Origin of the sequence: Rhodohalobacter sulfatireducens, from assembly GCF_022012475.1 — a bacterium.
GTDB lineage: Bacteria > Bacteroidota > Rhodothermia > Balneolales > Balneolaceae > Rhodohalobacter > Rhodohalobacter sulfatireducens.
On record NZ_JAKLWS010000004.1, the window covers coordinates 1 to 57671 of the forward strand.

Genomic DNA, 57671 nt, shown 5'->3' on the forward strand with positions numbered 1-57671 from the left:
ACGGGTCAATTACTTCAGCAACAAGCTCCACGTTTATGATCAATGGCCTGACATTTACCGTAAACGATGATACCGACATTGAAGGTGACGATGGTTTGAATACTCTCGATGATGTGGTGGATGCCCTGAATGATGGCGATGAAGTTGACGCCGAAGGTGAATACTACGAGGACGGCGACCAAAACATTGTCATTGAAGTAGAATTCGATGTCGAACGCCGAGAGGATGACGACGAAGATGACGGTGACGGAGATGGAGACGACGAAGGTGAAGATAATGACGGTGACTCGGATGACGACGGTGACGATGACTCCAACGATGAGGATGAAGAAGACGATGATGATGAGGAAGATGAAGAAGACGAGGATTAAATAAGAAAATAAGTCACCTAAACATATAGCGGGTACTGCTTTGAAATAAGCGGTACCTGCTATTATAAATCTTATGGCTGATAATAATCACATACCTGAAACCGAACGAAAACTTGCCAAACAGGTTCAATCTGTATTGGAAGAAAAAGGGACTCTCCTTTCGATTGATGATCCCTTGATGGATGAAATTGTCAATCATAAAAAGAGCCTATACTTCAGATATGAACATGAGTTATCTGAGAGCAAAGTACATAGCTGGAATAAAATTTCGTCATCCATTCAAAATGATATTTCTGGAAACCCTCAGAACACTAAGGCTTCTTCTCCTTTCAAATATCTCAATAGTCAAAAATCTTTATACCTTAAAGTTGCGGCTGCTCTTCTTTTAGCTGCACTGCTTTCAATCATTTACCTGCAACTGGATTTCAGTAAAGAGCAACTACTGGTTGAGGCAGAATCGAACCAGGTTACATATACTTTGGGAGATGAAAGCAGAATTCAATTACGGCCTAAATCCAGGTTATTTATTACAGGTCAGTCAGCAGAAGAGGTTCGATATAAATTGGAAGGTGAGGCTTTTTTCAATGTAACAAAGAATGGTCAACGAAGATTTTTAGTCGATACCCGAACCGGCATCGTTGAGGTTCTTGGAACATCCTTTAATATTCGTGAGTGGAATAACAAAACGGTTGTATACCTGCAGGACGGTTCTCTATCTTTATCCACTTCAAATCAAACAGAAAAGGTGACTCTGAATCCCGGAGAAGCCGCCTCAGTTACAGCCGATTCAGTTGTCGCTCAACCATTTCAAACCGATGGAGAACAATACACCTCATGGCAGCAAAACGAGATAATTCTCAACAATCGCACGGTGCAATCCATCGTCGAAGAACTTGAATACCATTACTCTATTGAAATATTGGTGCCTCAAAATATTCAAGATGAAGTTCTGGGTGGAAGGCTAACACTTGAAAATCGGAATTTAAGTCTCGAAAATTTAGGGATTGTATTAGGCGGAAATTTTTCTTCAATTGAAGGCAATACGTATCAATTTGTTGAATAGAGCCGGGTATGACCAAATTTTCGAAGTTTCTTCTGATTTTTGTACTCCCGTGTATTGGTGTATTTATAGAAACCTCATCACTTTCTGCTCAGGAAATCCAGTTCGATAATAAACCAGCGATAGAGGTATTCAATCAACTCCAGGATGAAACAAATTTCCGTTTCCTCTATCGGGAATCGTTAGTCTCAGACCTTCGTCTATCACTGCAAACTGATCATGAGACTTTTATAGATGACATTAAAACCAGCCTTCAACGCCACCAATTAACCACTAGGGTTGATAGTGTAGGAAAGCATATCATAGTACTTCCGGATCAATCAGAGCCGGATAAAAGCTCTGAATCAGTCCGAATTTCAGGCCGGGTCGTTGATGCACAAACCGGAGAACGTCTCCCCTACAGTACCCTGTACTGGCAAGAGAATGGAACAACCAATGGAGTTGTCGCCTCAACATCCGGTCGTTTCCAGGCCACAGTCAACCCAAAACAAGAACAAATAAACCTAAAAGCCTCATTTGTTGGTTATCAGGAATCCAATGTTACGATTCCGATCTTTTCGGGAGAGCAAATTGATGATATCACGATACGCCTCAAACCAAAAAGTGTAACCGGGGCAGAAATTATTGTGATTGGAAACCGGTATTACTCACCACAAGACACTTCATTGGCAGGTCTGATAAGTACCGACCGTTTTAGTCCGTTGGGCGAAAGTAATGCTATACGGGCTCTGCAGGTTCTTCCGTCAGTGGGTACAACAACTGCAATGAACGATGGCTTGAACATAAGAGGGAGTACGCCTGATGGATTTCAGCTTGAGCTCGACGGCATCACAATTTTCAATCAAAGCCATCTGTTTGGATTGCTGGACAGTTTTAACGAAAGTGCTGTTTTAAACAGCGGCTTTTTTTATGATGTGAGTCCGGCTCATATAAATTCCCCAATTGGCGGAAAGCTCTCTCTCACAACGCGAAGTGGTTCTCTACAGAATACAGAGATTGAAGCGGGAATCAGCAATACAAGTATCAAATCTACCATAGGCGGACCAATTCAAAAAGGAAAAAGCAGTTGGTTGATATCCGCTCGATCTTCTTATATGAACCAGGTCGACTGGTTTCAAAACAATGAACTGGTTCGCTGGGGACTTGATATCAATCGGCCCGGATCTGACATTGGCTCTGCTGAAAATATCGAAACAAACCTTGTTACTCCACGAAATTCAGATGTTTACTATTTAGACATCCACGGCAAGCTGTATTTTGAGCAAAAAAGCGGAAGCAGAACTATGGCGAGCCTTTATTTTGGAGGCGACCGTACAAACCATATTGCCGACCGCCTGGTACGAAGCAGTGCATCTCAGCGAAACTTTCAAACCCAAAATGTAGAAACCGAAAACAGATGGAATAATTTTGCTTCCTCCGTTCAGCACCAACGTTCTCTATCAGCCTCCGTGTACAGTAACACTATGTTAGGTTTGAGCACTTATGAAACACTTTTTAGAAAGGGCGATTTTCTCTATACAAACGTCACCCAAAGCGGCGAATCGCTCCAAACAACGGTATTTACATATCCGCTTTTGAACCGGAGCACCATGAACAGAGTCAAACTGGATCAAACCTTTGATATCCAACAAGATGAATTCTCGTTTAAAACAGGATTCACCGGGTATTATCACAGGGGTGAATACAGGGAAGAATCGTTCGATCGCCAATCATTTTATGCAAGAACGTCAAGTATCCAGGCAGATCTTTTTTTACAATCGGAGCTGAATCCCTTTGATTTTTTCTCTCTTCAGTCGGGAATCCGAACCCATTACTACTCTTCAGGTAAATATTTTCGAATATCTCCAAGAATAAAAGCCAATCTCTTTTCAGATAAAATTTTCTCAGTAAGTGCCGGGTATAGTAGAAATCACCAGTTCATTAACAGGGTGGGGTTCAGTAATGCTGTCACCGCAGATGTATGGGTTCTTGCCAATGAAACACAAGCCCCGTCCTCCGTTGATCAATTCACGGCGGGGATCTATATCAATCCAGTTTCCCGATTCTATTTACAGGCCGAAGGCTATTTAAAACGATATAAAAATCTCAGGTCTCATGAACTGAATGCCCAATCCCTTACAAACACTTTTACGGATTCTCCCTGGTTCTATGACAACGAAGGAGAAGGTAAAGGAGTAGAATTTTTAGCCCGCTATCGCGCCGGTTTTGTTACATTTTCCCAATCGTATACACTCTCTTCAATGAAGCTCCGCAATGATTCAATAAATGAGGGTGAGGAGTTTTACGCTCCGTGGGATCGAACACATGTTGGAACCACTAATCTCACTTTTAATCTCTCCTCGAATATTCAGCTGTTTGCTGCCTTTATCCTAGGCAGTGGTTCAGTAACCGGGACTTATGATTTTGCAAGAAATCAAAGTAGTCGACTGGGTACATACAGACGATTAGACATGTCTGCATTGTTCACCAAATCGATCGATGGAAAAACCATTCATGCAAAGTTTTCTGTGTTCAATCTATTGGATGAGCAAAATCCCTGGTATCGTGAATATCAGCCTGTGATTGTGACCAGAAATACTGTGCCAGCGATTCGATCAGAAATTGTGAGTGTGTATGATCTTGGAATCCAGCCCTCGTTCGAGATCAAAATAGATTTTTAACTTGTCTCCTGAATTTGGGGGCTCCACCGTTCGCGGGATGCCTCACCTGAATGTGATCAACACCAAGCTGTGATAAGCTGAGTTCGCATTTTCGCCCAACTGCAACCATCTCTACATCCTCAAACAATTTCATAAAACTTTTGAGATGATCGAGACCGGCATCCAGTTCATCTGCTGTAGGAGTTCGGTTACTGAGTAATCCCTGATCCGGTTTATATGGATGCCACGGTAGGGCATTCCAAAGAACCACTTCGTAGGGATTGATTCCCAGGTCGATCAACGCTCCCCACATGATGGTAGCAGTCGGTTCACTCATTCCTTTTTCGATAACCGTTGGAGAACTGGTTCGCTGCGGTTCAATTGTTTGAAATACATGATCCGGGCGAACGCCATATTTTGGTTCCTGGTGTCCAAGCAAAATTCGCTCGGAGGTCATCGCAATTCCTGTAAAATGTCCGCCTTGATAGCCGAGTGCTTCTGCAATAAACAGATACTTTGCAGTTTCAACCCGTTCACTCAGGTACGTTTTGAGCTGTTGCCGCCGAATTTCAGGGGCGTCTTTGGTTTCATCATGTTTATCATCCCGATGATACCAGGGATTAAAAAGCCCTTTCGGGCTATTTTGCAACGAGGAGATAAATTCATCAATCATATTCATTGTTGAGTGTCTCAATAAGTTCGAGACAAAAATAGAGGATTGGTTGACCGAAATCAGATGAAAATTTAATCTCATTCTGAACGCGTTGAATTTCGCGGTGGCATTGTGGTTTAAAGCCGTATGCAAAGGTACTGACTTACAGTTCAACTGTAACTTCTTCTTACCACAATGGCTCAAAGAAGACACAGCGGACACAGTGATTAACCAATACTTCATTCACATCCAATGCATAGTTACTCATACGCTGTGTCTTTTGTGAGTTCGCCGTGAATTTGTGGTTTTATACAATCATTTACGATCTAATCCGCATTGTAAACTTGTTTTTTTAACCACAACGACTCAAAGGAGGCACAAAGTCCACAACGATTTCTTACCTAAAGCAATAATTAGAAACCAAAACAAAAAATTCAGAATTTAACGACAGTACACTTTGTGCACTCCGTGAATTCGCTGTGCCGTAATGGTTTTCTTTTTTATTCTACTGACATTCGAAGTCTTAATCACTTTTAACCATAATGAAATGAAGGCCTTTCAAAGAAAAAATGGACTTTGAATCAAAGAATTACTCGCCTGATTCCCTTTTTCATCAAGGCCACGTTGAAATTTAGTAAGAGCCCGAGTCTTACATCAGTCAACTTCAGGTAGGTCAGAACTTGTGCTAAATGAACATCATTTAATGCTTCAACAGCCTTTAATTCTACGATCAGATGGTCATCCACCAAAAAATCCAAACGGTAAGCAGTAGAAATGGATCGTCCTTTATATTCGAGTGGTACTTCAGCTTAAGAAATGTAAGGAATGGAATTTTCGAATAATTCTGCCTCCATTGCCATTTGATACGCAGATTCTAACAATCCCGGTCCAAGGTTCTTATGGACCGTAAATGCACAATCCAATACCCTTGAGGCCAATTTATTTTCTCTCTCCATAACAAATTAGTTAGTTATTATATAAATCATTTACCCATTTATCGTACATACTTTTCACCACTAAGACACAGAGAAAATCCTTATGCTATAAAAAGACACGTTGTGTCCTAAGTGCCTTCTTTGTGCCGTCGTGGTTTACCCAAACAGTTATCGCCTGTAACTAATCCCCATTCCTCACAAAATACGCCAACTGTAAAATGCGGAGCTCATTGTAATCTACAGTTTTATCAAGTTTATCATAGATTGGCCTTAGGAGTTTCGGACCTACTTTTTCCATTGCCTCATACACTTCGTCCTTCTTTCTTTCAGAGAGTGATGAAGCTGCTAAAACTTCTGTCGGATCGATCTGGTGCCCGTCATCCACAAACTTTTTGAGATTACTCAAAATAGTTGACTCTTTCACCCCAAACTGCTCCGCCAGGTGTTCAACAGATTTGCCTTTATTGTACTCCTCGCCCACTCGTTCATATTTTTTCTTGGACTGCGTTTTCTTCACTTTCTTGCGAAGCAATTTCGAACGTTCTTCCACGTCATTTTCTTCACAATATTCTTTGATGATCTCCATGAAATCATTCCCATATTTTTTGAGCTTAATCGAACCGACTCCATAAATACTCATCAAACTCTCTTCATCCTGCGGGAAATAATAGGACATCTCCATCAGCGTGGTATCCGGAAAAATCACGTATGGTGGAATATCCTGATCGTCGGCCATCTCCTTTCGCCGTTTTCGAAGATCCTCAAACAGATGTTCATCATACTTGTTCTCCACCTCATTTTCGGTTCGTGGCATCGCTTGTTCTGGCGAGGTGGTTTGCGTTCTGTCCAGAATTCCGCGAACCTGTGATTCGCCTTTGAGTACCGCTTTGGCTTCATCGGTCAGAACCAGACTTCCATGCTTGGGATCTTTTTTCAGATGCCCTTTGCGAATCAGCATCCGTGAAAGCTGAATCCACTGATTTTTACTCCACTCCATTCCAATTCCATATGTGGAAAGCTCGTTGTGCTTGTTCTCTAACACTTTCTTCGCTTCAGATCCTCGCAAAATGTCAGCAATGTGATAAGCACCGTAGGTTTCATTTGTTCGGACCACACAACTCAAAAACTTCTGAGCCTGTTCAGTGAAATCCTGCTTATCACCCATCTGTTGCAAGCAGTAATCACACATTCCACAGTTATCTTTTTTATATTCCTCCCCAAAATATTCCATCAGTGGAATTCTTCGGCAGCCATCGTATTCCATGAAATCGAGCAGAGAATCAAGATGTTTTTTGGCAATTTCCTTCTCCTGCCCCTCTTTTTGATTGATGAAATACTGGATCTTCTGTTTGTCGGAATAGCTGTACAGTAAAAGACAATCTGCCTGGATTCCATCACGCCCGGCACGGCCAATTTGCTGGTAATAGGATTCAATATTCTGCGGCATATCGTGATGAATCACAAAGCGAACATCCGGCTTATTGATGCCCATTCCAAATGCAATTGTCGCCACTATAATGTCAACATCATCCTTGATAAACGCTTCCTGGTTTCGGGTCCGGGCCGCTTCTGAGAGTCCGGCATGATATGGACGAACAGAATGATCATTTGCCCTCAGATCGGCATTCAGCTCATCTACTTGTCTTCGCGAAAAGCAATAGATAATTCCGGATTGATTGGGCCGAGTGTACAAGAAATCAAGAATTTGATCTAATGGATTCTCTTTATCCACTACCTTCAAAAGAAGGTTTTTCCGATCGAAACTGGCCACAAATCGTCCCGAATCTTTCATCTCCAAAATCTGCTGAATGTCATCGCGAACTCGTGGCGTAGCCGTAGCCGTTAATGCGAGGCAAACAGCATCAGGAAAATCTTTTCGAACGGTGGCAAGCTTACGATAATCAGGCCGAAAATCGTGACCCCATTCAGAAATACAGTGAGCTTCATCGATCGTAAAACAATCGATCTCAAATTCGGTGAGAAGTTCACGCGTGGAATCCATCATCAGGGTTTCCGGAGCAAGGTAAAGCAGTTTAGCTTCGCCCCTTCGAAGTATTGCAATATTTTCCCGGTACTGTTCGGGCGTTAGTGAACTATTTAGATAAATCGCCGGAACTCCGAACTCTTCGAGTTGTTCCACCTGGTCTTTCATCAATGAGATAAGTGGCGAAATAACTACGGTTAAGCCGTCAAAAATCATTGAGGGTATTTGGTAGCAGATCGACTTTCCGCCACCGGTTGGCATAATGACCAGTGAATCTTTTTTCTGTAAAACGTTCTGAATAATATCTGCTTGTAGGGGTCTGAACTCTTCATACCCAAATGTTTCCTGCAGAATTTCTCTTGCCTTTTCTATCATTTAAAAAATTTGTTCTGATTAATTTCGAGGTTTCATGTATATAGTATGAGACAGAATCTCGGAATTCCTTACAGAATTCGCCCCCAAAGTTAAAAAAATCTAAAGTGAACCTCAGTTATGGCTGAAAATAAAACAAAACCAACCGATCAATCCGTAAAAGCATTTATCAATGCTCTTGATGATGAACAAAAGATAGCTGACTCCAATGCACTGATCGATCTCATGAAAGAAGTGACCGGCTGCGAGCCTAAAATGTGGGGATCGAGTATCATCGGTTTTGATCAATTTCATTATAAATACGAGAGCGGTCGGGAGGGTGATTTTCTTAAAGTTGGATTTTCTCCCCGAAAACGAGAATTCTCTATCTACCTGATGTGCAGTTTCGACAAAAATGAGAGGCTCATGGAAAAGCTTGGAAAACATCGAACGGGCAAATCGTGCCTGTATGTGAAGAGACTCAAAGATATTGATATAAACGTGTTGAAAGAACTTGTAAAAGAATCCATAAGATTTGTGGATGAGAAATATGGATAGAATGCCAGTTGGATATATACATCGGATGAATATTCAACTATAACATTTTCTTCCGGGCAAATATCCTCGGCCGATGAATCCTTAAAGAAAACCAATTCCACAAAATTTGTTTCAGTGAGCCTTTTCAACTACTTTAAAATAAGCAAAAACAACGCCTCATCTCTAAACCACTTAACTCCACAGTTATGAAGATCAAGACCTTTCCCATCATATTCATAATATTATTCACCCTGATTTTGAACAATGATTTCATTCAAGCACAATCCGATTCATCGATGAGTTTTTTCATTACGAGCGTAGGTACGGGAAATGGCGCTGATCTGGGCGGCCTTGACGGAGCCGATCAACATTGCCAGATGTTAGCCGAAGAAGCCGGCGCAAATGACAAAACCTGGCGTGCTTACCTGAGCACAACCTCTCCTGTTGTGAATGCACGAGATCGTACCGGTGATGGTCCGTGGTACAACGCAAATGGAGTGATGGTAGCTGAAAATGTTGAACACCTGCATAGTAACGATAACAATCTCAATAAAGAAAATTCTATTGATGAGAATGGTGAGATTGTCAACGGCCGAGGAGACGATCCCAACATGCATGACATTCTTACCGGGTCAACTCTTGATGGAATGGCTTTTGATAGTGATGAAGATACCACCTGCAGCGACTGGACAAGCAGCACGGAAGATGGGAGTGCACAAGTTGGGCACCATGACAGAACCGGCGGTGGTGAAAATCCTGAATCCTGGAACTCCGCTCATGGTTCAAGAGGTTGCAGCCAGGCAAACCTCCAGGGAACCGGTGGAAATGGTTTATTCTATTGTTTTGCGATTGATTAGTAGTCATACATCGGATGAGTGTACATATGTAGAATTTACATTAAAGACAGACATACTCATCCGTTGAATGGGCATAGGTGATTTACCGAACAAAAGCCTCTCCTCTTATTAGAACAGCTTAACATTATCATGCTATTGGTGCGCCAACGGATCCTCGATATCTATAGGTAGTACTATTAAACCGTACCTAAGCAAGAGGTTGTTATGATGAAAAGGCTATCCGTTACCCTAATGATACTTGCGTTTTTTAGCGCACCCCTGTCTGCACAATCTACATATGTAGAGTTCAGTTACCAATCTTTCAGGCCCTTTATCCATTTTCAGTTAAACCTGAGCAACTCGTACAGTTATTACGAGGATCCTTACCACTCGGCCTACCTGAAAGGCTATATGGATGGTGTGAATGATGCCTATTACAATGAATACCGGTTTTATGATTTAGTTCGAGACATTGATATTTACGAAGCCGGATATCGCGACGGATACAGAGATCGCGATCTGATGATTCGACTTCGAGGCATTGACTGGTATTACCTGAACAGGTTTGTATATGATGATTATCACTCCCCCTACTATTCCGTGCAAATTTGGCTCGGCGGATTGAGCCTGGCCTTTTTACAGGTCCCCGAACGGCGACTTCCACGCTACTGGAAACGACATGCTCATCCGGTATTTGTGAAGTATAGAAATTGGCACAAGTACCGGCACCGTTACAATGACAGGGAATACAGGCATTATGTGCATATCGAAAGAGATTATAAAAAACGGTTGACCCGATGGAGAAAAGAGGCCCACAGAGAACGAAACAGGTATAAAAATCAGCGAGGCCGCGATGGATACCGAACTGGGAGAATAGAACGGTATTCAAAAGTTGACAAAAGGCAGGCACGACAACGAATCCGAGAGCAGCCAAAAACACAACGTCAACGCTCCAAAACCGTGCAAACTTCACGGCGAAATCGAACCATCGGTAATACTAAATTGAATAAACCTTCAGAGAGGCATATTAATATTCAATCCAGATCTGATTCCCGAGTAGATAGAAATCGTGATATAAGAAGCAACAGAAATCCAAAAGTTAAAGAATCACAAAAGAAACAGATCAATATTCGATCTCGGTCCAGGCCCAATTCTCTTTTGGATAGAAACCGTGATGTGAGAGAGAACCAAAACAAACAGATTAATAGAACTTCGAATCGCCGGCCCGAGACAGTCCGATCAAATAACCGGGATGGAAGAAGTTCCAAACGAACTATCCGAAATGAGAGCAATCGAAAGAAGAGCCGTGGAACCGTTCAAAAAGACAGAGGTGGTACAAAAAGTAAAGGGCGCAGCACTCGAAAAGGCAGAGGCAATAATAAACGAGATAACTAAATTGGTAGATCGGCTGCCAAGTCCAGCTTGGTTGCCGAATCTTTTGTTATTGCCATCTATTCAGCAGATGCGATGAAAAGAAAATCCGCGAATTTTCTCAAATTTGTATATTTCAATCTCGAATATTAACAGCCCATCTAAAAAAAACTTCGCGGATTTATCAATTCTGTCTCGGAATCAAATACAGCGATTTCATTCGGCCGTCAATGTAGCGGATGCTGTCCCCGTCAAAAAAGGCATCTTCTTCCAACATGATACGAACCGTACGGTCCCACTCCGGTACATGAACTTCTGCGTTCAACTCAATCGAATGAGCCGTGTTTGGATAGAGCGGATAATCACCTTTTCCGGGAACACCCTCTTGCTGATCCCACAGCCCAATAGTCGGACCCGCCGCATGGCCATGATACCCGATTGGATGCGTATAGATCGTCGCGTTGATTCCTTCTGATTCGGCCTTTTCGAGGGATGATGCTAAAATCTCATTCCCGGTTCGGCTGGTTTCAAATTCTGCCGTAAAAATATCCTGGAGCCGGTTTCCGGTCGCCAGTGCTTCTTTCAGACCTTCCGGAGCTTCCGTTTCGCCGGGGCGAAGAACATAGGCATTTCTCTGCGTATCTGTTGAGAGTCCCAGATATTCAATCCCAAAATCGATATGAATCAGGTCACCCGGCATGATCACATCCGAATCATCTGCAAAGTAATCTGAAAAATCTCCCGTATGCTTATCATTTTCACTTCGCTGAACAGAAACTGAGGGATGAAACCATGTGGCCAATTTCAAATCACGAATCTTTTCACGATACCACCATTGAACATCCTGAGTGGTTGTAACACCCGGTGTAATTACTCTTTCTGATAATCCCTCTGCTACAATGTAATGGGCAATCCGATTGATCTGAGGATAGATTGTCATCTCCTGCTCTGTTCGAGTTTCCAGCCATCCAATTGCCAGGTTTTCGGCTGAGACGATTCGATCCTGCAAATCAGCATTCAGGCTGTTATTCAGATACGTATAATCTGTATGGCTGATTCCGTCTGCAAGTGCAAAATCCTCAGAAATATTCACTGCAATTTTTTCCGGATTTCGTTCTGCTACAACCTCTCCGAACCTTTTCCATTGATCCGGTTCGGCTTCGGGATCCCACTGCGTTTCAAAAAATCCGATATTGTATCGGGCAACGGCGAGTCGCTCAACAGTTTCACCATCATCAAAAAACACCAAAATGGTTGTCCTGCGAGACGATTGCCAAGTGGCTGGAAGCATGGTCAGAAGCACCGGATCTTCATTATACTCGCGCGCAACAAGGACCCACATGTCTATTCCTTCACGCCTCATCAGCTCGGGAATAAGGTTGTCCAGCCTATATTCCGTCCATTGATCCATCACCTCAGCACGCTCTCTCATCGGGAGAATATCTGGTTGAATATCGTTCCTTGTTTGGCTTAAAGCGGGATTTTGTATTATAAATGAAATTACAAAAAACAAGAGGACAATTTTTTTCATTTCTTTACAGAATTTTTTTAACAATAGTATTCTTTGCTAAGCAGTTTTAAAAAAACACATTATCTTATAAGTGTTGAAATTTAAATACGGCAGTCATGAATATAAAAATAACCCAAACAGATCAAAGCAGAATCTCTGAAATCGATTTTAACAATCTCCAGTTCGGTCGCGTGTTTTCCGACCATATGTTTGAGATGGTCTATCGTGATGGAAAGTGGGTAGATGCTGAAATTAAACCGTACGGCCCTATCACATTCGATCCGTCCATGATGGCCCTTCATTATGGGCAAGCCATTTTTGAAGGAATGAAGGCGTACTATGCTGATGATGAGACAATCAACCTGTTTCGTCCAATGGATCACCACAAACGCCTGAACAATTCTGCAAAACGATTGTGTATGCCCGAGATCGATGAATCCGTATTTATCGATGCTCTCGAAAAACTCCTTCAACTCGATTATAAATGGGTTCCCAAAACTCACGGACATGCTCTATACATTCGTCCGTTAATGTTTGCATCCGAAGAATATATTGCCGCAACCGTTTCAAAAGAATATCATTTCTACATTATTACAAGTCCTGTAGCTGCTTACTACAAAGAGGGCTTTAATCCAGTTTCTTTAACCACTACTAACGAATACGTTCGGGCAGCCAAAGGTGGAACCGGCGAAGCTAAAGCAGCCGGCAATTACGGTGGAAGTCTCCTGCCAGCTATAAAAGCTCAAGAAGAGGGCTACACCCAGGTATTATGGCTCGATGCCAAAGAGCACAAGTATGTAGAAGAGGTAGGCACCATGAATATCTTCTTTTTGATGGGTGATACTGTTGTAACCCCAGAACTTGGCGGTACGGTTTTACCGGGAATTACCCGGCGATCTGTACTTGCCCTGGCTAAAGAATGGAATTTAAATGTTGAGGAACGAAAGATTACTATAGAGGAGGTATTCGAATCCCACGAAAATGGAGAATTGAATGAGGTTTTTGGGGCAGGAACGGCAGCCGTTATTTCTCCGGTAGGTTTGATCCATCACAACGGAAAAACCATAACTTTAGATCAGGAAAAAATCGGTCCTTTCGCCAAAAAAATGTTTGATGCAATCACCGGCATTCAATACGGAAATCAAACCGATCCTCACAGTTGGACTCATCCTGTTAAGGTTAGCTCTGCAGTTCTTTCGTAAAAATTTTATAAATAATTGCAAGATTGATCTTAGTTAATTAGTATAAATTGTTAGGAAATTAAGAAGCGTTGATTTTCCAGTCAAAATTTCTGCGTTGAGCTTTTCTATTAGTTTTTTTGTGGAAATTATTTCTCTCCTAATTACATGCAATTAGATATACAAAGAAGTAGTTTTAAACCGTTTCTTATTAAACAAGTTTAAAAAGGAGGAGTTATGAGAACAGCAATCATTCTTTTAATCTTTGCATTTGCGGCTTTTACGGTCGCTTGCTCCTCTGTGAGCTCTACAGTTGCTGGTGATAACAAAAACAGGCCGGAAGGAAGCGTTTATGATGACAATGATTATTTCACCAGTCTTGCCGATTATCTGCATAAAGTACCCGGAGTAAATATTTCAGGTTCGGGAATGGTGACAATTCGTGGTATGAACTCATTCGATACCACATATTCTCCGATTACTCCATTATTCGTAATAGACGGAATTGCAGTGGGTTACTCATACAATGAAGCTAATAGAATGGTGCATCCGCTTTACATAGATTACGTAAAAGTTTTGAAAGGTCCTGATGCGACCATTTATGGGTCAAGAGGTGGTAATGGAGTTATTGAGATCGTAACGAGAAAAATGTGATGTTCAGTTTTTTAAAAAACTACTCCACATGACTATTATAAAGATATTGTATCAGTTTAAAATTGTTTACAGTAAACCATGTCGGAAAATTCAATTGTATATACCAAAAATATTTAGAAATTTTTTAACACATTAGATCCGACTTAACAATAACTGAGCTTAAGTTAATGCAATTAATTCAGTACCGTACTTAAATTCTTTGTATATCAAATATAAAATCTTTTTATATAGTTGATGGAAATGCAGTTGGTTACCTCTGATGTTGTGTCTAAATACCATACTGAGTCCGCAAGAAAAGAATTTAATTTTCGTTTTTAATAAAAGTGGTACAATATCAATAAAGAATAAATCGGAGATGCTATGAAATTTAAATTTTTTTTACCAATTATCGCGTTGTCACTAATGTTTGCAGCTTGCACTTCAACGGGTAGTACTACATCAAATAACACAGATACGGATGGAAGAATATCGAATGAAAATGATTACTACAGAAGTTTAGCGGACTACTTAACCAAAGTACCGGGTGTAAATGTGAGAGGTTCTGGCGAAAATGCTTATGTGACAATTCGGGGCATAAGTTCTTTTCAATCCGGCAATACACCTCTGTATGTAGTGGATGGTCAAGCTGTCGGTAATAGTTATTCACGCGCAAATAACATTGTGAATCCCCAGGATATAGATTATGTTCGTGTACTTAAAGGACCTGATGCTGCAATTTACGGGGTTCGGGGTGCAAATGGCGTTATTGAAATAATAACGAAAAAGACCTAATAAAAGATTGTTACTACACGTTTAGATAACAAATACATAACCAATCACAATTCTATGAAACATATTTTAGCTTCTTCGATCATTGCATTTGCACTGATTTTCTCTGGATGTTCGTCTGTAGGTTCTTCAGTCTCTCATAACTCAGGCAGACCTGACGGCAGTATATCTGATGATATGAATTACTTCAGAAGCCTCGCCGACTTTCTGGAAAACGTTCCCGGTGTTAGCGTACAAGGCCAGGGTAATAATGCATATATAACAATTCGTGGTATTAGCTCTTTTAACACAACAAACGAGCCACTTTATGTGATTGATGGACACGCAGTTGGAAATTCTTATATCGAAGCCAATAGAATTGTTACACCAAATGACATCGATTATGTTCGTGTTTTGAAAGGGCCTGATGCAGCCATCTATGGAGTCCGGGGTGCCAACGGTGTTATTGAGATTGTAACAAGGAAAGTTTGATCTGTGATTGTTTGTTATTTAGGTGTAGCAAAGAAATTGCTTTAACTGTTTCCACCAATAGTGTAGTATTGGCTTGTTACCAACGGGCGAGGAGATTTTTTATTTAAATGTAGATCTATGCGACCCAAACGTATACCGCTATGTCCCATCTGCGTTATAAGTGTTTCTGAACCGTCTGGATTTTCAACCGCTACATGATTATCCAAAAAAGTGTGAGTATGCCCTCCAATAATAAGATCTATACCGGATACTTCTTGCGCCAGTGAAACATCATCTATTTGATTTCCATCATATTCATACCCTAGATGGCTCAGGCAAATGATATAATCACATGCATGAAAATTACGGAAGTTTTCTACAGATCTTTTCGCACTCAGAACCGGATCACGATAGTGAACCCTTCCGTGTAGTTTTGGATCTACAATCCCTTCGAGCTGAATGCCCAATCCGAAAATGCCAACTTTATATCCATCTATCTCTTTAATAAGTTCATGCTCTACAAATGGGTGCATCGGGGTATTCCACGTTGAGTAGTTCGCACACAGAAAAGAAAATTCTGCACTCTTTGCTGCATCAGCAAAACCCTCCAAACCTAAATCGAACTCATGGTTTCCGATAGCCATCGCATCGTATCCCATCTCGCTCATCATCTCAAAATCTACTTTACCTCCATACTGATCAAACCATGGTGTCCCCTGGAATACGTCTCCGGCATCCAATAAAAGAACATTTTTTTCTTCAAACCGTATTTTTTTTACAAGTGAGGATCGTTTTGCAATTCCGCCAAGTCCGGCAAACTCTCTTGCGTTCTTTGGATAAGGATCAATTCGTGAATGCGTGTCGTTTGTATAAAGAATGGTAATCGAAGGATTCTCAATAAGGTCAGTGAATTTGTCAGCAATCCCTGGAACTACGGCAGATCCCGCAAGTGCATAAACCGACTGTTTTAGAAATGTTTTTCGTGAAATCATCGACGGATCCGGCCATCGGTTGAAGCCGTCAGCTCCACCTGATTTTTAAAGTAGTTTATATACACTTCCCGGATGGATAGTTCGAGGTCTGATCGATCAGATACATTCCAAAGCGCCGGAAATTTGTCGCCACCATTTGCCGCCCAACTGCTTGTTGCCACTAAATATGTCTCATCCGGATCTAAAACCTGGGCATTCACCAACACACTGTTTGGATTTCCATCTTCATCAATTCGAAAACGCACACCGCTTATGGGGGCTCCTCCCATATCGGCCACTTGCTCAATCAGCGTCATCAGTTTTTCACCACTCATTGAAAGCACGACAAGATGATTATTATAGGGCATAAATTCGTAAACATCTCTTACGGTTAATTTGCCGGGTACGAAATATAGTTTAAACGATTCTTCCCCCGTGATCCCCACATGTACGAATTGCCTTAGAGTGCTCGCAGCCTGGAATCTCAGGGCATCGGCTACAATATTATTCAGTGATGATTCCGGTTTTCCAAACTTAAGAGTGTCCTGAACAGTGGCTACCTTCTGCCCCATTACCGAATTCATAGAGTCTCTGTATGCATCCAGTTGTCGGGCCATTTGTGGATCAGGCTCAGGATAGGCAGATGTTGGTTGTTCAATTTCAGTCGTTGTAGAAAAGTAAGCGCAGCCGGTAAGAAGGAAACAAAATCCGATTACCCGGATAATTCTATAACTCATGGGACATTAATTCTGCCTGAACATGTTCATCATTAATTCTGTAAGACCGATCAGTTTCAATGCGGGTGAAAGGGTGGTTTTTGTCCTGTCGAATGTATCTTCATCAATGGAAACTGATTCTGCTTTAAATACCACCTGCTCATTTACAAAAGATTCAACCAAAAGAGGAAAACTCTGATTGTTCATCACAACTTCAATGGGCACTTCCCGGTCGAGCTGTTTAGAGCCAATAGCATACCAGGCATCTGAAAGTAAACCCCAGTCGACATTAATTTCATTGGTCAGCCAAACAGATACGTATTCATTCTCAGTCTCACCCTTTACAATGAACTGTTGGGTATTATACCCGTGAATTCGCTGTTCTTCCCCGGTTTCAACCAACCGCTCTTCCCACGGGAACGGCTCCATCGCTGCATTCTGCTGCTGCCCCCGCATCTGGTTGATCAAGTTAACCAGGCTTTCCAGGTCACTTTTTGCAACCTGTAGTCCCTCATCCTCATTTGTAATCACTACAAAATCCTGTTCATCATGTCTCACAAGCACACCTTGTGCCCGCAATCCCGCCATCACATTCATGGATACATTTGAATCAACAAAGATTCTATTCTCTGTGAATGTCATATCCATCAACACCGGTTGGCCCGACTGCTGGTTCGGGTTTGTTACCTCAAAAGAGATCTCTCCCTCAAATTGAGCAACTGCGGTACCCGTGAACAGCACAAAAAGGAAAATCAAACAAAATACTAGACGTGAATTCATCATTATCTGATAAGAAAAGGTTCGTTTAGGAGAATCTGTCAATTAAGCTTCCAGCTCAAGCTGTTCTTCTATCTCCACATTTACTTTGTGGATCCAACCACCGGCTACAACATCGTCGCCCTCGTAACAAACTACAGCTTGACCGGGTGTTATCGCTTCCCTCCCAGCCGGAAATGTAACTTCAATTTCCTCGTCAGAGAGTTGCTTTAAAGTTCCGATTGCTCCGTTATCATTATACCTGATTTTTCCGGTCATTTCCATCTTTCCGCCGGGAATTTTATCATATTTTACCAAGTTGATCTCTTTCGCACGGCATGTAGTACTGATCAGATCTTTCTTTTCTCCAATCGTTATGACGTTTTTTTCCGCATCAATGTCAGTGACATACACAGGTTTACCCATTGCTAGATTCAAGCCGCGTCTCTGTCCAATGGTATAAAATGGAAATCCTTTATGTTTGCCTACAATATTTCCTTGCTGATCTACAAAAACACCACCACTCACTTTCTCTTCGAGATCGTCAACTTTATCTTTCAGAAACCGATGGTAATTGTTATCAGGGATGAAGCAAATTTCGTAGGAATCAGGTTTATTGGCTACATTCAACAGGCCATACTCTTCAGCAATGTCGCGAATTTCAGTTTTACGATACTTACCGAGTGGAAAAATTGTTCGTTCTAGGTGTTCTTGCCGAACTCCCCAAAGTGCATACGATTGATCTTTGTTATGATCTTTCCCTTTTGAGATAACATAGCGGCCATTTTCTTCGCGAACATTTGCATAATGTCCTGTTGCGATATAATCACAACCGAGATTATCGGCTCGTCTGAGAAGTGCCGCCCATTTGATATGAGTATTACACAGAACACATGGATTGGGTGTTCGTCCGCTGGTATAATCTTCAATAAACCGGTCGATCACCCAGTTACCGAACTCGTCTCTAATATCTACAATAAAATGTTTGAAGCCGTGACGTACTGCAATTTGGCGGGCATCATTCATGGACTCTACGGTGCAGCAGCCCGTTTCTTTCCCGTTATTGCCACCACTTCGGTGGTAATCCCAGGTTTTCATAGTGATGCCAATCACCTCGTATCCTTGTTTGTGAAGCATTACAGCCGCAACGGAAGAGTCAACTCCACCACTCATTGCAACCAGAACACGTCCTTTTTTACTCATAATTAACTGTTTCTTGAATTAGCTCCAAAAGATAAGGCTTTTAAATATCGATTTCACGTTAGCAAGAACGGGTAAGAGCTCTCTTTCATATATGTACATTTCTTTTCAATGAAATTCTTCAAAGAAGAATTCATTGTCCTGAAAATAATAGACACTAAATATCCAGAGAATAATTTGAGCTTACCAAAAGCAGGTCTATATATCAACCCGCACGGATTCTTCCGAGCTTGTTTCACTTTCTGTATTCTCTCCAATTACGGATACTGAGTACCAGTACAACTGCCCCTCTGATACATTTTCGTCCCTGAATATCGTTTCGTCCAAATCATTCATTCCAATTGATGTAGATTCTGTTTCTCCGGGCGTACGCTTATAGATCCTGTATCCTGTAGCACCATCCTGTAAAGTTTTATTCCATCGCAACTCCACACCTGTTGATACCGACCGTACACTTACTCTTGAAGGTGGCCTCAAAGCAGGAGCAGATGGAGCGAATGACGCTGTGTTCGACATCAGGCTCTCCACATCGAAAATATCTACTGAGGACAGCGAATAGTAATATGTTTTGCCTGATTCAATGTCAATATCATCACACGAGGTTGTTGTAATCAATGAATCATTGACCTGTTCAAAACCGGCCTGTTCTGCCTGGATGGAAGCAGCGGCACTATCCGGGGTGATCTCCATAGGTGAATCACTTCTATAAAGATTATATCCTTGTACAGCCTGGTCTCTTTCGGTTTGGTCACTCCAAAAAAGCCGCACTCTTGATTGTTCAGCATATCCCTCAATTCCAACCGGTGCCGGTGGGCGAACAATTCTGTCCGGACGTATGGTGACTGTGTTTGACAAATCGCTTTCCAGTTCGTTATTACTGACCGCTTTAACTGCATAAACATAATTAGTACGTCCATTCAATTGTTCAGCATTATCAAAAAATGTGGTCGTATCTTGAATAGAGGGTGAGACAACCGCAAGCGAATCGTACCGGCTGGTTCCCCTGTAAACGTAGTAGGCATAGAGGTTCGGCTCTTCTACGGAATCCCAATTTAAGCGAATCCCTTGCTCTTCCTGTTCTGCCGTTAAACCTGACGGTGGTGATGGGGGGAGCGTACTTTCATGGGAAGCGCTGGCAACCCCGGACGGTAACTCATTTCGTTCTCTCATCGTTACCACCCGAAACTCATAATAATAGGAACGGTTGGGCACCAGTTGTGTATCAAGATATTCTGTGGCAGCGATGGATAATGTATCCAGAACTATAAAATTTTGACGTGCATCCCTCGAACGCTGAATCTCAATTCCCGTAAGGTAGGGCTTTTGGGGAATCTGTTCCCAGAAAAGATGAATGCCGGAAGTTGTATCTTTTGCGGTTATCTCTCCGAAAAGGGGCAGATTTTCAAAATCGACTGAAATTACGGTTAGTGTATCCGAATGAGGGCCTGGATTTCCAACGACATCAACCGGCTCAATAAAAAATGTATATGCGTTTTCCGGTTCAGCTGCCTTTTCATATTGATAGACAATTAAGCTGTCGGCATTTCTTCTGCCCATGATCCGTTCTTCCAGCATGGTAAATTCACCCTCGTCCGTTTGTTGGTAGACCCTTGCAAAGTAGGCGTCTTCTGAACCCTCAATCGGAGATTCCCAGGAAGCGGATACTAAACTATCCCGTTCCATCCTGTCTATACTCTGCGGAGCTAAAATATCAGGTGAACTTCCAACAGTATCTGATCCTTCAAATGCTTCCTCAGACTTAGTTCCGTCCTCCATCAGATATCTTACTTGATACCAAACTTGTTGCCCCTGTTCAAAATTTTGCGTCTCTTCATCAACGTAAACTGTGCCAAGAACCCGCCAGAGTTGAGGATCAAGACCTATAAAACCATATAATTCAAGAGCTGAATTCGATCGAATAAAATTTAAGAGCTCTTCCTCAGATGATGTATCAGTCTCCTCCATCAAACGATCAATAAAGACCTGGCCGGCACGTTCATTTAGCTCTTCAACCGTTTCGGGAGCCTGTAATTGAGCAATCTCCTCATATTCCTCATCCTCATTCAGTTTTCTGTAAATCACTGCTGCTACCCGTCCCGATTGGGGATACCCTTCACTCAAACCTGCATCACTTGCAAACACGATCATCCCATCCGGCGACCAATTAACAAGGTTCTCCGGATTCTGATTGATCTGGGCTTCTGCATCCACTTGCAGTAATAGCATCAACAATACCCATGCAGAGGTAAATTGTAAAAATTTCATTCCTATATTCTCTATCAACATAATAAACAGTGATTTAAGAAATTAGTTTAAGTCAACTGAGACTTGCATTCCGCGATTTGATCTATAATCCACATCAATAGATCCGCTTGCACAAAGACTTGCTCCCTTGGGGACAGGGCATTTAAAAGAACCACAGCTTGGCTGGCAAATCTTTGTTTGACAACCTACATTACAGTCACCAACATATGCTGAAACACTTGCATCTACACCGCCACTTGCCGACCAAACTTCATCATAATAACTTCCCGAAATTTCACCTGTGGCTTCAATGTCTGCACCGGCAACATCCCCACCCAATAGTGTAACACTGCCTCCACCCTGCCAGTTACTACCCAGATAAAACCCATAATTCTGACTGCCAAAATCAGCATTTAACTTACAGCGTGTGCTATTGTAAAAATAAGCACATGCCTTACCAACTGCGAAATCTGCACACACCTCATTACTCTTGGGTATACCAAATTCAGATGCAACATCGAGGTGAATTCCATTGATCTCACCTCCTGTCAGAAAATCAGAGGACACAAAGCTGGTGTATTCATTATATTCGGGATGCGAACTCACATTCAGGTTCCATGCTGCAATAATATTCGCATTGGCATTAAAGAGTTCCAGCAGTTCTGCGTTATACCTGGCTCCTACAAACCAATATTCATCTCCCTGTTCACCACTCAGCACCAATCTCGTGGATCCATCTACGGTTATATTTACATCGTCCAGTTTTTCAAAGCCTACATTTGCTTCCAGGTCAAAAAATGGCTTTCCAAAATCTATGGTTAGTTGAGCGTCTGCAATTTGTTGGGTCATAAGAGTGACGTCTGCACTTCCTTCAACAACCGGAACTCCATTTCCGGCTTTAACGATAACTTCCAAAGGATCTAATGCAAGGGCATGTTCAGCTCCCGGTGCGAAGGAGAGAGTAGCACGAAGTCCTACTTGAATCCTGCTCTCACTTGTTGTGTATTCAAATCCTCCTCCAATATTTGAAAGAGTCACTGTACCTATTTGGATAGGCGGTAAGCCGGTTTGTACATCAACCCCAAACATCAAGCTGCCGGTATTCACTTTCTCATAGAAAAAATCAATCGACAGATCCAACGGGCTGTCACTGATTCCTATATTTCCCGCACCACTAAAACCTGTTTTTTGAACTGTATCCACAAAACCAATACCGGCGCCAACGCTGGCTACTCCAACTACATCAAAATCAAGATCAATTTCTTCAAACGAAACATTACCGTCCGGTTCGTAAGTTAATCCACCGGACTGTGCATTTATGAATGGGATGGCCCGCAAGCCAAATTTACCATCTACATAAATATTAGGATCACCCCCAAAGTTGTTAAAATCAACCTCATTCACAGTCAAATCTGCAAGCCCAAAGAAATCACTTTCGAAATTACTGGTAATGTTTGCCCTGAATTGGCCATCCGTTCGGATCAGGAACTCTTTAAATTTCAACGGTTCATCTACATACTTTGGTAATGCAATTTCACCTGCACCACTCACAAAATATGTATTCTCATCTTGGACTTTCCCGAATGTAATGTCAACTCCGGGTTTTGATTGCAGGGATGTAATCCCAAAGATATCCAGGCCACCTGTTGGGATAGTGAACTGTCCGCCAAATATTTGGTCGGGAGAAATTGTAAGATCTGAAAAGTTAATTTCAGATACATCCGATCCTGGTATAGCAAGTGCAAATGCACCACCCAAAGAAAATCCATTTTCACTAAGAACACCGGATGCTACTTCAAGTGCCCAATTAGCAATTCCAATACTTGGTTTGGGGTCTAAATCTAAATCCGCTTTTTTTACAGCTCCATTGATCCCAATCACCAACTCACTCAGTCTTATACCTACATTATCCAAGAGCGGAATATTATTAAGAGCAACTTCACCCCCAAGGTGAAAACCGTCACTCCTGACTCTGCTTTCATCGAGTTCCATATTCACATCAAACCCATAAAGTTCAAACGACTCTTGTACAGAACTGATTCGTAGTTCGAAATCCGATTCTCCAACATCAGGGATTGGAAATGACCCGTCACTTGTCAGAGTCACCAATTCTTCTTCGCCTACACCATCCGGTATGTCATCTAAATTTGGAAGTACAAGCTGCTGTTTTGGAGCACCGGGCCATTCCCAACCGGTTTCTGACGTAAACGTGGATTCGTAGTCGATCTGAACTTTACCGGCCAGATATCCAACTTGCGTTGGGAGTTCTCGTTCTCGGACAACAATTCCACTTGAATTACTAACCGTAACTTGCAAAAAGCCAAATATTTCCGCGTTAAACTCACTCATATCAGTCTGTACCGATCCGCCAACGGGCAGCAATTCGCCATTTTGCTCAAATACATTGATGTTTGTGAAAGGAATGCGGAAATCAGGCTCAACGCTTAATAATGGATTATTGGGTACCGACACAATTGAACCGGTTATAGTTGTATCGGATGGACTTACAGACAACTCCTCAACTTCAATATCAAACCCGAGAAGCGAGGCGATGTTAAACTCGGAATCCTGAAGGCTGAAATCGACCGTTTGCTCTGCATCTTCAGAGAATGTTGCCACCTGAGAATCTCCTACAAATCCAGATTTTCCTGCCTTCAGTGTCCACTCTCCGGTAGGGATTCCTGGAAGTGTATATGAACCATTGCTGTCTGTGGTTGTTTGAATGTCTTCTCTTCCTTCAAGACGAATCGTAGCTCCCTCAACCGGGTTTCCGGCTGCTGTAACAGTTCCTGTGGCACGGCCGCCCAGCTCCATCGAGATCGTAACATCGGTCACTTCACCATTATCCGTAATGGTGGTTTCGGTTAAGATTGGGATAAAGTTCGTTGTATTAGGGGCTTGAACCTGTATGGGTACGGTGCCAGCTGGTGTTTCATCAAAATAGATTGAACCCTGGTTGTCCGTCTGGCCGCTCGGTCCGTTTTTTGCGACCTCAACAGTTGCATTTTCGATCGGTGATCCGTCCGATGCAGATTCTACGGTTACATCCAGCTTTCCAACCGCTCGACTGATGGTCAAAGTGCCAATATCCTGTGTTTCTCCGGGTGAACCTCCCTCTCCCATCATATCCATAAAGTAGGAAGCCGCAGAACTATACTCTGCGAATGACATATCAGAATCTTGATCAACAAAATTTTGATCGCTATTGAAAGAGTTCGATGCATTTCCGCTGTATCCTAAAGAGGCAAAAGAAAAATCTTCGCCTTCCTCCCCGGTTTGGAATGATTCCGTGTTCATTACGGAATTTGCCCATTCATTCGTTGTGTTTGAAAAATTTGAAACGTCATCTGCCGACCAATTTTGACTGGTTTGATTTAAATCCAGCTCGAAATCCGGGTCTTCAGTAATTTCAACAGTTATTGATGTGTCCAGGTCTGTATGTCCAATTTTGCGAATTTGTAAAAGATGCGAACCCCGGGTATTTGCTGTTACAAATCGTCCCTGTTGATCGGTTTGGACGGGCGAACCCCCATTCTGCCATTTAACCGTTGCATTGGCAATATTTTCCGATTGATCGTTTTGAATCCGTCCTACAACTGTAATCAGCGTCGGATCAAGCATAATTGGATCTCTTTGCACAATCATACCGCGCTCATCCAATATAATCTCCTCTTCATAAGTTTCAGTCTTTGCACTCTGAATAATCAGATTATAAGGTTCTGGATACGCCTGTATGCCGGTTAATGTAAACCTTCCATCGCTGTCTGTAACTGCTACCCTGGGATATAACGTTATTCCGGGATTTTGCTGATGCGGAGGCGGCTGAAGAGTAACTATCGCATTTTTGATCGGTGCCTGGTTATCGCGACGGACTACACGCCCCTCAACCATCGGCGGAGCTTTTTGGAGCTCATATACTTTCTCAACTGTGGCTGATTCAAATTCTCCAAGATCCGGAGAGGCTGACAAATGAGTTGTAATTGAATTGTAACCGCGCGCATTTACACGAACCATGTATCGATCAGTAGATCCTTTCTTTCTCGGAAACAGGCGTGTAATCTGCCCGGATGCACTGGCCTCGGCAACTTTTACATAGGTCTTGCCATTAAAATTCCTGGTTTCCTCCTGCTGATTGGTCATCGGCCATCCTTCCTGTTGAAGGGCGGGCACCACATCATACCATTCTTCCTGCCTGTAAATTTCTACCGTGGCTTCAGAGATCGGTTCATCGTCCTGCCGTTCTTGAACAACAGGATTCAACCGATAAGTGAGAGCTGTACCCGTGATTGCACCTGCATTATAAGTTCTTGCATTATTTGTACTGACGATCACTGTTTTCTCTTCACTAAATGTGAAATATGGGGAGTCAACCACGATTTCGACTGATGCTACTGCCAATTCCATATCCTGAAGCTGTGATGCAGGTGTATCTGTATTCTGTAGATTTATAGTTTGGTCCTGATCCTGTTGGTTACCCAACAAAGATGTACCGCTATCTGAATCAGATTCATTGGAATCACCCAGGAGACGATCGAGTTCTGATGGAGCAAATGAGAGTGTATAGGCGCCCTCCTCGTTAGCAGTAGTACTGGCAATAACCTTATCGGTGCCATCTACATCTACCATTGCTTTTACATTTGCTCCCGCAATGGGGTGAGTGAGCATATTATCAGAAATTTCTGCTAGCTGATCCTGAATATTTCCGGATGCTTGTCCAAAATCTTGAATTTGAACATTTCCGGTATCCCCACCGCCGTAAACGGGAACTTCTGCATCAATGGAAATTTGTTCCTGGTTAGAATCTTGATTTTGGTTCCCAAGGCCATCGTAAAGATTTCCGCTGTAATTTGCATCCTCCATGCTGTAGTTGGGATCGTCGAGGGCGGTTTGTACCCCCGTATTATTTGTACCGGAGAGATTAAAACTGGAGTTCGAATTGACCGGCCCGTTGCTTTGAAATCCTTCTGATGGTCTGAACTGGAATTCAACTGTACCGGAAATAGTAGTGGTTGGAATCTGTACCGGAATCGGCTCTAATGTCATTTCCGGTTCAACCAATGTCAGCTGGTCATCTTCATCCTCTTCTTCAGATCCATAGGTAAAAACCCGAACTTCGCTCCGCCCTTCGTTATTGATGGGAATATCGCCATTTACATCTTGGGCAGTTACTTGCCATGCATATGTTTTGCCCTCCTCCAAAGGAAGATAAGAAGCTGTATATGGCAACATTGTCGTACCAACGCTAACAGCAGATGCGTGTTCACGGTTACTTACAATTGCTTCGGATGGATTTTGCCCGTCGAACAGTTCAACAAGAAGAAATTCATACTCAACCATCATACCGGGTGGACCCATTACAGGTGACCACGAGAAAACAGGTGTAGTAACGGTTGGTGAAATGGACTCACCGTTGGAGGGTGAAACCAGGGTGGGTGGTTGAGGAAACCGCACCATAAAGTTTGCAATACCTTCAATACCGGGCACAGATGATCCAACGATCTCCGGTTCAATAGTTATCCGGTAGTTCCCCTCGGGAAAAGTTCCCGCCTGAAAAGCCTGCCGAAATCGATTTCCGGGTAAATTCTCAAGTATTTCCGGGGTGGTCAACTCAAACTGAACAAAATTCGGAAACGGACTTAAAATGTGCATCCCCGAATCAAAAGTTGTGGGCAACGAAGTTTCGTTGACCAATACTTCACTATCCAGGGTTACCCGAACATTGAAGCGGACGTCAACAGGCCCGGGTCCTGTTATGTTCAACTGAACCTGGTAGTTGCCTGCAAAAACATTTTGTTCAAAGTCACTTATGTAGGGACTTGGCAAGATCTGTGGAATGCCGATTATAGTAGCCCTGGCCTGTGTTTGGGCCTCTGCCTCTTCCTGGTTCCAAGCTACCAGGAGGATGGATATCAGCATCAGTTTTAAAACGTTTGAAAGTGTTTTTGTAATATCTACTTGCATATATATACTAGATTTTTAAAACCGCTGTTGAAATCGAAATCGTGCTTCCATTTCAGAAAATGCTTTACCATCGCCCTCCATTACTGTATTATTTTGAGTGCGAATGTTTAACTGTAGATTCGTTGAAGACGTGACAGAATAGCTGGCCACAAAATTGCCATTTATCGATAAACTCTTGTTTACTCTATTTTGATCGGTCACTATTTGCTCAAACCTGTTTTGTGATACATTCACCGTCAGGTTTAAATTCAATTTCCTTTGTAAGAGTGCATAACCAGATCCCAGCGAACCCGTTAGTGTTGTAAAGGTGTTGCCCGGGGCATCTCCTAAAACAACATTTACTGAACTGTTAACAGACAGGCCTGAGGGTAATGCCAGGGAGTAACTGGCCGCTCCCGTTTTTGTATTCGATTCATTTGTTTCCAAATCACCATCCTGAACCGGGAACTCCACAAGCATATCCTGGTAAATTGCGGTAATAGAAAAATTATGAGTCGCACTTCCGCTGATAATTGAAAAACTTGGGAAAAACTGAAATACCTGCGAGAGCTGACTGTGTTGACCCTGGTTTCCGGAATCGTTTGAGCTAGTTGAAGATTCAAACCGTGTATAACCGCCACCCAGATTTACACTTTCAGAAACCTGCACATTTGTATTCAGGTTTATATTCTGCCTGGTTTGCTTCGAAATCCTGTTGCCAAGTAAATTATCTTCGCTCAGTGAAAATTCTCCATCCAGGGTCCACTGCTGATCAAAAAACTGGAAAGACGGGGTAAGTGTAATGGTGTGCTGGTCATCCCTCATATCTCTCATCCCCAAACTTTTATAGCCCGGTAAAATTCGTTCGTATTGCGCTCTCATCTGGAAAGCATCAAAGGAAAATTCGGTGTGCGCCATACCTGCGTACGAAAGTCTCGTGCTGCTTCGGGGTGTAAAAAGATCCGTCAAAAAGGAGGGGATATCAGATTCATCGGCAGCCAGGTCGGGACTTCTCTGATCTCTTGTAAAAGCCGAGACCGTAGTTTCCGCCCCCACCTTAAAAGTCTCCTCTAAAACAGAAAACTGGAATTTTGGTGTAACCGCAAGGTTTTCAGCAGGGGGAGAAAGCAATCCCGGCCGATAATTTGTTATGTTTGAAGTGTCCGGAATGGACCCCCTGTTATCTTTTGAATAAAATGCTGAAAGGCTGAAGTTGCTTCGTTCGGAACTACCCACACCGGCCTGAAATGCATACAGCCAGCGTTCAAATGTTGGACGACGTGCACGATCTGCACTAAAATCGAACACAGCCCTGTTTACACGGCCGGCAGCCAGATCAATAAAAACAATTCCGGGAGATAAATTGAGCTCGCCGCCCCGAATTGTGGTACCTCTTAGTGCGTAATTTCCATAACCCGGGTTTACATCACCAGCTGAAAGTGTTACCCATTTCCAGCTTCCATAAAAATTAAACCGGTTGAGAGATTGTCGTAATTTGTTATCATCGGTGCTGTATCGAATATTTGCCCCGGATTCAAAGCCAAGAATTGAAAAATCAATATTAGCCGTTAAAAGAGCTCCCAACGGCTGTCTTCTGTTTACATCTTGTGTGGTAGTATATGCATGAGATTGTAAGCCAACAGAACCACTGTAACTGTAGGTTTCAATATCTGTTTCACCGATTGTGTCCTGAGCATATAGGGAGGGTAAAGAGGCTAAAAATATACTTATTACAAAAATTACTATTTCAACTACCAGCAATTTTTTTGGGTGCATCCTTACAATTTCTTCGTCTATTGCAATTCTTGGACTTTATTCCTGTGTAATAGTCGCCTCAGACTTGTTATTCAGATACTTTGTAGGCATTTTAAATTGTTTTGACAATATTTATCCCGAACCTGAATCTTTAGACCATCAGACTGGGTTAGTTTTGCAAATGTTAATGAATACCCTAAATAGGCTGCCTTTATATGTAAATGCGAATTCCGCTACAGAAAGGGGTCAAAATAATCTTTAATTATTTAGATGAGTGATAAGAGCGACATAACCCAGCTTTTACTTACCGTTAACAAAGGAGATCAGGATGCATACAAAAAGCTTTTTGAACTTGTCTATGATGAGCTTCGCCGAATTGCCAATACACAACTGAATTATGAATATTCCGATCATACATTCAGCAAGACCGAATTGGTTCACGAAGCATATCTCAAACTGATTGATCAATCGAAGGTAGATTTCAACGACCGTACACATTTTTACGCTATCGCTGCACGCTCTATGCGTCAACTTCTGGTTGATTATGCACGCAAGAAAAAGGCCGACAAACGAGGAGGCGGACAGAAACCGCTGCCGTTGGATGAAAATATTTTTCACTTGAGAAAACATGCCGAAGATATTATAGAACTCGACGAACATCTTGAACAGCTTTCCCAGCTTGATGAGCGACTGGGACAAATCGTAGAACTTCGTTTTTTTGCCGGTATGAGTATTGATGAAACTGCAAAAATGCTGGATCTATCAGCAAGCACTGTTAATCGTGACTGGGCGAAAGCAAGAGGATGGCTCTACCAGCGGTTAAAATCAGAACATGGATGAAGTTTACCTGATTTTACACAGGACTTGAAGATTAAATGAGACCGAAAGCAGATCTTTTACGCATAATTATTGTGTGAATAAGCTATATGAATATGAATAAGGAACGCTGGAATCAGATAACCGATATTGTTGATGAAGTCCTGGAAGCAGAGGGTCCATCTGCAAAAAGAAAAATCCTGGAGGCTCGGTGTAGGAATGACGAGGATCTAAAAAAGGAAGTTCGGAAGTTCCTCGATTCTATTGAGGACTCTTCTGAGTATTGGGATTCTCTTTTTCAATCCAACCGGTTATTTATCGGAGAGATTACCGATGATTATGAGAATACCCTCCATGAAGGTTTATTGGAGAAAGCTGCAACTCTTCCTGAAATCGGAGATAACATTCCCGATCAGATTGATTTATATCGCATAAAAAAGCGAGTCGGGATTGGCGGTATGGGAGAAGTGTACCTGGTAAGCAGGATTGACGAAAAATTTAATCAAAATGTAGCGCTTAAATTGATGCGCCATGGAGTGACCTCGCAAGACCAGGCCCGAAGATTTGAACAGGAACGTACTATCTTATCATCTCTCAATCATCCAAATATTGCTCGCCTGCTGGATGGGGGAATCGCCGAAGACGGTCGTTCTTATTATGTGATGGAATATGTGGACGGAATTCCTATAACTGAATATTGTGATAAACACGGTTGTAACCTGGAGGAACGCTTAAATCTATTTAAGCAGGTTTGTAAAGCCGTTCAATATGCTCACTCGAATTTCATTGTCCATCGTGACCTTAAACCCGATAATCTCCTTGTTAACTCTGAGGGAGTCGTTAAAATTTTGGATTTCGGAATTGCCAAGATGATTGACGATAGCCTTGATGAGAAGAGTCTCCTTCAAACCAGTTCCGGTTACAGGATGCTAAGCCTTAAATACTCGGCGCCCGAACAGATCACTCTCGACCCGATTACAACGGCTACCGATGTATATTCCCTGGGCACACTGCTTTTTGAGCTTTTAACAGGCTCACATCCGTTTCATTTGAAAGGCAAAACACTGCATGAAACGGAATACATTATTCGAAATCGGCAACCCAGCTACCCGAGCAGCGTATCCCCCCGGTGGAAAGCAAAACTAAAAGGAGATATTGATGCTATAATTTTGAAGGCGCTTCGAAAAGAATCTGCAGAGAGATATGATTCTGCACAAAGCATGCTGGATGATATTGAACGGTTTGAGAATTCACTCCCGGTAACTGCCCGCCGCGATTCCATGCTGTATCGATCTAAAAAATTTATCAAAAGACACTCGCTGTCGCTGATGTTTTCAGGATTTATACTCTTTCTGGTGGTAGCTTTTACTCTTTTTTATACACAGAGAATTGCAGATGAAAAACGAATTGCTGAACTACAAGCTCAAAAAGCCGAACAAGTAACGCTCTTTCTGATGGATATGTTTGAGGCGAACAGTCCTTCACAATCGGCCGGTGAAATTATTACCGCGAGAGACATGCTGGAACGCGGGGAAGCCGAAGCGGCAAAATTGGAGGGGTATCCCGAACTGAAAGCACAGATGTATGAAGTGATTGGCGAAATTTATCGAAGGCTCGGCCAGTATAATAAATCAGAATCACTTCTGAGACAATCGTTAACCATCAGGCAGGAAATTTACGGGAATTATCACACCGAAACGGTAGGTACATTCGATAAATTGGGACTTCTTCTTATTAATAAAGGAGAATTTTTTGCTGCCGATTCACTCCTGAGTCTTGCACTGAATATCCGGGAAAGTCAACTAAATTCAACAGGGCCCGATATGGCCGAGACGCTCAGTAACCTTGCCTTTGCCCGCCGCAGGATAGGAGACTCTGCAAATGCCGAGCCGTTATACAGACGAAGTCTTGAGATTCGTGAAGAATACCTGGGACGAGATCATCCCTCAACTATAGAAAACATGAGCAGCCTTGGTGTTGTTCTTCATTATAAGGCGAAATATCGGGAGACAGAGGCCTTATTCAGGGAAATTCTTGAACGTAGAGAAAGTCTGCTTGCACCCATCCATCCCGACGTGGCTATCAGCCAAAACAGTTTGGGAGCATTGTTAATGAATCTCGGGGATTACCAGGAAGCTGACAGCCTGCTCAATCGTGCCTTAACTGTTCGGCGTAAATTGTATGGAAATGATCATCCCTTTGTAGCACTTACACTCAACAATCTTGCAATATCACACATAGAGCAAGGTAAATTATCTGAAGCGCAAGAGTACGTGAATGAAGCTTACCGGATCAGGGTACCACAACTTGGTCATGATCACACAAATACGGCTATCACAAAATTTACTATTGCAAAGTTAATGCTCGAGACCAATCAACCTGACTCTGCAATAACCCTTTACAAACAGGCGTACCAGACATTCCACGATAACCTCTCTCCCAAGCACTCCCTAACCGCCCGAACAATGGTTGGCATCGGGAGTGCATATCTTGCAAAAAATGACCTCGAATCGGCCGCCCCCTATTTTGAGGAGGGATACAAAAAAGTGGAGGCTGTTCATACAGAAGAGTCGTTGGAACATGCACTTGCCAGTATTCAATATGCTGCATATCTGATGCAATCGGGGAACAAAGAACAAGCAGATTCTATGCTAAAAACTGCCCGCAGAACCCTTCAATCTTTCGAAAAAAAGGAGAGTTTGAGGCAGGAAAACATTGTGACACTTCTCAATCAGATGAACTAAAGGAATTTATTGCCACTCGACCCTGCTTAAGTACTTACATATAGAGATAAGGCTTCCAGTGCTCCTGTACACCACCCAGTAAATTCTGGAAGAACGTAATATGTACAGGCCGGTAGGGTTCTATGTCCAGGGGCATTCTTGCTTCATCAGGCGTACGATTTCCCTTCTTCACATTGCACTTATTACATGCCGTTACCAAATTTTCCCAGCTATCTTCGCCTCCCCGGCTGCGGGGAAGTACATGATCGAGGGTTAAATCGGATTTTGTACCACAATACTGGCAAGTGTGCTGGTCTCTTTTCATGATGTTTCTGCGAGACAGTACAATTTTTGCATAGGGCAGATTGATATATCTCCGAAGACGAATAACAGACGGATAGGAGTATTCGTCATTTACCGTTCGAATAACCTTCTCAGGGTCATCATGCAGTAATTCGGCCTTCTCAAGAAATAATAATTTTACAGACCTCTGGACTGAACAAATACTGAGTGGCTGGTAGTCCTGATTTAGTACAAGTACGTCGGAATCCATGGGTTAAAAATTAGCTGTTCAAGTAGAGATAATGTCTATAAATGAATCTAAAGCCTAAATAGTATGACTCATTTTGCTTTAAATTTCAACTAAAAAAAATCTGTAATCATTCTGTTTTGCTCAATCAACGTAATTAATGAAAGGATAATTATTTGATAACCTCATATTGAAGTCAATCAACTGATTTCAGGAGTAAAAAATCAATTTTGTCTACAATTTGTATACAAAGGGTACACTTTTAATAAGTGAATAAAAATTGACAAAAAAAGAGTTTTTCCGTTGCTGAAAAAGCCTGTATTTTACAACTGAAACACGACTATTATCGCCCTTAAAAAACTAAACAAGCGCTTCCATATCAAATTTATGGCACCTCAAAAAAATCACTACAACGCTTCTATTTATAAAGAGCCAGGCCCAAAATTAAGTACAGAGACACCTTTTGAATCCATGATGGAGAGATTCCGTTTTGCTGCGGATGTTCTCGAGTTAGATGAAGGTATGTTCCAGTATCTTTCGAGTCCCGTAAAACAGATCATCGTTTCAATCCCAATTATAATGGATGATGGCAGAATTGAAGTTTTTGAAGGTTACCGGGTTATTCATGATAATGTACTCGGCCCCTCGAAAGGCGGCATACGCTACGCTCCCGATGTAAACCTCGATGAAGTAAAAGCACTCGCCTCATGGATGACATGGAAATGTGCCGTTGTGAATGTTCCATTTGGAGGTGCAAAAGGTGGTGTTCGGTGTGATCCCAATAAGCTTTCCAAGACGGAGCTTGAACGTATTACCCGGCGATACACCGCCAACATGCTGGATATTTTTGGGCCTGATAAAGATATCCCCGCCCCCGATATGAATACAAACGAACAGATCATGGCCTGGGTGATGGATACTTACAGCATGAATGCACAAAGAACGGAAACAGCCGTTGTAACCGGCAAGCCTATCATATTGGGAGGTTCACAGGGACGAAAAGAAGCGACCGGCCGCGGAGTGGTTACAGTAACTCTGGCCGGATTGAACAAACTTGGGATGATGCCTAATAACGTTACTGTTGCCGTGCAGGGATTTGGAAATGTGGGTTCGGTATCGGCAAATTTAATGTATGAACAAGGCGCAAAAATTATAGCCATTAGCGATGTAACCGGTGGATATTACAACGAAAATGGAATCGACATACCTGAGGCTATCCGGTACTCTAAAGAAAATAACAATCTTCTAAAGGATTTCCCGGGAGCTGAACTGATTTCGAACAACGAACTCCTTGAACTTGAATGCGATGTTTTGATTCCTGCCGCTAAAGAGGATCAGATTAATCGTAGCAATGCCGGAAACATTCAGGCAAAAATTATCTCTGAAGGGGCAAATGGCCCTGTAACCGCAAATGCAGATGCTGTACTTGAAGAGAAAGGAATCATGGTAATACCGGACATTTTGGCAAATGCAGGTGGTGTAACCGTTTCTTATTTTGAATGGGTCCAAGACCGGCAAGGTTATTTTTGGACCGAAGAACGAGTTAACAGGCGACTAAATCGAATGATGCGCAACGCTTTTGATAATGTTTATGGCGTAAGTGAAGAATTTAGAATAACTTTACGCCAAGCAGCTTATGTCTACGCTATAGACAAAGTGGCAACTACATTAGAAATGCGTGGCATCTACGCTTAATAAAATTGAATAACGGCAATATGTCGAAACAGATTTTTCGGCTCTCATTGAACTCGACTTATAAAGAGTCGGAAAAGGTTCCGGATTTTGTTACGGAGATTCAAGAAAAGAGCCAATTGGAAGAAGATACTACCGGTGACCTTATGCTCCTGCTTAGTGAAGCTGTGACGAATGCTATTGTTCACGGCAATAAACTGGATGAGAAAAAAAAGGTTGAGGTTGAGGTAAAAATAAATTCTAAACAGATCATTTCTACTGTAAAGGACCAGGGCAAAGGATTTAATCCGGAAGCTGCCAACGATCCATTAAAAGAAGAAAACCTCTTAAAGGACAGTGGAAGGGGTATTTTTCTGATTGAAGAGATCTCTGATTCGGTAGATTACCTTGACAACGGTACTACGATTCAATTTTCACTAAACCGTTAGTTTCAACTGCTTCTTACTGAACAACTAACGCATCAATATTTCCACTTAACTGAAGCAGTTCCGTTTCAGCTATTTTAGCTTCATACTTGGCATTGATCAGCCTGTTTTCTGCTTGCAGAAATGTGGTTTGAGCTTCCCTGAATTCAAGTGAACTGATACTACCCAAGCGAAATCTTTCCAGTGCAATATCGAGTGTTTCTTCTGCATTCTGATAGTTTTCCTCTTCCAAATCTACAAGTTCAATTGCGTTTACATAGGCCCGAAATGCACTCTCAAAATTAGATTCTATCCGTAATCTCTCCTGCTGCCGGCTGATTTCAGCATTCTTTTGATCAATTTTAGCGTTTTGTATTCTTCTGTTGATATTGAATCCGTTGAAGATCGGTACGCGGGCTGTTAATCCATATGAAAAACCGGTTGTTTCATTAAAACTAAAGAATCCTCCCCCGCTTTCATTCCTGTTAAAGCTATATCCCGATGAAAAAGAGATCTCCGGATATCTTTCACCCTGAACTTCGCGCAGTTCTAATTCAGTGATATCTTCCTGTGCCTTAGCAATGGCTAACTCAGTATTTTGTTCAATTAAATTCTCATAGAGTTGCTTTTTTACCAGGGAGCGATTTACAGAAATCTCACTTACTACGTCAAACTCCTCGCTTGGCTGCCGTCCCAAAAGTTCATTTAGATTAATTTTGGCTTCTGTAAGTGAATTTGTTTCCCGGATATAAGCAGCACGATCTTCACTCAAGTCTGAACGAGCCTGCAATAAATCATACTCGGACCCGGATCCTAAATCTACTTTTGTTTCTTCAATCTCAATTCGTTCTTCGGTTACTTCAATGTTATTCTGAAGGATGTTCAACTGCTCGCTAATTCGAATAATATTGAAATATGTAAATGAAATATTGGCCACCAAAAACTCCTGGTTCAGGTCAAGCTGCAATTCACTCAGGTCTCGAATTTCTCCAAGGCGGTTGTATGAGGAAAACATCCGCAGGCCATCAAAAAGTGTCCAATCTAAATTGATTGCTGCGTTTGTATTATTGCTCTCTGCACCTTCGGTTATACGTGATTCTCCACCGGCCTGAAATTCACTGTCTTCTATGCGTTCCGTCCTGGAGGCCGTTGCATCAACTATGGGTAAAAATCCTGCATTTCCCAACGACAGATTATTTTCTGCCTGCTCAACTGAATTCCTTGATATCATAATTCCGTAATTATTCTCAAGCCCAATAGCTACGGCTTCATCAAGTGTTAATACCTGTTGAGCGATGGCTTGTGAAGGAATCAAAAAAGGTAGTATTAGAAGAACTGTGTAAAATCCAGCAATTATTCTTTGAATCATACGGATGCCGGCTCCATTTTTTCAGCTTTTCGAGCTTTTTTAAGAATTTCGCTTTCTGCGTCTTTTTCGGTTGCAAAATAGCTGTATATGGCGGGAATTACATAAAGCGTTAAGAAACTTCCGATAAACAGCCCGCCAATAACTGCAATCCCCATTGAGGTTCGGCTTTCCGCTCCGGCACCCAATGCAAGAGCTATCGGTAGAATCCCAAGAATCGTCGAAATGGTAGTCATTAATATCGGACGGAATCGTACAGCAGCTGCATCTTTAATCGCTTCCATTACATTCATTCCCTGTTCCTGGCGTTGATTGGCAAATTCGACTATTAATATCCCATTTTTTGCCACCAACCCGATCAACATAATAGCCCCAATCTGGCTGAAAATGTTCAGAGTTTGATTGAAATACCAAAGAGATAACAGAGTACCGAATATTGCCAGGGGCACTGTAAAAAGGATGATAAACGGATCACGGAAACTCTCAAACTGAGCGGCCAGTACCAGGTAAATCAAGATCAATGCCAAACCAAAAATAAAGTTCAGGCTTGCAGCACTTTCAGCAAAATCTCTGGATGGACCACTCAAATCCGTAATAAAATTCGGAGGCAGAACTTCTGCGCTAATTTCATTCATGGCGTCAATACCGTCACCAATAGTATATCCGGGTGAAAGTGATGCTGATACAGTTGCCGCACTAAATCGATTAAACCGGAAGAGTTGAGGCGGTGCACTGGTTTCTCTGAGTGAAACGAGATTATCAAGTTGAATTTGTTGGCCCGAAGCACTTCGCACGGATATTGTTCGAAGGTCAATCGGTTCATTCCGGTATTGTCGCTCCATCTGGCCAATCACTTCGTACTGTTTTCCGTCAATAATAAAATATCCAAAACGGCTGCCTGATAGTGACAATTGAAGGGTCCTGGCAATATCCCGAACAGATACCCCTAATACCCTGGCTCGGTCGCGATCAATGCTCAATTGAACTTCGGGCTGATTAAATTTCAGGTCTACCTCGGCAAAATTAAATGCGGGGTGATTATTCGCAGCCTGGACAAAATCTGGAATCACCTCTTCCAGTTCCGATAAGTTCTGAGCCTGCAGCACATATTGTACCGGCAATCCACCACGGCGGTTACCGATGGATTGTGGTTGTGAAACAAATGTTTGTGCTCCTGACAGATCCGTCATTAGGGATGAAAGTTGGTTAGCGATCTCCTGCTGAGAACGATCACGTTCACTTTTATCCACTAACGTTAAGAATCCGAAAGCAGAATTCGTGGAAGTCGAGGCTCCAAAACCCGGTGAGGTTACTGTGTTGATCGCTTGAAGTTCAGGAACATTCTCCTCAACCGTTTCAATCATCCGATCAACATAGTTGTCCATGTACTCAAATGAGGCGCCCTCAGGCCCTGTTGCGAACAGCCTCAGTTGCCCACGGTCTTCGAGCGGAGCAAGTTCCTTGGGAGTCGTGGCATATAACAGTGCAATAAATCCGAAAGCAACGGCCAAGATGACAAAAGCGAGCCATCGCATTTTCATAAAAGATTCAAGCGAACTTTTGTATGCGTTGTTCATCGTCAAGAAAAACGGCTCTGTCATTTTGTAGAACCGATTCTTTTTTGCACCCTGTGATAGAATTTTGGTTGCTAACATCGGTGTAAGTGTCAATGCCACAAACGAAGAGATGATTACAGCTCCGGCAATCACCACGCCAAATTCTCTGAAAAGCCGACCGGTGGTTCCTCCCAAAAACAAAATTGGCAGAAAAACGGAAACCAACGCTAACGATGTAGCAATAACCGCAAAGAAAATCTCTTTTGAGCCGAGAATTCCTGCCTCAACAGTGGGCAAGCCCTGCTCCATTTTAGCATAAATGTTTTCGAGAACAACAATGGCATCATCAACCACCAAGCCGATGGCCAATACTATTGCCAGCATGGTTAACACATTGATAGAGAAACCTGCTACGTACATCACAAAGAATGCACCGATCAACGCGATGGGTATTACGATGATTGGAATCAGGGTGGTTCGCCAATCCCTCAAAAATAGAAATATAACAGCAATCACGAGCGCTAAAGCGAGGAAAATTGTCTGTTCTACTTCATTGACTGATTGCTGAATATACTCACTGGTATCAAACCCGACAGCCAAACTGATATCTTCCGGTAAATCGCGTTCAATACGCTCAACCCTGTTAAAAAACTCTTCTGCAATATCCAGCTGGTTTGATCCCGGCTGGGGCATTGCAACGACACCTACCATGGGCACTCCGTTTCTCTTCAGTACCGTACGCTCATTTAATGCACCCAACTCGGCATTACCAATATCCCTGAAGCGTACTTTTCGGCCCTCTTCTTCACGAATGATTAAGTTGTTGAACTCTTCTGCTGTTTCCAGTCGCCCCATTGTTCGGACAGAAAGTTCAGTTGTCTGGCCTTCAATTCGGCCGGAGGGAAGCTCAACATTTTCGCGCTGCAACGCCGCCTGAACATCTAATGGAGTTACACCATATGCTGATAATTTCAGCGGATCCATCCAGAGCCGCATCGAATATTCTTTATCTCCCCAGATCTGAATTGAACTCACTCCGGGAATGGTCTGCAATTGCTCCTTAAAAATATTATCTGCAATGGCAGAGAGATCCAAAAGGCTCCTTCTGTCGCTGTTTACATTTAAAAATACGATCGGAGTTCTGTCAGCATCTGCTTTGGTAACCGTTGGCGGATCAGCATCCGGTGGTAATTGCCCCTGCGCCCGGGATACTCGATCCCGGACATCGTTGGCTGCAGTTTCCAGGTCTATCTCCAGGTCAAACTCAACTGTAATTGTACTACGTCCCTCACGGCTTACAGATGTAAGCGTTCGAATTCCGGCAATCCCGTTGATAGATTCTTCAAGAGGCTCCGTAATTTGTGATTCAATCACCTCAGCGTTTGCCCCCACGTAACTGCTTGATACGGTTACAATCGGAGGATCTACAGATGGATATTCCCTAACACCGAGGTAGAAAAACGAAATCACCCCAAATAGAATAATTACAATGGACATCACCGAAGCCAAAACCGGCCGGCGAATACTAAGTGAGGATAAACTCATATTTCTGTGGATTTAGTAATTTCTGTAATGTTGACCTCCATTCCGGGTCGCACTTGCAGCAGGCCTGTGGTTAATACTATATCACCCTGCTCAATTCCTTCAATCACCTGAACTTTTTGACTGTTCCTGATGCCTGAACGTATAATCCTTTCCTCCACTACACCATCACTAGCTACAAAAACTTTTTGTGAATTTAAGCCGGGTATGATGGAAATGGTCGGCACCATCAGTGCATCATTAATTTCATCCAGAATCAGAGTAATATTTGCGAATGCGCCGGGATACAAAAGCTGATCATCATTCTCACTTATCGCGCGAATTTGAAGCGTTCTTGTTTCTGTATTAATCCTCGGTTCAATAGCATAAACTTCACCGGAAAACGTAGAATCAACCCCCTGTACTGAGTAGAGGATTTCGTCTCCAACGTTCACGCGCGAGATATATCGCTCAGGAACCGAAAAGTCGATCTTAATGGGATCAACCTCCTGCAATGATGCGATGCGGGTGTTCGGGCCAATGTATGAACCGACACTTACATACTTAAGGCCGATTACCCCCGAAAAGGGTGCCCGAATTTCTGTTTTATCAATCTGTGCATTGATCAGCTGAATTTCAGAGCGAAGAACGTTTACTTCATTTAGAGTAGCATCGTAATCTTCCTGACTAATGCCTCCCCTTTCAAGTAATCTTCGCTGCCGTTCCTCGCGTTGTTCTGCAAGAGCCATCCTAAATTCCGCTCGCTGTTTCTGAGCCTGAAGTTCACTGTCATTAATTTTTAAAAGAAGATCACCTTCCTGAACTTCACGTCCCTCCTCAAAATAGATATCGGTTATAATTCCTGAAGCTTCAGCACTTAGTTCAACAACCTCATTTGCCTGAATGGTGCCGCTGGAAAAAATTTCGTCGTCTATCGTTTCATAGTCCATCTCTACGGCTTCAACTTCCAACAAGTTGTTGCCTCCGGAATTTGCAGAAACTTGCTCCTCACCGGATGAACTAAGCCACGGTTTGACTTTGGGATAGGATAATCCGCCAATCACCACAAGAACAATGATTATTGTAATAATTCTCTTCAAAAAAAATACCTTTTAAATTTGGTTTGTATATGTAATGTCCGAAAACAGAGAAAGTTAAAGTATAGTTCTGAATAAATAATCTTTTCTATGTAAAATAATGTTTCGCATCCGTTTTCTATAGCTGGAAGATCTTAATGTTTTATATTGTAACAATGGAAATGTAATGGTATTTTTCGGTTATTCTTGACTCCAAAAAAGATCATTCAATATGAAAAAAATCGCACTCATTACACTTCTGTTCGCAGTTTCTATCTCCCCGGAGGTTATAAGTCAGACCTCTGAATTCACCATATCCGTAGATGAACCCAAAAATGGTTCGATAACTCTTGATCCGGTATTGCCTGAAGACGGCAAATATGCCGAGGGCACTCTTGTAACTGTAACCGCAACAGCTGAATCCGGTTATGTGATTGATGCTGTTTACCACTCAACGCCAGGACAGTGGGGACCAATGTTTTATGATACACCTCGTGTTTCCTCGCTTCAAGTAACTATAGATGGAAATAAGAGTGTTGGCGCATATTTTGTTGAAGAATCATTGCTGGATGGTTTTACACTTACACCGGACATTATATATGCTAAACCGGGTGTAAAACCATTGAAGTATGATGTCTATTCGCCCGAAGATGCCGTAGATCTACCGATTCTCGTAATTATTCATGGTGGCGGCTGGCGCTCAAACGATGAAGATATCATGCGCGGAATGGCCCGACAATTTGCACGAGGAGGAAATTACGTTGTAGCCAGTATAGATTACCGGTGGTTGGGTACAGGTGATGGCGATGAAACTCCCAATACTATGGCTGACCTGATTGAAGATGTATTTGGTGCCATCGCCCACATTCGGGAGCATGCTCAGGAATATGGCGGCGACCCTTCAAGGCTTCTGCTTACCGGTGATAGTGCCGGCGGACATCTCTCAGCCTCTGCTGCTACCATGACAGACCGAATTGGAGACGGTGGGTTTGGAGAGACAGAAGGGATCTATGAATACTCCCCGACTTATATTCCTGAAGGCAAAACCGCTGATGATTTACGCACTGAGTTAACCTCATCCATTAAAGGCGTAGCTCCCACGTACGGAGTATTTGCATTTGAGGGGGCGAATATGCTGCAGATGCTTGGCATGACTGAAGCGGATGACGCTAAAGTTGCGGCTATCTCTCCTATTCACAACATTCCCGATGCAAGTGAACTATCAATGCCCCACTACTTAATCAGAGGTACGCAGGATCCGCTAATTTCTGATGAGAATGTAACAGCCTATATGAACGCACTCGTTGAGAAAGGTCAGCGTGTTGAATACGTACAGGTTGGGGGCGCAAGCCACGCCTTTTTCGACTGGAAACCGAACAACAGCACGGTGGATACCTTTGAGAAATATGGAGTGTATTACATCGAAGAGATGGAGCATTTCTTCGATTCTGTACTTTTTGAATAACACAAAAAAGGCGATGAATTTTTAGTTCATCGCCTTAATACGGTTTCAAATTTTTAAATCATAAGGCCAATTCATGAATTGACCTTACATATTTGAAAATAGAATTACGCAATTTGTGCGTCAAGCTGATTTTTGATCTGATTTTTTGGCACTGCACCAATAATCTGATCTACTACCTCGCCGTCTTTAAAAATTAGCAGAGCCGGGATACTTCTGATTCCATACTTAACGGAAACTTCCGGGTTATTATCTACATTAACTTTGCCAATTTTTGCTTTTCCTTCATATTCTCCGGCAAGTTCTTCCACGATCGGCCCAACCATTCGACAAGGTCCGCACCACTCGGCCCAAAAATCTACAAGAACGGGTGAATCGGAACTTTCTACTTCATCAGCAAAATTGCTGTCTGTTAATTCAAGTGGTTTACTCATAGTGATATATATGTTTTTTTCAATTAGAGTTAAAGATCGTAAAATTAATTTCAATAACCATATATCAAATAGTTATCAAACTGATTGCGAAATCTTATTACATCAATGTGTCTGCTGTTTATTATTCATTAAGTGAACAGCCTCCTGTCCAACAACATTTCTAAGTCCTTTGATCAGTTCATTAGACGGTTCCACAACATATTTTCTTACGTTCATCTGAATCGGTTTACTGGAGTGCTCCGATTTAATCTGTAGCTTCACCGGTGTTTCCCCTGAATGACTCCCAAAAAGTGCAGCCATCTCCTGAAGTTCACTCTCAGAAATTTCTGAGGTGTTCAGTTTAACATTTAACTGTAACTGATTTTGGAATTTCTCTCGCAGGTTTTCAACCCGCTCAAGGCTATTCGCAATAATCTTGGGTTGACTATCTCTTTGAGAAATGGTTCCCTCAATCAAAAGAACGGTATCCGGTGCAATGAGCCCCTGGTGCCTGTCGTACACTTCACTGAAAACCAATACTTCTATACTTCCCTGCAGATCCTCAACCTGGACAAATGCCATTGGCCGTCCTTTTTTATCGGTGATTCTCTTCACTGCCGTAATAATGGCTATTACCTTCACTTTGTCTCGATCATTTAAATCGGCGAGCTCATCAATAGCCAGGGTATGACTCGCAAACAGTTCTGCATCCTCTTTGTATCGATCCAGCGGATGTCCACTCAGATAAAAACCGATCAACTCCCGTTCTTTGTTGAGGCGTTCGATATTGGTCCACGGCGGACAATCCCGCAGTTTCGGCTCCTGGACAAATCCACCGCCGGATGAACCGTCGCCAAACAAGCTAACCTGGTTGAGCCGTTCCTCTTCCTGCTTCCTTGATGCGTAACTCAGCACATCTTCAATACTTGCCAATAGCTGAGCACGGTTTTCATGGAGAGTATCAAAAGCACCGGCCTGGGCCAGGCTCTCCATCGTTTTCTTATTACATACACGAGTATCGATTCGGGATGAAAATTCAAAAATAGTTCTGAACTCGCCCTTCTCTTTCCTGTTTTCAACAATCTGCTCTATTGCCCCTGATCCTACACCTTTAATAGCAGAAAGGCCGTACTGTACGCGACCGTCTCTTGCCACGAACTTTCCTTCAGCGGTGTTGATGTTTGGTGGGTCAACCGGAATCCCGATTCGCTGGCACTCCTCTATAAAGAAACTCACTTTTGAGATATTGCCCATGTTGTGGCTCAGCACAGCGGCCATATATTCCGCTGTATAATTAGCCTTGAAATACATGGTTTGATAGGCCACTACAGAGTACGCCGCCGAGTGCGATTTGTTAAATCCGTAACCTGCAAACATCGCCATCTTGTCGAAGACTTTTCTGGCAGTATCTTTCTTATACCCCTTTTCGATGGCCCGGCCTACGAATTTCTCCTCTTCCGGTGGCAGTAATTCGGGTTGCTTCTTACCCATGATTCTTCGCAGCACATCCGCTTCACCGAGTGTATAACCGCCCATCCGCTGTGCCACCTTCATGATCTGCTCCTGGTAGATCATAATTCCATAGGTCGGCTCCAGGAGGTCAATTAAATCCTCATGATCGTACTCAACTTTCTCTTCGCCATGCTTCCGTTTGATGTAATCGGGGATGAATTGCATCGGCCCCGGTCGGTATAACGCGTTCATGGCAATCAAATCATTGATACTGGTCGGTTTGAGCTGTTTGAGGTACTTGCGCATTCCGTCCGACTCAAACTGGAAAATTCCAACTGTCGCGCCATTCTTGAACATCTCGAATGTCTCTTCATCATCCAGTGGAATATCATCCAGGTTATACTCTACTCCGTGATTATCTTTTACAAATTTAATTGCCGTTTTCAAGATGGAGAGTGTCTTCAGCCCAAGAAAGTCCATCTTCAGCATTCCGGCGTCTTCAATCACTTTGCCGTCGAACTGTGTGACGTAGAGATCAACATCTTTGGCCGTGCAGATCGGGATATACTTGGTGAGTTTATCCGGGGCGATGATAATTCCCGCCGCATGAATCCCTGTATTTCGAACCGAACCTTCAAGTGTTTCGGCCATCTGAAGTGTCCGTCCTTCAAGCGATTCCGACTCTTTGACCTCCTTTAATTCTTTCACTTCACCAAATGCTTCTTCAAGTGAAATCCCGATCGTTTCGGGAACGAGCTTGGCGAGCCTGTCGGCATCAGACAGTGGAAGGTCTAACACTCTTGCTACATCACGAACTGATGACCGAGCCGCCATCGTACCAAATGTGATGATGTGAGCAACCTGGCCTTTTCCATATTTGTCGACTACATAATCGATCACTTTCTGCCGGCCGTCATCATCAAAATCGATATCGATATCAGGCATCGACACACGCTCGGGATTGAGGAATCGCTCAAAAAGAAGATCGTACTCAAGCGGATCTATATTGGTGATCCCCGTACAAAAAGCTACAACCGATCCGGCAGCAGATCCGCGACCCGGCCCCACGTAAACTCCCATATCTTTAGCGGCAGCAATAAAATCCTGAACTATCAAAAAGTAACCGGCAAAGCCCATCTTGCCAATAATCTCCAGCTCAAGGTTGATGCGATCCATCACCTCGTCATTCAACTCATTGTAGCGTTCTTTCGCCCCTTCAATGGTCAGGTGACGCAGGTAATCATCTTCCGTTTCAAAAGAATCCGGCAGGGAGAAATGCGGTAGAATCACTTCGCGGTCCAAATCGATCATTTCGATCTTATCCACTACTTCCATGGTATTTGAGATCGCCTCTGGAGCATCTGCGAACAGCTTCTTCATCTCATCCTGAGTCTTGAAATAAAACTCATCATTTGGAAATCCATAACGCTTCTCGCGTCCTTTCCCGATCGGCGTGGAGATCGATTCGTTATTATCAATGCAAAGCAATGCGTCATGGGCTTTCGAATCGTCCTCTTCCATATAAAAGGTATTATTGGAAGCGATCACTTTGATGTTGTACTTCTCAGCAAATTCCAACAAAATGCCATTTACACGCTCCTCCTCTTCCAGGCCGTGACGCATCAATTCGATATACAGATCGTCACCAAAGAGGTCGTGCCACCATTTCAGCGCTTCTTCGGCAACCTTTTCCCCACGATTCAAAATCAGGTCCGGCACTTCGCCTCCAATTCCACCAGTTGTTGCGATCAGTCCTTTTCTGTATTTCTGAACCAGCTCACGGTCAATTCGCGGAAATTTGTAATAATACCCTTCAATGAATCCGAGCGAACACATCTCCGCAAGGTTTTCATATCCCTCCCGGTTTTTCGCCAGGAATACCTGCCTGAAACGTTTATCCTTTCGGTCGCGGGTAAACTTTTTTTCGTGGCGGTCTTCAACAAAATAGGCCTCCAGGCCAATAATCGGTTTGATTTCGGCAGCTTTGGCAGCTTTCACAAAATGGAATACGCCGTACATATTTCCGAGGTCGGTCAGCGCCACGGCCGGCATTCCATCCTCTTTGGCTTTCTTCACTAAATCCTTCACTCCGGAAGCCGCATGCAACACCGAATACTTGGAGTGGTTGTGAAGATGTACAAATGCTGAATCCACCTTCGGACCTGTTTGATCTTGCGGCAAATCAATGATCGATGAAGATTCCTCTTCCTCGCCTGTTACACCTCTTCTTCGCAAATCTTCTACTTTCGGCATGTAGTGATCCTGCTCGATCAACTTTGCCGGATTCGGTGGAATCGCTCCCGGTTCTGCAGGAAATGTCGGTTTTATGACCTCGATTCGAACCAGTTCAAGAAATGCTCTTGCAGTCGCGTCAACATCAGCTGCTGCGTTATGTGCTTCTTCAAACCCTATATCAAAAAGTTCGTCGTGCAGTTCGGAAAGTGTCGGCCATTTGTATCGGCCTCGCCCCCCGGGAATGGCACAATATTCAGTAGCATCATCTTTGGTATCAATATGGATCTTTTCGGTGAGCGGATTTTCCCGTTCCATCCGCAGATATTCCGATCCCATGATGTTGAGATCGAACTCCAGGTTATGCCCAATAATAAACGTGCTTTTTTCGACGTCTTTATTAAAAGCGTCCATCACATCGGTAAGCGGGATTCCCTCTTCATGCGCTCTTTCGGTAGAGATACCGTGAATTTTTTCGGAATTGAAGGGTATTGTAAACCCATCTGGCTTAACGATATAGTTTCCTTTTGAAATCAGTTTCCCGGTTTCATCATGAACCTGCCAGGCAAGCTGAACACACCGCGGCCAGTTGTCGAAATCGGTCAGCGGAGCTGAATAATTATCGGGTAGGCCGGTTGTCTCGGTGTCAAAAATCAGGTACATAAAACGGTTCTCTTTAGGTCTGAAATGGAGTAGCTCTTACTGTTGCAAAATATACTAACCGAATAGCGAAATGCAGAATTAGAATTTAGGTAATTTTGGCACCTTTAGTAAAGTGATTCGTTGGATAAGTGTACCCTTTTTGAAATTAGATTATCAGTTCTTTGATTCACCCGATGAATGGAGGGATTCTTACTTATTTCTCCTCAATACTTGATGTCTTCTCTTCATCAATCATCAGTAAAAACTTTTTCAAATATTGGCTGTAAATATCTACTGAAGCATGAAAATTATCGTTATGGCCACCCCTCAACTCTACAAAAGTTTTAGGGTCGTTTGCAGCACCAAACAAAGCTTTGCCATGCGAAATATCTACAATGGTATCAGTCGGGCTGTGCATGATCATAACCGGAATATCCGAAAGTTGTTGAACATGCTGCTCTGTAGGAAATTCATAAGAAGCTAAAAATGAAGGGACAAAAGGATACAGATCACTCACCATCGCCTTCACATTTTTAAATGCAGAATCCAACACCAAACCTCCAACATTGAACCGGGTTGCTGCGAATGATGCGACCGCTCCACCCATCGATCGTCCATACATAATCATCTGCTGCTCGGAATATCCTTTATCCATTTTGAGAAAGTTAACAACCGCTTCAATATCCCTGTATAATCCCTCTTCACTGGGGTTCCCCGAACTTTGTCCATAACCCCGGTAATCATATATCAGCACCGAAACACCAGCTTCCTGCAAAAATTTTGCAATGTCAATCCGGTTACTGATATTTCCGGCATTTCCATGAGATAGAACCACAATATATTCCGTCGAATCATTTGGAAAAAACCAGCCATGAAGGCGTTCAGCATCTGATGTTTCGATCCAAACATCTTCTGCTTGCAATGCTGCCTCGCTTGGAGTCACAAGCAGATCGGATGAGGGTAAAAAAATTAACTTGCTTTGAAACAAGTACATAAAGATGAGCAGTAAAAGATACCCTCCGGCAATCGTAGCTAAAAGTGTAACCATCTTTTTAATCGTGTTCATTTGTAAAGGATTCAGATCAATTAATGAACAATGTACCTGATTTTTTGGTAGAGATGCATCTTAAATTAAATGCCTAAACCAAGATTTATAGTCAGTTTATATACCCATGAAAAACTATTTGTAACTCCAAGCACCCCGAAAATCAGAGATAATGCAATGACTAATACCAACACATACCTCAACCGATAGAGTGTTTCAGCCGCTCTTCTATGAAATTCCTGATCCGACATCAGAAAAGCCGTTATCACAAAAAGGTTAAGTGTTGATATTGAGATCCACCTGAATAAATCGATACCGATGGGTACTAAGATTAAAGGTGTTAAACAACTTAAAACCAACAATCCTTTGAGAAACGAATTTTTAGGTGTTGATATGTTTTGAGTTTCATGCTTTTTAAAGAGGATTCTCCATGCCTTTCGGAAATCTTCTTGGTAAAGATCACAAAAAATGTAAGCAGTCGGACTCAGAATAATAAATGTGAAACCAAGGTGAATCAGTTTTTCAATCAAACGCTGTTCAAACCAGTTCCATGTGAAATTGAGATTTGAAGAAAATCCCCTGAAAAGTACTCTCATCGATTCAATATCTACATTATTTGTACCAAAACGGTTTTGTAATTCATTTAAAAATGGTTGGTACTGATCGGCGGGAAGTAAACCATATGTCCCGATCAACCAAGTCTGCAACACCAACCCTGTCAACAAAATCAACCGAAACGTATTGAATACAATAGATCCCGGTAGTTGATAAACCCAGTACATAAAGATCATGGGGAGGTAGAAAAACAGAAACCCTTCATGTATAAAGAGAGCCGTAAAACAAATTCCGCCTACAATCAAGAAGGAGTAAATCTGTTGCGACTTTGTATCCTTTCTGAATATCCTTTCTAAAGTAAATAGCGTTCCTAAAACCAGTATCAATTGAAGATGTTCTAAATATCCCGGGAATTGGAAGAAGCGTTGAAGTGTCGTGGAATGAAGCATGGCCGTCAGACAAAACAGCCCCAATCCAATGTGTATTGGCTTTCCCCTCCAGTTTGAGGCTGAAATTTGTTTTCTTAAACTTAAACTTCCGAATGTATCACTGCGAAGCGGCTTCGTGAATAGATAAATGAGTGCAACATTCAATATCTATAGCAGAACCATCACAATGGAAAATATCAGCAGATAACTGATTTCGAACCCCAATAAACCAAGAATCTCTCCATGCAGACCTCGTTTTACAAATGCAATCTCATAGGTGAACATCCATTGAGTAAATACCCATTCATGCAAGGGCCGAGCCGCTGTAAATATCACCGTGAAATAAACAGCTGCTGCCAAACCAAAAACCTTATGGGTTTCTCCCTCATCCTGGCATTGAACGTGCCTTTTACCCGATAATAAATAATTCAAATCTGTACCTGGCCTTAATCTTTATTACCCGATTTTTAATGAAAAGGCTGGAAACTAATAAATCTTTCAGGAATACCTATGAAGAGTTTGGTGCTCACTACCCGAAGATTTTAAAAAACTCTGTTTGAGTTGGAAGGAATCTACATTTTCTACAAGTTGGCCGGTATCCTTTTTGAGGTTCGTTTTAAAAACCCGATTGGCACCCTTTCGTGATTTTTTCCGGGCCAGGGTTATATGAGGGATGTAGGAATTATTGTTTTTTGATTTGATATGATCTTCAAGCCGATCAGCAATTCTCTTTTGCAGATTCATGATCGAATCATTTTGAGTGACTCCCGCCCATATGATACGGGGTGAAGATTCGTTCGGAAATGCTCCCAACCCCGAAATTTTTAAGTTGAACGGTGTAAATTCTATTTCTGATAGTTTCCTGTGAATTTTATCTTTCTCGGCTTCTGAACACTCACCGATAAACACCAGCGTCAGGTGCAGTTGGTTTTTCAAAACTTTCTTCCAACCTTCTTGGTCCGGAATCCAGGACAGAATCTCTTCCCGTGTGCTTTCCGGAAAATCGATAGAAACGAAAAGTCTCATCTCTTGATGGTAAAATCGTTAAAACTCTCTGAGTCGACAGAACCATCAACATTTTCTATGTTATCAACACGTGCTGAAGCCGGGCCTTCTTTTAATTTTTCGACCATTTCATATACATTTTCTGCATCTCCTGTTAATACAGTTTCTACAGTACCATCCCGCAGATTTTTCACCCAGCCTTTCAGTCGCAATTCATTGGCATTTCTGTATGTAAAATATCGAAAGCCTACTCCTTGAACCCGGCCTGAGATGATCAAATGTTTGCTTATCGTATTCATCTATACAAAAATTTTACATCGGCCTTAATTGTCCTTACAAATTTTCAGATCTCATCTGTATCAATAAAAAAATAAAGGCGAATATCATTCAAATTCAGAAAATTCAGCCATCTCAATAAAATTTTGACCTGGCAATATAAAGTTTCAACTTTCCAGATAGGAATTCAACAAACTTGAAACGACAAATCATTTATATTTGCACTCAATTTCGTACTTTTATGGTTTCTAAAGAATAGCTAATTATCGGATTAGAGATATTATTACTCCATGACACTTACACAACTCTCTTATATCGTTGCTGTTGATAAATACCGGCATTTTGCTACAGCCGCGGAGAAAAGTTATGTCACCCAGCCGACGCTCAGTATGCAGATTCATAAGCTGGAGGATGAACTCGGCATCACTATTTTTGACCGATCCAAATCACCGGTCATTCCCACGGAGATTGGTGAAAAAGTTATTGAGCAGGCAAAAACAATCCTAAAGGAGTCGAAGCAGCTATCTGATATTGCCAACTTTAAAGAGAATGAATTAAAAGGCACCTTTAAAGTAGGAATCATTCCAACAGTTGCACCTTATTTGGTTCCGCTTTTTCTTCGATCATTTCTGAAAAAATATCCGCAAGTATATTTAATTTTTGAGGAGCTGCTAACCCAAGAGGTGATCGAGCAACTTGGCAACGATCAGTTGGATGCCGGTATTATCGCAACTCCAACCGATCAAAGTTTTATTTATACGGAAGACCTTTTTGTTGAGCCATTTCTTGGATATCTCTCCCACAATCATCCTCTCGTAGAAAAGGAAAAACTTTCTGTAGATGATTTGGATCGAACGAATATTTGGTTGCTAAATGAAGGACATTGCTTTAGAGACCAGGCAGTGAAACTTTGCAAAGAAACCACGAAGAAAAACAACTCCTCTCCAATTGAGTTTAAGAGCGGAAACCTGGAAACACTGAAACGACTCGTAGAACAAAATTTCGGCATGACTCTGCTGCCTTGGACAGCCGTCCAGGAGTTCGACAGCAACTGTGCGAATGCCATTGTTAAAGAGTTTGAAGACCCCGTTCCCTCCCGAAAATTACGACTCATTTTTGGCCGGAAACATCTCAAGCAGACGATTATAGCAGCGTTTAAAGAATCGATCTGTAGTTCTATCCCGAAAGCGTTGAAAACAACTGATAAGCGTGTTTTGATTGAGTAGCCTTCGGTTGGCAATTGGGTCTTGCGCCTGCCGAATCGGTCACAAGCGAGACGCTTGCGCCATCTTAAATTTGCCCCATCTTTACTCTTGGAGTGATTGTTGTTACGCTCACAATTTCAGTGATTTTTTCTATCATGTATCCTAAAGAGGAAGAAGAACTTAATATTTCGGAGTAGCACAAACCTGAATAATGGAATACTTTTCAACACAGTGGTTTATGGCTTATTATATTGCTCTTGGAGCTCTTTTAACGAGCTTTGGGGTGTATCTGCTAATTAAAACCGGTATTGTGAAGGACTTCCTGTTGAGCTCAGCCGAGGAAGATCAGCCGCCGGTACTTTGGCGAAAAGTGTTGAAATATTTTCTGCTGTTTACAATTCCATGCCTTGTACTTTCATTTTTCCCATTTTCATGGGTGGAACTGTTTTTTTCAATCTGGTCGCTTTTAATCGTTTTTATGTTAGGCCAACTGTTGGTGATGTGGCCTCAAACATCTCAGGCAATTGTAAAACAGAAAGATGAATTAGATAAGAAAATTCGTTTTGTTGCTGCAAACCTGATATCAATCGGAATTATTCTCTTTCTGCTATGTTATGTCTTGATAGAACGAACGAGTTCTACTTAGAAATTTCTCAGTGAACGCTGCGGTTTATCTTTAATCACCAACTGGTTCAAGTTTGTAACTTGGACCATTTAACAGCACAAGTTGCAAACTTGCGCCAGTTAAGTAAGGTAAAATTTTTTATCATGAAAATTCAAAAAGCGGGCTATCAAGGGCTTTATTTTCCTGATTTGAAGGTGGCCGTTGATGCCCACCACCCGGATGCGGATTATGTTTTTGTGAGCCACGCTCATGCCGATCATATGCCGCGTAACCGGTCCTCAAAAGCGTACGCCTCCAAAGCTACGATCGACCTGATGCGGCACCGTGGATTCAAAGGAGAAGGCCACGCACTTGATTTTGGCGAAACAGTTGAATCGGATCGATTCAAAGCAAAAATTTATCCGGCGGGACATATTTTAGGATCGGCAATGATCTACCTTGAATCAGATAAAGAATCACTCCTCTATACCGGGGATTTCCGAACGCCGCCCTCCCCTGCCACCGAAGGATTTGAAGCCCCGGACCAGGTTGATATTCTCATCACGGAAGCCACATTCAGCCTGCCGATCTACCGCTGGAAAACAAATGATGAACTTGCTGAGGAGGTCCGATCGTTTGCATCCAACACATTGGCCGAACATTACACTCCTGTCTTCCTGGCCTACAATCTTGGAAAGGCACAGGAAATAATGCATCTGGTCGCACCTTTAGATCAAACGGTTATGATCCATGGAGCCGGATACAAAATGTGCCCCGTTTATGATGAAAATGGAATCAACCTGGGAAAATATGAAGCATATGATCGTGAAACATGCGAGGGAAATATTCTGATCTGTCCATCTTCGGCGTTCTCTAATGGTTTCGCATCGAACGTGTCCAAAAAACGGATTGCGTACTGTTCGGGATGGGCATCCAACGAATCGAGACGAACCCAACTTACGGTAGACAAACTAATTGCCCTTTCTGATCACCTTGATTTTTTTGAGCTTATCGATTTCTGTAAGCAACTGAGCCCTAAAAAAGTCTATATCACACACACTCCAAATCCTGCAGTGGTTAAACACTATCTTTCAAAAGAAAAGATTGATGCCGGTCATATTGATATTGAAATGAATGAGGAGGATTAAGAATATTCGTCTATGAATCATAAAGCACAGTACATTCAACCCCCTATTCTTGAAATGAGTGAAGCGACCGTTCGACGTGACGGAATTAACATTCTTGATCGGTTTTCTCTAACCATCCGGATGAATGAAAATACAGCAATCATCGGACCGAACGGTTCCGGGAAATCGACCTTTATCAAACTGATTACCCAGGATATATATCCTATTGCAAATAAAAATGGTGCACCTCCTGTTCGAATGTTCGGAAAAAACCACTGGATTTTAGAAGAGTTGAAATCTAAACTGAGTATCGTTTCCAGTGATCTGCAAAACAGTTTTTTACATAACACAAAAGAGGGACATATTTCCGGTCTTGATGTTGTAGTAACCGGTTTCTTTTCAAGTCTCCGACTTTTTCCGCATCAAACTATTTCTGATGAACAGTATGGGAAAGCAAAAGATGCGCTAATACTGATGAATGCAACCCACCTGGCTGATAAGTTCCTGGACGAAATGTCTACCGGGGAAGTTCGACGTGTTTTAATTTCGAGAGCATTGGTCACTAATCCTGAAGTTCTGATACTTGACGAACCAACAACCGCACTCGATTTTGTAGCCCGGCATAAGTTTATGGAGCAGATCCGAAAAGTAGTTCAAAACGACACTACATTAATTCTTGTCACCCACCATATCGAAGAGGTGATTCCCGAAATCGAACGAATCGTACTTTTAAAAAATGGACGGAAAGCTTTTGACGGATCAAAAAAAGAGATTCTAAACTCAGAAAATCTGAGTGATATTTATGATCACCCGGTGAAACTAAACGGAAACAACAAGCTTTTTAAAGTTCATGTTGATTGATTTAACACACGATTATTTAATAGCGAGTCTCCCCTCCTGCCTGCCCTCGATATGTCGGGGTGTAAGGAGGGGCTGGGACAGGTAGCCTTATAAGTTCATGTTTTGACTGTATTATTTTTCTAATTTCAACCACCCCTTTCTCCCCTCCTTGAAAATGAGAGGATTTTTGAAGCCTAGATTTATTTTGATATCACAACATAACTTTGATTGAATATCACAATCTGATTTCATGAACACCGAAAATTTCAACTTTTATACGCTTTGCAAGGTCATCCAGACGATTCGGCAAACCCGGAGCACGAATTCTAAAATTCGAATTTTTGCTGAGTATCTTCGCCGGTTGAAATCAGACCACGACCTACACCTTGCTGCTCAGTTTACCGCCGAGGGTGCATTTGAAGAGATCAGCGGCAAACGGGCATCCGTCGGTAGCCGAACAAGTGGATTGGCTGCTGCAAAATTTTGTGAGATCGATTACGACCTTGTTTTCAAACCCTGCAGAACAGCCACGGGAAGCAGCTCCGAAACAATTGAACGGTTAATGAATAACATCCCCGAAGCCATTGAAAAACGTGATCCCAAAAATCTTTCACTCGAACAGGTCGACGAAATTTTTGATCGATTATACACCGTCTCCTCCCGAGCTGATAAAGAAAAAATTCTTTGGGAAACCTGGCAGCGAATGACACCGGTTGAGATCAAATATTTTATTCGAATGTTGGGCCAGGGATCATTGCGAATTGGCTTTGAAACACGCAGTGTGGTTTCCTCCATTGCAAAAGCATTTAAACTGGATAGGGAGGACGTTCGGTATGCTCATATGATTACCGGCAGTATTGGTAAAACAGCTATTTTGGCTAAGCATAATCAATTGGAGGAGGCCCGGTTTAAACTCTTCCATCCTCTCTCCTTTATGCTTGCCTCGCCAATTGAGAGCAGGGCTGTTAATAACATCGAAGATTACATCGCTGAAGAAAAATTCGACGGCATGAGGGCGCAGGTGCACGTTCATGGAGATGAAATAAAAATTTATTCCAGGGATCTGAATGATATTACGCGATCTTTCCCGGATATCATCTCTTTTTTCCGGGAACGTCAACTTCCGCCCACAGTTTTTGATGGCGAAATATGTGTATACAAAGATGATACGATCCTGCCATTTCAACTGCTTCAAAAACGGATGGGTATCAAAAAGCCCGGCAAAAAAGTCCTCGATAAATATCCTGTCCTTTTTATCGCCTATGATCTGCTCTTCACCAACAGGAAACCCATTTTTGATTTGAAACTACCTGAACGGCGAACACTTCTCGAAGAACTGGCTGAAGAGTATCATCTGCCGACATCCGTTCAGTTTGAGATTTCCAGCGATGACGATATTGACAGGTTATTCAAGCGGGCACTCGAGCATGGAAATGAAGGATTAATGCTGAAGCATAAGGAGAGTAATTATGAATATGGTCAGCGGCGAAAGTCGTGGCTGAAGGTAAAAAAACCGGGCGGCTCCTTCGATACTGTGATAATGTATGCCCATGCCGGAAGTGGTAAGCGCGGAGGCACCTACTCCGATTTTACGCTTGGAATCTCCGTGAAAGATGATGAGCGATATGAAGAGGAGTTTATTCCGATCGGAAAAGCGTATGGCGGATATACTGATGATGAACTCAGGAAAATCAATCAAAAGGTGAAAGAGCTGACGGTGGAGCGATATGGACCCACGCTTGGCTTGATTCCTGAGTTGGTTGTAGAGATTGAGTTTGATGATATCCAGGTGAATAAACGAACGAAAGCCGGTTACACAATGCGTCTTCCAAGATTTAAGGCGATCCGCTGGGATTTGGGACCGTCAGACACAAATACCCTTAGGGATGTTGAAAATTTCTACCAGCAAAAAATTGAAAACGAACCTCTCTCACAAATAGAAAATCCATCTTTTTCATTTTCAACTTCCTCAGATCAAAGTTAACTTATTATCGTTTAGTAATTCTGTAGATAAATCTAAACAGAATTATCTTTTTATCATTCTAACGAAATAAAAAATCACATTGCAACAGTTAGTAACCGGTATTCAACAGGTAGGCATCGGAGTCACAAATATTGATGAAGCCTGGCCCTGGTATCGAAAATTTTTTGGAACAGACATCCCTGTTTTTGATGATGAAGCCGAAGCTACTCTTATGACTCCTTACACAGGCGGAAATGTTCACTCCCGTCGCGCTCTGCTTGCTTTGAACCTAAGCGGTGGTGGTGGTTTTGAGATCTGGCAATTTAAAAGCCGTCAACCCAAAAAATGCGACTTTGATATTCAGCTTGGTGATTTTGGAATAAACGCTGTAAAGATAAAATGTAAAGACGTCCAAAAAACCTATCACCAATTCAAAAATTTGGGGAATAAAACACTTTCTGAACTTCATGAATTACCAAATGGAGAGCTTACATTCTGGACCAAAGATCCATACCATAACCTCTTCCAGATTGTGAAAGGAAATTCATGGTTTAAAAAAGGATCGCACTTTACCGGCGGTGTCTGTGGAGCTATGATTGGGGTGAGTGATATTGATGCCGTTCTCCCACTCTATACAATTGCACTTGGTTTCGAGGAAGTGATCTATGACAAGACAGGTACGTTTACTGACCTGGACGATAATCAAAAATTTAGGCGTGTGCTTGTTCGAAAAAAGCAAAAAGATATCGGTGCTTTTAGCAGGCTTTTTGGTCATATTGATATCGAGCTGATTCAATCTATTGACCGAAAACCGCGAAAAATTTATGATGATCGCTTTTGGGGTGATCCTGGTTTTATCCATCTCTGTTTTGATGTTACCGATATGGGCAGCCTTCAGGAAAAGTGTGAGGAGCTCGGATACCCATTCACAATTGACAGTGCTTCTTCATTTGACATGGGTGAAGCGGCCGGTCAGTTTTCTTACATCGAAGATCCCGACGGCACACTCATTGAATTTGTTGAAGCCCATAAACTCCCAATTTTTGAAAAATGGGGATGGTTTATCAATCTCAAAAAGAGAAACCATAACAAACCGCTCCCAAATTGGATGCTGAAAACCATGAGTTTTAAACGAGTGAAGTAATTGTTGTACGCCGGACAGCTTGTCCGGCAGTTGTGTGTTTGTTCTGAGTTAACGGGCAGGCTGCCCGTTGTACATGAAAATCTAAAATAAAATCTACTTTCGATGTCTGAAAAAATTAACGTACTTGTTGTTGGCTGTGGTAACATGGGAACTTCTCATGCCAGGGCCTATCATAAACTGGATGATTTTAACATTGTAGGGCTTGTCAGCCGTGGCGACAGCAAGCAAAGACTCTCTGATGAACTGGGAGGACTCCCATTATTTGACAACTTTGAAGATGCCCTCGCCAAAACTTCTCCCGATGCTGTATGCATCAGTACCTATCCAACGACTCACGCCGAGTATACCATTAAATCCCTTGAAGCGGGAGCACATGTTTTTGTTGAAAAACCGATATCTGAGACGGTTGAAGACGCCGAAGAAATTGTTGCTACAGCTGAAAAAGCGGATAAGAAAGTGGTGGTTGGATATATCCTCAGGCATCATCCCGGATGGAAAAAGTTTATCGATTTGGCGCAGGGACTCGGAAAACCTCTCGTGATGCGAATGAACCTGAACCAGCAAAGCACAGGCAGCGAATGGAATGTGCATAAAAATATCATGGAAGCAATGTCTCCCATTGTTGATTGTGGCGTTCATTATGTAGATGTAATGTGCCAGATGACCAAAGCCAAACCGGTCAGCGTACATGCGATCGGAGCCCGGTTGAGCGACGAA

Annotated in this window: 43 protein-coding genes and 1 pseudogene (1 of these 44 running past the window's edge); 22 read left to right on the forward strand and 22 right to left on the reverse strand. The window is 42.5% G+C overall.

The genetic code is table 11. From position 1 onward, the window contains the following. From L6773_RS04495 to L6773_RS04505, 3 genes are all read left to right on the forward strand, one after another. A partial coding sequence (locus L6773_RS04495) for a DUF5666 domain-containing protein (protein WP_237852660.1) occupies nucleotides 1–371 on the forward strand: 371 nt, incomplete at its 5' end. 73 nt (nucleotides 372–444) lie between these two features. Beyond that, entirely contained in the window at nucleotides 445–1434 is a 990-nt protein-coding gene (locus L6773_RS04500) for a FecR family protein (RefSeq protein WP_237852661.1), read from the forward strand. Nucleotides 1435–1442: 8 nt separating this feature from the next. Continuing rightward, nucleotides 1443–4091, forward strand: coding sequence for a TonB-dependent receptor (locus L6773_RS04505; protein WP_237852662.1), 2649 nt, complete (start codon nucleotides 1443–1445; stop codon nucleotides 4089–4091). Here the strand turns inward: L6773_RS04505 and L6773_RS04510 are convergent. The 3 genes and pseudogenes from L6773_RS04510 to recQ all read right to left on the reverse strand — a co-directional run bounded on the left by L6773_RS04510 (nucleotide 4075) and on the right by recQ (nucleotide 8016). Then, on the reverse strand, nucleotides 4075–4824 hold the full coding sequence (locus L6773_RS04510; protein WP_237852663.1) for a uracil-DNA glycosylase: 750 nt from the start codon (nucleotides 4822–4824) through the stop codon (nucleotides 4075–4077). The two genes, L6773_RS04505 and L6773_RS04510, sit on opposite strands and share 17 nt — an antisense overlap. A gap of 479 nt (nucleotides 4825–5303) precedes the next feature. Beyond that, nucleotides 5304–5678: pseudogene (locus L6773_RS04515) on the reverse strand (GxxExxY protein). A gap of 160 nt (nucleotides 5679–5838) precedes the next feature. Further along, the gene (recQ, locus tag L6773_RS04520) at nucleotides 5839–8016 is read right to left on the reverse strand and encodes a DNA helicase RecQ (RefSeq protein ID WP_237852664.1); all 2178 of its coding nucleotides are present in this window, start codon (nucleotides 8014–8016) and stop codon (nucleotides 5839–5841) included. Nucleotides 8017–8133: 117 nt separating this feature from the next. On the opposite strand from recQ, the gene L6773_RS04525 reads away from it, so the two are divergent. The 3 genes from L6773_RS04525 (at nucleotide 8134) to L6773_RS04535 (ending at nucleotide 10760) form a co-directional block, all read left to right on the forward strand. Further along, entirely contained in the window at nucleotides 8134–8550 is a 417-nt protein-coding gene (locus L6773_RS04525) for a DUF1801 domain-containing protein (protein ID WP_237852665.1), read from the forward strand. A 275-nt stretch (nucleotides 8551–8825) separates the two neighbouring features. Then, nucleotides 8826–9386, forward strand: a complete 561-nt coding sequence (locus L6773_RS04530; protein ID WP_237852666.1) for a hypothetical protein — start codon at nucleotides 8826–8828, stop codon at nucleotides 9384–9386. Nucleotides 9387–9590: 204 nt separating this feature from the next. Further along, on the forward strand, nucleotides 9591–10760 hold the full coding sequence (locus L6773_RS04535; RefSeq protein ID WP_237852667.1) for a hypothetical protein: 1170 nt from the start codon (nucleotides 9591–9593) through the stop codon (nucleotides 10758–10760). 160 nt (nucleotides 10761–10920) lie between these two features. Here the strand turns inward: L6773_RS04535 and L6773_RS04540 are convergent, their stop codons facing one another. Beyond that, nucleotides 10921–12267 (reverse strand): M24 family metallopeptidase, encoded by a 1347-nt coding sequence (locus tag L6773_RS04540; protein ID WP_237852668.1) that lies wholly within the window; start codon nucleotides 12265–12267, stop codon nucleotides 10921–10923. Nucleotides 12268–12362: 95 nt separating this feature from the next. On the opposite strand from L6773_RS04540, the gene L6773_RS04545 reads away from it, so the two are divergent. The 4 genes from L6773_RS04545 (at nucleotide 12363) to L6773_RS04560 (ending at nucleotide 15317) form a co-directional block, all read left to right on the forward strand. Continuing rightward, a complete protein-coding gene (locus L6773_RS04545) occupies nucleotides 12363–13448 on the forward strand; it encodes a branched-chain amino acid aminotransferase (protein WP_237852669.1) in 1086 nt (361 codons plus the stop codon). A gap of 213 nt (nucleotides 13449–13661) precedes the next feature. Further along, nucleotides 13662–14078 (forward strand): TonB-dependent receptor, encoded by a 417-nt coding sequence (locus L6773_RS04550; RefSeq protein ID WP_237852670.1) that lies wholly within the window; start codon nucleotides 13662–13664, stop codon nucleotides 14076–14078. Nucleotides 14079–14438: 360 nt separating this feature from the next. Further along, nucleotides 14439–14849, forward strand: coding sequence for a TonB-dependent receptor plug domain-containing protein (locus L6773_RS04555; protein WP_237852671.1), 411 nt, complete (start codon nucleotides 14439–14441; stop codon nucleotides 14847–14849). A 54-nt stretch (nucleotides 14850–14903) separates the two neighbouring features. Then, nucleotides 14904–15317 (forward strand): TonB-dependent receptor, encoded by a 414-nt coding sequence (locus L6773_RS04560; protein WP_237852672.1) that lies wholly within the window; start codon nucleotides 14904–14906, stop codon nucleotides 15315–15317. A gap of 41 nt (nucleotides 15318–15358) precedes the next feature. Here L6773_RS04560 and L6773_RS04565 read toward each other — a convergent pair whose 3' ends face one another. The 7 genes from L6773_RS04565 to L6773_RS04595 form a co-directional block, all read right to left on the reverse strand. Then, nucleotides 15359–16288, reverse strand: coding sequence for a bifunctional metallophosphatase/5'-nucleotidase (locus tag L6773_RS04565; protein ID WP_237852673.1), 930 nt, complete (start codon nucleotides 16286–16288; stop codon nucleotides 15359–15361). Beyond that, the gene (locus tag L6773_RS04570) at nucleotides 16285–17004 is read right to left on the reverse strand and encodes a 5'-nucleotidase C-terminal domain-containing protein (protein WP_237852674.1); all 720 of its coding nucleotides are present in this window, start codon (nucleotides 17002–17004) and stop codon (nucleotides 16285–16287) included. Before L6773_RS04570 ends, L6773_RS04565 begins: the two co-directional genes overlap by 4 nt. 6 nt (nucleotides 17005–17010) lie before the next feature. Next, complete coding sequence (locus tag L6773_RS04575; protein ID WP_237852675.1) at nucleotides 17011–17763, reverse strand: DUF4412 domain-containing protein; 753 nt, start codon at nucleotides 17761–17763, stop codon at nucleotides 17011–17013. 42 nt (nucleotides 17764–17805) lie between these two features. Beyond that, nucleotides 17806–18942 carry a tRNA 2-thiouridine(34) synthase MnmA gene (gene mnmA, locus L6773_RS04580; RefSeq protein ID WP_237852676.1) on the reverse strand — a complete coding sequence of 379 codons (1137 nt, stop codon included), beginning with the start codon at nucleotides 18940–18942 and terminating at the stop codon, nucleotides 17806–17808. Nucleotides 18943–19137: 195 nt separating this feature from the next. After that, complete coding sequence (locus tag L6773_RS04585) at nucleotides 19138–21204, reverse strand: fibronectin type III domain-containing protein (protein WP_237852677.1); 2067 nt, start codon at nucleotides 21202–21204, stop codon at nucleotides 19138–19140. A 42-nt stretch (nucleotides 21205–21246) separates the two neighbouring features. Further along, complete coding sequence (locus tag L6773_RS04590) at nucleotides 21247–27144, reverse strand: carboxypeptidase-like regulatory domain-containing protein (protein WP_237852678.1); 5898 nt, start codon at nucleotides 27142–27144, stop codon at nucleotides 21247–21249. A gap of 15 nt (nucleotides 27145–27159) precedes the next feature. Then, the gene (locus L6773_RS04595; protein ID WP_237852679.1) at nucleotides 27160–28899 is read right to left on the reverse strand and encodes a hypothetical protein; all 1740 of its coding nucleotides are present in this window, start codon (nucleotides 28897–28899) and stop codon (nucleotides 27160–27162) included. A gap of 249 nt (nucleotides 28900–29148) precedes the next feature. On the opposite strand from L6773_RS04595, the gene L6773_RS04600 reads away from it, so the two are divergent. Both L6773_RS04600 and L6773_RS04605 read left to right on the forward strand, forming a co-directional pair. Continuing rightward, nucleotides 29149–29718: a sigma-70 family RNA polymerase sigma factor gene (locus L6773_RS04600; protein ID WP_237852680.1), complete on the forward strand. Its 570-nt coding sequence runs from the start codon at nucleotides 29149–29151 to the stop codon at nucleotides 29716–29718. A 92-nt stretch (nucleotides 29719–29810) separates the two neighbouring features. Continuing rightward, complete coding sequence (locus tag L6773_RS04605; RefSeq protein WP_237852681.1) at nucleotides 29811–32438, forward strand: tetratricopeptide repeat protein; 2628 nt, start codon at nucleotides 29811–29813, stop codon at nucleotides 32436–32438. A 34-nt stretch (nucleotides 32439–32472) separates the two neighbouring features. On the opposite strand, the gene L6773_RS04610 is transcribed toward L6773_RS04605, so the two are convergent. Continuing rightward, nucleotides 32473–32970: an HNH endonuclease gene (locus L6773_RS04610; RefSeq protein WP_237852682.1), complete on the reverse strand. Its 498-nt coding sequence runs from the start codon at nucleotides 32968–32970 to the stop codon at nucleotides 32473–32475. 363 nt (nucleotides 32971–33333) lie between these two features. Between L6773_RS04610 and L6773_RS04615 the strand changes: the two genes are divergently transcribed. Beyond that, nucleotides 33334–34641, forward strand: a complete 1308-nt coding sequence (locus L6773_RS04615; RefSeq protein ID WP_237852683.1) for a Glu/Leu/Phe/Val family dehydrogenase — start codon at nucleotides 33334–33336, stop codon at nucleotides 34639–34641. A 20-nt stretch (nucleotides 34642–34661) separates the two neighbouring features. Further along, entirely contained in the window at nucleotides 34662–35066 is a 405-nt protein-coding gene (locus L6773_RS04620; protein ID WP_237852684.1) for an ATP-binding protein, read from the forward strand. 13 nt (nucleotides 35067–35079) lie between these two features. Here L6773_RS04620 and L6773_RS04625 read toward each other — a convergent pair whose 3' ends face one another. From L6773_RS04625 to L6773_RS04635, 3 genes are read right to left on the reverse strand one after another with little or no spacing between them, the layout of a single operon-like run. Further along, complete coding sequence (locus L6773_RS04625) at nucleotides 35080–36411, reverse strand: TolC family protein (RefSeq protein ID WP_237852685.1); 1332 nt, start codon at nucleotides 36409–36411, stop codon at nucleotides 35080–35082. Further along, entirely contained in the window at nucleotides 36408–39509 is a 3102-nt protein-coding gene (locus L6773_RS04630; protein ID WP_237852686.1) for an efflux RND transporter permease subunit, read from the reverse strand. Before L6773_RS04630 ends, L6773_RS04625 begins: the two co-directional genes overlap by 4 nt. Then, nucleotides 39506–40585, reverse strand: coding sequence for an efflux RND transporter periplasmic adaptor subunit (locus L6773_RS04635; RefSeq protein ID WP_237852687.1), 1080 nt, complete (start codon nucleotides 40583–40585; stop codon nucleotides 39506–39508). Before L6773_RS04635 ends, L6773_RS04630 begins: the two co-directional genes overlap by 4 nt. A 208-nt stretch (nucleotides 40586–40793) precedes the next feature. Here L6773_RS04635 and L6773_RS04640 point away from each other — a divergent pair, with 208 nt between their 5' ends. Continuing rightward, on the forward strand, nucleotides 40794–42026 hold the full coding sequence (locus L6773_RS04640; RefSeq protein ID WP_237852688.1) for an alpha/beta fold hydrolase: 1233 nt from the start codon (nucleotides 40794–40796) through the stop codon (nucleotides 42024–42026). 104 nt (nucleotides 42027–42130) lie between these two features. Here the strand turns inward: L6773_RS04640 and trxA are convergent, their stop codons facing one another. The 7 genes from trxA to L6773_RS04675 all read right to left on the reverse strand — a co-directional run bounded on the left by trxA (nucleotide 42131) and on the right by L6773_RS04675 (nucleotide 50094). Next, entirely contained in the window at nucleotides 42131–42457 is a 327-nt protein-coding gene (trxA, locus tag L6773_RS04645) for a thioredoxin (protein WP_237852689.1), read from the reverse strand. 102 nt (nucleotides 42458–42559) lie between these two features. Further along, entirely contained in the window at nucleotides 42560–46783 is a 4224-nt protein-coding gene (gene dnaE / locus L6773_RS04650) for a DNA polymerase III subunit alpha (RefSeq protein WP_237852690.1), read from the reverse strand. A 193-nt stretch (nucleotides 46784–46976) separates the two neighbouring features. Further along, nucleotides 46977–47828: an alpha/beta hydrolase gene (locus L6773_RS04655; protein WP_237852691.1), complete on the reverse strand. Its 852-nt coding sequence runs from the start codon at nucleotides 47826–47828 to the stop codon at nucleotides 46977–46979. A gap of 65 nt (nucleotides 47829–47893) precedes the next feature. Further along, nucleotides 47894–48811 (reverse strand): hypothetical protein, encoded by a 918-nt coding sequence (locus tag L6773_RS04660; RefSeq protein ID WP_237852692.1) that lies wholly within the window; start codon nucleotides 48809–48811, stop codon nucleotides 47894–47896. Nucleotides 48812–48958: 147 nt separating this feature from the next. After that, on the reverse strand, nucleotides 48959–49222 hold the full coding sequence (locus L6773_RS04665) for a hypothetical protein (protein ID WP_237852693.1): 264 nt from the start codon (nucleotides 49220–49222) through the stop codon (nucleotides 48959–48961). Nucleotides 49223–49288: 66 nt separating this feature from the next. Then, nucleotides 49289–49816, reverse strand: a complete 528-nt coding sequence (gene thpR, locus L6773_RS04670) for an RNA 2',3'-cyclic phosphodiesterase (RefSeq protein WP_237852694.1) — start codon at nucleotides 49814–49816, stop codon at nucleotides 49289–49291. Further along, nucleotides 49813–50094 carry an acylphosphatase gene (locus L6773_RS04675; protein WP_237852695.1) on the reverse strand — a complete coding sequence of 94 codons (282 nt, stop codon included), beginning with the start codon at nucleotides 50092–50094 and terminating at the stop codon, nucleotides 49813–49815. The genes thpR and L6773_RS04675 overlap by 4 nt, the downstream gene beginning before the upstream one ends. A gap of 267 nt (nucleotides 50095–50361) precedes the next feature. On the opposite strand from L6773_RS04675, the gene L6773_RS04680 reads away from it, so the two are divergent. From L6773_RS04680 to L6773_RS04710, 7 genes are all read left to right on the forward strand, one after another. Then, on the forward strand, nucleotides 50362–51297 hold the full coding sequence (locus L6773_RS04680) for a LysR substrate-binding domain-containing protein (protein WP_237852696.1): 936 nt from the start codon (nucleotides 50362–50364) through the stop codon (nucleotides 51295–51297). 190 nt (nucleotides 51298–51487) lie between these two features. Continuing rightward, a complete protein-coding gene (locus L6773_RS04685) occupies nucleotides 51488–51922 on the forward strand; it encodes a hypothetical protein (protein WP_237852697.1) in 435 nt (144 codons plus the stop codon). Between the two features lie 122 nt (nucleotides 51923–52044). Continuing rightward, on the forward strand, nucleotides 52045–53028 hold the full coding sequence (locus L6773_RS04690) for a hypothetical protein (RefSeq protein WP_237852698.1): 984 nt from the start codon (nucleotides 52045–52047) through the stop codon (nucleotides 53026–53028). Nucleotides 53029–53040: 12 nt separating this feature from the next. Further along, complete coding sequence (locus L6773_RS04695) at nucleotides 53041–53868, forward strand: ABC transporter ATP-binding protein (RefSeq protein ID WP_237852699.1); 828 nt, start codon at nucleotides 53041–53043, stop codon at nucleotides 53866–53868. A gap of 229 nt (nucleotides 53869–54097) precedes the next feature. Beyond that, nucleotides 54098–55831 (forward strand): ATP-dependent DNA ligase, encoded by a 1734-nt coding sequence (locus tag L6773_RS04700; RefSeq protein ID WP_237852700.1) that lies wholly within the window; start codon nucleotides 54098–54100, stop codon nucleotides 55829–55831. 79 nt (nucleotides 55832–55910) lie between these two features. Next, nucleotides 55911–56954, forward strand: a complete 1044-nt coding sequence (locus tag L6773_RS04705) for a VOC family protein (RefSeq protein WP_237852701.1) — start codon at nucleotides 55911–55913, stop codon at nucleotides 56952–56954. Nucleotides 56955–57056: 102 nt separating this feature from the next. Continuing rightward, nucleotides 57057–57671, forward strand: the 5' portion of a protein-coding gene (locus tag L6773_RS04710) for a Gfo/Idh/MocA family protein (protein WP_237852702.1). The gene runs 462 nt beyond the window's last position; 615 of the gene's 1077 nt are visible here — the first part of the coding sequence; its start codon is at nucleotides 57057–57059; the stop codon falls past the right edge of the window.

Bases quoted from the DNA above. Each gene is read 5' to 3' on its own strand.
- L6773_RS04500 (WP_237852661.1), top strand. From the start codon at position 445: ATGGCTGATAATAATCACATACCTGAAACCGAACGAAAACTTGCCAAA.
- L6773_RS04505 (WP_237852662.1), top strand. From the start codon at position 1,443: ATGACCAAATTTTCGAAGTTTCTTCTGATTTTTGTACTCCCGTGTATT.
- L6773_RS04510 (WP_237852663.1), bottom strand. From the start codon at position 4,824: ATGAGATTAAATTTTCATCTGATTTCGGTCAACCAATCCTCTATTTTT.
- recQ (WP_237852664.1), bottom strand. From the start codon at position 8,016: ATGATAGAAAAGGCAAGAGAAATTCTGCAGGAAACATTTGGGTATGAA.
- L6773_RS04525 (WP_237852665.1), top strand. From the start codon at position 8,134: ATGGCTGAAAATAAAACAAAACCAACCGATCAATCCGTAAAAGCATTT.
- L6773_RS04530 (WP_237852666.1), top strand. From the start codon at position 8,826: ATGAGTTTTTTCATTACGAGCGTAGGTACGGGAAATGGCGCTGATCTG.
- L6773_RS04535 (WP_237852667.1), top strand. From the start codon at position 9,591: ATGATGAAAAGGCTATCCGTTACCCTAATGATACTTGCGTTTTTTAGC.
- L6773_RS04540 (WP_237852668.1), bottom strand. From the start codon at position 12,267: ATGAAAAAAATTGTCCTCTTGTTTTTTGTAATTTCATTTATAATACAA.
- L6773_RS04545 (WP_237852669.1), top strand. From the start codon at position 12,363: ATGAATATAAAAATAACCCAAACAGATCAAAGCAGAATCTCTGAAATC.
- L6773_RS04550 (WP_237852670.1), top strand. From the start codon at position 13,662: ATGAGAACAGCAATCATTCTTTTAATCTTTGCATTTGCGGCTTTTACG.
- L6773_RS04555 (WP_237852671.1), top strand. From the start codon at position 14,439: ATGAAATTTAAATTTTTTTTACCAATTATCGCGTTGTCACTAATGTTT.
- L6773_RS04560 (WP_237852672.1), top strand. From the start codon at position 14,904: ATGAAACATATTTTAGCTTCTTCGATCATTGCATTTGCACTGATTTTC.
- L6773_RS04565 (WP_237852673.1), bottom strand. From the start codon at position 16,288: ATGATTTCACGAAAAACATTTCTAAAACAGTCGGTTTATGCACTTGCG.
- L6773_RS04570 (WP_237852674.1), bottom strand. From the start codon at position 17,004: ATGAGTTATAGAATTATCCGGGTAATCGGATTTTGTTTCCTTCTTACC.
- L6773_RS04575 (WP_237852675.1), bottom strand. From the start codon at position 17,763: ATGAATTCACGTCTAGTATTTTGTTTGATTTTCCTTTTTGTGCTGTTC.
- mnmA (WP_237852676.1), bottom strand. From the start codon at position 18,942: ATGAGTAAAAAAGGACGTGTTCTGGTTGCAATGAGTGGTGGAGTTGAC.
- L6773_RS04585 (WP_237852677.1), bottom strand. From the start codon at position 21,204: ATGAAATTTTTACAATTTACCTCTGCATGGGTATTGTTGATGCTATTA.
- L6773_RS04590 (WP_237852678.1), bottom strand. From the start codon at position 27,144: ATGCAAGTAGATATTACAAAAACACTTTCAAACGTTTTAAAACTGATG.
- L6773_RS04595 (WP_237852679.1), bottom strand. From the start codon at position 28,899: ATGCACCCAAAAAAATTGCTGGTAGTTGAAATAGTAATTTTTGTAATA.
- L6773_RS04600 (WP_237852680.1), top strand. From the start codon at position 29,149: ATGAGTGATAAGAGCGACATAACCCAGCTTTTACTTACCGTTAACAAA.
- L6773_RS04605 (WP_237852681.1), top strand. From the start codon at position 29,811: ATGAATAAGGAACGCTGGAATCAGATAACCGATATTGTTGATGAAGTC.
- L6773_RS04610 (WP_237852682.1), bottom strand. From the start codon at position 32,970: ATGGATTCCGACGTACTTGTACTAAATCAGGACTACCAGCCACTCAGT.
- L6773_RS04615 (WP_237852683.1), top strand. From the start codon at position 33,334: ATGGCACCTCAAAAAAATCACTACAACGCTTCTATTTATAAAGAGCCA.
- L6773_RS04620 (WP_237852684.1), top strand. From the start codon at position 34,662: ATGTCGAAACAGATTTTTCGGCTCTCATTGAACTCGACTTATAAAGAG.
- L6773_RS04625 (WP_237852685.1), bottom strand. From the start codon at position 36,411: ATGATTCAAAGAATAATTGCTGGATTTTACACAGTTCTTCTAATACTA.
- L6773_RS04630 (WP_237852686.1), bottom strand. From the start codon at position 39,509: ATGAGTTTATCCTCACTTAGTATTCGCCGGCCGGTTTTGGCTTCGGTG.
- L6773_RS04640 (WP_237852688.1), top strand. From the start codon at position 40,794: ATGAAAAAAATCGCACTCATTACACTTCTGTTCGCAGTTTCTATCTCC.
- trxA (WP_237852689.1), bottom strand. From the start codon at position 42,457: ATGAGTAAACCACTTGAATTAACAGACAGCAATTTTGCTGATGAAGTA.
- dnaE (WP_237852690.1), bottom strand. From the start codon at position 46,783: ATGTACCTGATTTTTGACACCGAGACAACCGGCCTACCCGATAATTAT.
- L6773_RS04655 (WP_237852691.1), bottom strand. From the start codon at position 47,828: ATGAACACGATTAAAAAGATGGTTACACTTTTAGCTACGATTGCCGGA.
- L6773_RS04660 (WP_237852692.1), bottom strand. From the start codon at position 48,811: ATGCTTCATTCCACGACACTTCAACGCTTCTTCCAATTCCCGGGATAT.
- thpR (WP_237852694.1), bottom strand. From the start codon at position 49,816: ATGAGACTTTTCGTTTCTATCGATTTTCCGGAAAGCACACGGGAAGAG.
- L6773_RS04675 (WP_237852695.1), bottom strand. From the start codon at position 50,094: ATGAATACGATAAGCAAACATTTGATCATCTCAGGCCGGGTTCAAGGA.
- L6773_RS04680 (WP_237852696.1), top strand. From the start codon at position 50,362: ATGACACTTACACAACTCTCTTATATCGTTGCTGTTGATAAATACCGG.
- L6773_RS04685 (WP_237852697.1), top strand. From the start codon at position 51,488: ATGGAATACTTTTCAACACAGTGGTTTATGGCTTATTATATTGCTCTT.
- L6773_RS04690 (WP_237852698.1), top strand. From the start codon at position 52,045: ATGAAAATTCAAAAAGCGGGCTATCAAGGGCTTTATTTTCCTGATTTG.
- L6773_RS04695 (WP_237852699.1), top strand. From the start codon at position 53,041: ATGAATCATAAAGCACAGTACATTCAACCCCCTATTCTTGAAATGAGT.
- L6773_RS04700 (WP_237852700.1), top strand. From the start codon at position 54,098: ATGAACACCGAAAATTTCAACTTTTATACGCTTTGCAAGGTCATCCAG.